General features: G+C 73.0%; 49 protein-coding genes and 2 pseudogenes (2 of these 51 only partly in view). 32 read left to right on the forward strand and 19 right to left on the reverse strand.

Annotated elements, in window-relative coordinates:
* Window positions 1–279, reverse strand: the 5' end (the start) of a protein-coding gene (locus ACWDD7_RS03665; protein WP_450456112.1) for a helix-turn-helix domain-containing protein. The gene continues 711 nt to the left of window position 1, outside the view; 279 of the gene's 990 nt are visible here — the first part of the coding sequence; the start codon lies at window positions 277–279; its stop codon lies beyond the left edge, outside the window.
* A 471-nt stretch (window positions 280–750) separates the two neighbouring features.
* Between ACWDD7_RS03665 and ACWDD7_RS03670 the strand changes: the two genes are divergently transcribed.
* From ACWDD7_RS03670 to ACWDD7_RS03680, 3 genes are all read left to right on the forward strand, one after another.
* Window positions 751–2,025 carry a protein phosphatase 2C domain-containing protein gene (locus ACWDD7_RS03670; protein ID WP_450456114.1) on the forward strand — a complete coding sequence of 425 codons (1,275 nt, stop codon included), beginning with the start codon at window positions 751–753 and terminating at the stop codon, window positions 2,023–2,025.
* A gap of 75 nt (window positions 2,026–2,100) precedes the next feature.
* Window positions 2,101–3,843 (forward strand): pyruvate dehydrogenase, encoded by a 1,743-nt coding sequence (locus ACWDD7_RS03675; protein ID WP_450456115.1) that lies wholly within the window; start codon window positions 2,101–2,103, stop codon window positions 3,841–3,843.
* Between the two features lie 409 nt (window positions 3,844–4,252).
* Window positions 4,253–4,798 carry an ATP-binding protein gene (locus tag ACWDD7_RS03680; protein ID WP_450456352.1) on the forward strand — a complete coding sequence of 182 codons (546 nt, stop codon included), beginning with the start codon at window positions 4,253–4,255 and terminating at the stop codon, window positions 4,796–4,798.
* Between the two features lie 70 nt (window positions 4,799–4,868).
* On the opposite strand, the gene ACWDD7_RS03685 is transcribed toward ACWDD7_RS03680, so the two are convergent.
* Complete coding sequence (locus ACWDD7_RS03685) at window positions 4,869–5,918, reverse strand: DUF2637 domain-containing protein (RefSeq protein ID WP_450456116.1); 1,050 nt, start codon at window positions 5,916–5,918, stop codon at window positions 4,869–4,871.
* Between the two features lie 448 nt (window positions 5,919–6,366).
* On the opposite strand from ACWDD7_RS03685, the gene ACWDD7_RS03690 reads away from it, so the two are divergent.
* Window positions 6,367–7,029, forward strand: coding sequence for a GntR family transcriptional regulator (locus ACWDD7_RS03690; RefSeq protein WP_351878152.1), 663 nt, complete (start codon window positions 6,367–6,369; stop codon window positions 7,027–7,029).
* A gap of 204 nt (window positions 7,030–7,233) precedes the next feature.
* On the opposite strand, the gene ACWDD7_RS03695 is transcribed toward ACWDD7_RS03690, so the two are convergent.
* From ACWDD7_RS03695 to ACWDD7_RS03705, 3 genes are all read right to left on the reverse strand, one after another.
* The gene (locus ACWDD7_RS03695) at window positions 7,234–7,755 is read right to left on the reverse strand and encodes a DUF2231 domain-containing protein (RefSeq protein WP_351880472.1); all 522 of its coding nucleotides are present in this window, start codon (window positions 7,753–7,755) and stop codon (window positions 7,234–7,236) included.
* Between the two features lie 109 nt (window positions 7,756–7,864).
* Window positions 7,865–8,632 carry a hypothetical protein gene (locus tag ACWDD7_RS03700; RefSeq protein ID WP_351880475.1) on the reverse strand — a complete coding sequence of 256 codons (768 nt, stop codon included), beginning with the start codon at window positions 8,630–8,632 and terminating at the stop codon, window positions 7,865–7,867.
* 164 nt (window positions 8,633–8,796) lie between these two features.
* On the reverse strand, window positions 8,797–10,479 hold the full coding sequence (locus tag ACWDD7_RS03705; RefSeq protein ID WP_351880477.1) for a PucR family transcriptional regulator: 1,683 nt from the start codon (window positions 10,477–10,479) through the stop codon (window positions 8,797–8,799).
* A 343-nt stretch (window positions 10,480–10,822) separates the two neighbouring features.
* Between ACWDD7_RS03705 and ACWDD7_RS03710 the strand changes: the two genes are divergently transcribed.
* The 5 genes from ACWDD7_RS03710 (at window position 10,823) to ACWDD7_RS03730 (ending at window position 16,769) form a co-directional block, all read left to right on the forward strand.
* Entirely contained in the window at window positions 10,823–11,713 is an 891-nt protein-coding gene (locus ACWDD7_RS03710; RefSeq protein ID WP_450456118.1) for an FAD binding domain-containing protein, read from the forward strand.
* Window positions 11,713–12,285, forward strand: coding sequence for a (2Fe-2S)-binding protein (locus ACWDD7_RS03715; protein ID WP_351880482.1), 573 nt, complete (start codon window positions 11,713–11,715; stop codon window positions 12,283–12,285). The genes ACWDD7_RS03710 and ACWDD7_RS03715 overlap by 1 nt, the downstream gene beginning before the upstream one ends.
* 1 nt (window position 12,286) lies before the next feature.
* A complete protein-coding gene (locus tag ACWDD7_RS03720; protein WP_450456120.1) occupies window positions 12,287–14,674 on the forward strand; it encodes a xanthine dehydrogenase family protein molybdopterin-binding subunit in 2,388 nt (795 codons plus the stop codon).
* A gap of 240 nt (window positions 14,675–14,914) precedes the next feature.
* On the forward strand, window positions 14,915–16,060 hold the full coding sequence (locus ACWDD7_RS03725) for an XdhC family protein (protein ID WP_450456122.1): 1,146 nt from the start codon (window positions 14,915–14,917) through the stop codon (window positions 16,058–16,060).
* Between the two features lie 67 nt (window positions 16,061–16,127).
* On the forward strand, window positions 16,128–16,769 hold the full coding sequence (locus ACWDD7_RS03730) for a LysE family translocator (RefSeq protein WP_351879794.1): 642 nt from the start codon (window positions 16,128–16,130) through the stop codon (window positions 16,767–16,769).
* Window positions 16,770–16,816: 47 nt separating this feature from the next.
* Here ACWDD7_RS03730 and ACWDD7_RS03735 read toward each other — a convergent pair whose 3' ends face one another.
* The gene (locus ACWDD7_RS03735; protein WP_351879791.1) at window positions 16,817–17,257 is read right to left on the reverse strand and encodes an SRPBCC family protein; all 441 of its coding nucleotides are present in this window, start codon (window positions 17,255–17,257) and stop codon (window positions 16,817–16,819) included.
* 83 nt (window positions 17,258–17,340) lie between these two features.
* Window positions 17,341–18,159: a polysaccharide deacetylase family protein gene (locus ACWDD7_RS03740; protein ID WP_450456124.1), complete on the reverse strand. Its 819-nt coding sequence runs from the start codon at window positions 18,157–18,159 to the stop codon at window positions 17,341–17,343.
* 117 nt (window positions 18,160–18,276) lie between these two features.
* Here ACWDD7_RS03740 and ACWDD7_RS03745 point away from each other — a divergent pair, with 117 nt between their 5' ends.
* Genes ACWDD7_RS03745 through ACWDD7_RS03765 form a run of 5 tightly spaced genes read left to right on the forward strand, consistent with a single transcriptional unit; the run spans window position 18,277 to window position 26,143 of the window.
* Window positions 18,277–20,148 carry a S1 family peptidase gene (locus ACWDD7_RS03745; RefSeq protein ID WP_450456125.1) on the forward strand — a complete coding sequence of 624 codons (1,872 nt, stop codon included), beginning with the start codon at window positions 18,277–18,279 and terminating at the stop codon, window positions 20,146–20,148.
* Window positions 20,145–22,379: a tetratricopeptide repeat protein gene (locus ACWDD7_RS03750; RefSeq protein WP_450456127.1), complete on the forward strand. Its 2,235-nt coding sequence runs from the start codon at window positions 20,145–20,147 to the stop codon at window positions 22,377–22,379. Before ACWDD7_RS03745 ends, ACWDD7_RS03750 begins: the two co-directional genes overlap by 4 nt.
* A 4-nt stretch (window positions 22,380–22,383) precedes the next feature.
* Complete coding sequence (locus ACWDD7_RS03755) at window positions 22,384–23,907, forward strand: VWA domain-containing protein (protein ID WP_450456128.1); 1,524 nt, start codon at window positions 22,384–22,386, stop codon at window positions 23,905–23,907.
* A complete protein-coding gene (locus ACWDD7_RS03760) occupies window positions 23,904–24,875 on the forward strand; it encodes a hypothetical protein (protein WP_450456130.1) in 972 nt (323 codons plus the stop codon). The genes ACWDD7_RS03755 and ACWDD7_RS03760 overlap by 4 nt, the downstream gene beginning before the upstream one ends.
* Window positions 24,876–24,913: 38 nt before the next feature.
* Window positions 24,914–26,143, forward strand: a complete 1,230-nt coding sequence (locus ACWDD7_RS03765) for an ABC transporter substrate-binding protein (RefSeq protein ID WP_450456132.1) — start codon at window positions 24,914–24,916, stop codon at window positions 26,141–26,143.
* A gap of 74 nt (window positions 26,144–26,217) precedes the next feature.
* Here ACWDD7_RS03765 and ACWDD7_RS03770 read toward each other — a convergent pair whose 3' ends face one another.
* On the reverse strand, window positions 26,218–27,060 hold the full coding sequence (locus tag ACWDD7_RS03770; protein WP_450456134.1) for a patatin-like phospholipase family protein: 843 nt from the start codon (window positions 27,058–27,060) through the stop codon (window positions 26,218–26,220).
* A gap of 155 nt (window positions 27,061–27,215) precedes the next feature.
* On the reverse strand, window positions 27,216–28,052 hold the full coding sequence (locus ACWDD7_RS03775) for a helix-turn-helix transcriptional regulator (RefSeq protein WP_450456136.1): 837 nt from the start codon (window positions 28,050–28,052) through the stop codon (window positions 27,216–27,218).
* Window positions 28,053–28,213: 161 nt separating this feature from the next.
* On the opposite strand from ACWDD7_RS03775, the gene ACWDD7_RS03780 reads away from it, so the two are divergent.
* A complete protein-coding gene (locus ACWDD7_RS03780; RefSeq protein WP_351876033.1) occupies window positions 28,214–28,993 on the forward strand; it encodes an NAD(P)H-dependent oxidoreductase in 780 nt (259 codons plus the stop codon).
* Window positions 28,994–29,103: 110 nt separating this feature from the next.
* Here ACWDD7_RS03780 and ACWDD7_RS03785 read toward each other — a convergent pair whose 3' ends face one another.
* The 3 genes from ACWDD7_RS03785 to ACWDD7_RS03795 all read right to left on the reverse strand — a co-directional run bounded on the left by ACWDD7_RS03785 (window position 29,104) and on the right by ACWDD7_RS03795 (window position 33,929).
* A complete protein-coding gene (locus tag ACWDD7_RS03785; protein ID WP_351876030.1) occupies window positions 29,104–29,895 on the reverse strand; it encodes a S1 family peptidase in 792 nt (263 codons plus the stop codon).
* A gap of 210 nt (window positions 29,896–30,105) precedes the next feature.
* Window positions 30,106–32,925: an ATP-binding protein gene (locus ACWDD7_RS03790; protein WP_351876027.1), complete on the reverse strand. Its 2,820-nt coding sequence runs from the start codon at window positions 32,923–32,925 to the stop codon at window positions 30,106–30,108.
* 155 nt (window positions 32,926–33,080) lie between these two features.
* Window positions 33,081–33,929 (reverse strand): helix-turn-helix transcriptional regulator, encoded by an 849-nt coding sequence (locus tag ACWDD7_RS03795; RefSeq protein WP_351876024.1) that lies wholly within the window; start codon window positions 33,927–33,929, stop codon window positions 33,081–33,083.
* Between the two features lie 153 nt (window positions 33,930–34,082).
* Between ACWDD7_RS03795 and ACWDD7_RS03800 the strand changes: the two genes are divergently transcribed.
* Together ACWDD7_RS03800 and ACWDD7_RS03805 are read left to right on the forward strand one after the other, a co-directional pair.
* The gene (locus ACWDD7_RS03800) at window positions 34,083–35,753 is read left to right on the forward strand and encodes an AMP-binding protein (RefSeq protein ID WP_450456138.1); all 1,671 of its coding nucleotides are present in this window, start codon (window positions 34,083–34,085) and stop codon (window positions 35,751–35,753) included.
* Complete coding sequence (locus tag ACWDD7_RS03805) at window positions 35,750–37,363, forward strand: AMP-binding protein (protein ID WP_351876019.1); 1,614 nt, start codon at window positions 35,750–35,752, stop codon at window positions 37,361–37,363. The genes ACWDD7_RS03800 and ACWDD7_RS03805 overlap by 4 nt, the downstream gene beginning before the upstream one ends.
* A 43-nt stretch (window positions 37,364–37,406) precedes the next feature.
* Here the strand turns inward: ACWDD7_RS03805 and ACWDD7_RS03810 are convergent, their stop codons facing one another.
* Window positions 37,407–38,144, reverse strand: a complete 738-nt coding sequence (locus ACWDD7_RS03810) for a hypothetical protein (RefSeq protein ID WP_450456141.1) — start codon at window positions 38,142–38,144, stop codon at window positions 37,407–37,409.
* A gap of 98 nt (window positions 38,145–38,242) precedes the next feature.
* Here ACWDD7_RS03810 and ACWDD7_RS03815 point away from each other — a divergent pair.
* A pseudogene (locus ACWDD7_RS03815) lies at window positions 38,243–38,675 on the forward strand (glyoxylate carboligase); the annotation flags it as partial.
* A 5-nt stretch (window positions 38,676–38,680) separates the two neighbouring features.
* Here the strand turns inward: ACWDD7_RS03815 and ACWDD7_RS03820 are convergent.
* Window positions 38,681–38,914 carry a hypothetical protein gene (locus tag ACWDD7_RS03820; protein ID WP_351876046.1) on the reverse strand — a complete coding sequence of 78 codons (234 nt, stop codon included), beginning with the start codon at window positions 38,912–38,914 and terminating at the stop codon, window positions 38,681–38,683.
* A 518-nt stretch (window positions 38,915–39,432) separates the two neighbouring features.
* Between ACWDD7_RS03820 and ACWDD7_RS03825 the strand changes: the two genes are divergently transcribed.
* The gene (locus ACWDD7_RS03825; RefSeq protein WP_450456142.1) at window positions 39,433–40,515 is read left to right on the forward strand and encodes a hypothetical protein; all 1,083 of its coding nucleotides are present in this window, start codon (window positions 39,433–39,435) and stop codon (window positions 40,513–40,515) included.
* A gap of 249 nt (window positions 40,516–40,764) precedes the next feature.
* The gene (locus ACWDD7_RS03830; RefSeq protein WP_450456143.1) at window positions 40,765–41,418 is read left to right on the forward strand and encodes a hypothetical protein; all 654 of its coding nucleotides are present in this window, start codon (window positions 40,765–40,767) and stop codon (window positions 41,416–41,418) included.
* A 251-nt stretch (window positions 41,419–41,669) separates the two neighbouring features.
* On the opposite strand, the gene ACWDD7_RS03835 is transcribed toward ACWDD7_RS03830, so the two are convergent.
* Window positions 41,670–42,248: a TetR/AcrR family transcriptional regulator gene (locus ACWDD7_RS03835; protein WP_450456145.1), complete on the reverse strand. Its 579-nt coding sequence runs from the start codon at window positions 42,246–42,248 to the stop codon at window positions 41,670–41,672.
* A 100-nt stretch (window positions 42,249–42,348) separates the two neighbouring features.
* Between ACWDD7_RS03835 and ACWDD7_RS03840 the strand changes: the two genes are divergently transcribed.
* Window positions 42,349–42,819 (forward strand): nuclear transport factor 2 family protein, encoded by a 471-nt coding sequence (locus ACWDD7_RS03840; RefSeq protein ID WP_450456146.1) that lies wholly within the window; start codon window positions 42,349–42,351, stop codon window positions 42,817–42,819.
* Window positions 42,820–43,033: 214 nt separating this feature from the next.
* On the opposite strand, the pseudogene ACWDD7_RS03845 reads toward ACWDD7_RS03840, so the two are convergent.
* Window positions 43,034–43,177, reverse strand: a pseudogene (locus tag ACWDD7_RS03845) (NADP-dependent oxidoreductase); the annotation flags it as partial.
* 72 nt (window positions 43,178–43,249) lie between these two features.
* Window positions 43,250–43,696 (reverse strand): MarR family winged helix-turn-helix transcriptional regulator, encoded by a 447-nt coding sequence (locus tag ACWDD7_RS03850; protein ID WP_450456148.1) that lies wholly within the window; start codon window positions 43,694–43,696, stop codon window positions 43,250–43,252.
* A 107-nt stretch (window positions 43,697–43,803) separates the two neighbouring features.
* Between ACWDD7_RS03850 and ACWDD7_RS03855 the strand changes: the two genes are divergently transcribed.
* Entirely contained in the window at window positions 43,804–44,727 is a 924-nt protein-coding gene (locus tag ACWDD7_RS03855; protein WP_450456150.1) for an alpha/beta hydrolase, read from the forward strand.
* A gap of 76 nt (window positions 44,728–44,803) precedes the next feature.
* Here ACWDD7_RS03855 and ACWDD7_RS03860 read toward each other — a convergent pair whose 3' ends face one another.
* Entirely contained in the window at window positions 44,804–45,793 is a 990-nt protein-coding gene (locus ACWDD7_RS03860; protein WP_351875998.1) for a zinc-dependent alcohol dehydrogenase family protein, read from the reverse strand.
* Between the two features lie 86 nt (window positions 45,794–45,879).
* Here ACWDD7_RS03860 and ACWDD7_RS03865 point away from each other — a divergent pair, with 86 nt between their 5' ends.
* The 9 genes from ACWDD7_RS03865 to ACWDD7_RS03905 all read left to right on the forward strand — a co-directional run bounded on the left by ACWDD7_RS03865 (window position 45,880) and on the right by ACWDD7_RS03905 (window position 53,807).
* Window positions 45,880–46,263, forward strand: a complete 384-nt coding sequence (locus tag ACWDD7_RS03865) for a winged helix-turn-helix transcriptional regulator (protein ID WP_450456152.1) — start codon at window positions 45,880–45,882, stop codon at window positions 46,261–46,263.
* A gap of 239 nt (window positions 46,264–46,502) precedes the next feature.
* Window positions 46,503–46,766, forward strand: coding sequence for a hypothetical protein (locus ACWDD7_RS03870; protein WP_450456154.1), 264 nt, complete (start codon window positions 46,503–46,505; stop codon window positions 46,764–46,766).
* Complete coding sequence (locus ACWDD7_RS03875; RefSeq protein ID WP_450456156.1) at window positions 46,763–47,125, forward strand: helix-turn-helix domain-containing protein; 363 nt, start codon at window positions 46,763–46,765, stop codon at window positions 47,123–47,125. Before ACWDD7_RS03870 ends, ACWDD7_RS03875 begins: the two co-directional genes overlap by 4 nt.
* A gap of 129 nt (window positions 47,126–47,254) precedes the next feature.
* The gene (gene uraD / locus ACWDD7_RS03880; RefSeq protein WP_450456158.1) at window positions 47,255–48,178 is read left to right on the forward strand and encodes a 2-oxo-4-hydroxy-4-carboxy-5-ureidoimidazoline decarboxylase; all 924 of its coding nucleotides are present in this window, start codon (window positions 47,255–47,257) and stop codon (window positions 48,176–48,178) included.
* A gap of 4 nt (window positions 48,179–48,182) precedes the next feature.
* On the forward strand, window positions 48,183–49,130 hold the full coding sequence (pucL, locus tag ACWDD7_RS03885; protein WP_450456160.1) for a factor-independent urate hydroxylase: 948 nt from the start codon (window positions 48,183–48,185) through the stop codon (window positions 49,128–49,130).
* A 120-nt stretch (window positions 49,131–49,250) separates the two neighbouring features.
* Window positions 49,251–50,630 carry an 8-oxoguanine deaminase gene (locus ACWDD7_RS03890; protein WP_351875982.1) on the forward strand — a complete coding sequence of 460 codons (1,380 nt, stop codon included), beginning with the start codon at window positions 49,251–49,253 and terminating at the stop codon, window positions 50,628–50,630.
* Window positions 50,631–50,983: 353 nt separating this feature from the next.
* Window positions 50,984–51,286, forward strand: a complete 303-nt coding sequence (locus ACWDD7_RS03895) for a FeoA family protein (protein ID WP_392213914.1) — start codon at window positions 50,984–50,986, stop codon at window positions 51,284–51,286.
* The gene (feoB, locus tag ACWDD7_RS03900; protein WP_450456162.1) at window positions 51,283–53,229 is read left to right on the forward strand and encodes a ferrous iron transporter B; all 1,947 of its coding nucleotides are present in this window, start codon (window positions 51,283–51,285) and stop codon (window positions 53,227–53,229) included. Before ACWDD7_RS03895 ends, feoB begins: the two co-directional genes overlap by 4 nt.
* On the forward strand, window positions 53,226–53,807 hold the full coding sequence (locus ACWDD7_RS03905) for a NifU family protein (protein ID WP_450456164.1): 582 nt from the start codon (window positions 53,226–53,228) through the stop codon (window positions 53,805–53,807). The genes feoB and ACWDD7_RS03905 overlap by 4 nt, the downstream gene beginning before the upstream one ends.
* 174 nt (window positions 53,808–53,981) lie before the next feature.
* Here the strand turns inward: ACWDD7_RS03905 and ACWDD7_RS03910 are convergent, their stop codons facing one another.
* Window positions 53,982–54,563, reverse strand: a complete 582-nt coding sequence (locus tag ACWDD7_RS03910) for a helix-turn-helix domain-containing protein (protein WP_450456166.1) — start codon at window positions 54,561–54,563, stop codon at window positions 53,982–53,984.
* A gap of 260 nt (window positions 54,564–54,823) precedes the next feature.
* Here ACWDD7_RS03910 and ACWDD7_RS03915 point away from each other — a divergent pair, with 260 nt between their 5' ends.
* Window positions 54,824–55,441: the 5' portion of an aldolase gene (locus ACWDD7_RS03915; protein ID WP_351875971.1), read on the forward strand. Its footprint extends 180 nt past the window's final position; the window shows 618 of its 798 coding nt (coding positions 1–618); it begins with the start codon at window positions 54,824–54,826; its stop codon lies off the right edge, out of view.

Genomic DNA, 55,441 nt, shown 5'->3' on the forward strand with positions numbered 1-55,441 from the left:
GAGCAGTGCCGCCGCCAGCTCCGCCTGCTCCAGCTCGTGCCGCTGCCGGGTCAGCAGCGCGCCCAGTGCCACCGCGGGCGGCGCCGCGACCCACCGGCCGGGCCGCGCCGAGGAGCGGGCCGCGAGGCCGTGCCGCTCCAGCCCCCGCAACGTGCGCTCGGTGTCCTGCGTCCCCAGCACCAGCCGCCGCGCCAGATCGGCCACATCGGCCGCGCCCACCGCCACCAGCGCCCGGTACGCCGCCTCGTGCCTCTCGTCCAGCCCTATCGCCGCCAGCATCGCCCCGCGTCCCTCCCCCGGGTTCCTGCGCACCCGAGTCCCTGAGTACCTGAGTACCGACCGTCTGCAAGCCACCTGAGGACCGGTCATCCGCGTACCGGCCGTCCGAGAACAGGCTGGTGCGGAGGACCAAGGCTGGCGGAAACCGGCCACGGCGTAAACCCGCCGCCGCCCATCATCGCGGTACCGCCGGTGCCTCTGCCAAGGTGGGCCTCACCGCGGCAGGACGCCTGCGCCGCGATCCGGCCACCGGGCGGGTGGCCGACATGGTCCGGTCCGGGGGGACATGGAGCCGGGCCCCTTCCTACGTCGCCGGGCGGTCTCCCCGTGGGGGGTGGGACCGCCCGGCGACCGCCATCTTTTTCGTACGCCTGTCCGGACCGTCCCTCGACACGCCGTCGCACGCGGGCGTGCGCGCGGGAATTTCGCGATGCCCCGTTTTCCGCCCGCACGCGTGGTGACAATCAGGGCATGAGCCAGCAGGGGGGAAGGCCCACCGCCCGTCCCGAGGACGACTGGTGGGGGCGGTTGTACGACTCCACCGGGGACACGGGCCCGACGACCGCGCCCGACTCCCTGGAGGACCGCTTCACCTCGGTGCGGAACACGGTCCGGGAGAGACCGGCCCCGCCCGACGTCCCGGGGGCGGCCGACGTCCCCCCGCTGCCCGACGTTCCGACCCTTCCCGTCCTCCCGGTCCAGCGCCCGGCACCTGAGCGTCCCTCACCTCACCGGACGGCGTACGACTCGGCCGTCGGTCCGGCCCACGACTCCGCCCCCGCCCCCGCCCAGGACTCGGCCCTCGACTACGTCGGCTCCGGACCCCCCACCTACGACCCCGAGCCCACCGCCCTCCCGGTCACCGATCCGGAGGAGCTGGGGGAACTGGTGCCGGACACGGTGGTGGACGGCGCCCGGTACGGGAGCTGGACGCTGCGATCCGTGTCGGTGCGCGGGGACTCGGCGCGCTACCGGGGCGAGCCGCGCCGGGACGCGCTGCTGACCGCGCGGTTCGGGACCGGCGAACACGCGCTGGTGCTCGTCGCGATGGCCACCGGCGCCCGTGCCACCCCCCAGGCGCACCTGGCGGCGGCCGAGGCGTGCCGCTGGATCTGCCGGGCGGTGGGCCGCAGCCACCGGCGGCTGGCCGAGGACATCCGCGCGACCCGGCGCGCCGACCTCAAGGCGGGTCTGCACCGCCTGACCGACCGCGGCCTCGGCCGGCTCAGGGAGAGCGCCGAAGCACAGGGCATGGAGCCGCACGAGTACACGGCGACGCTGCGCTGCCTGCTGCTGCCCGCCGACCCGCGCTGCCGTACCCGCGTGTTCTTCGGCGTCGGCGACGGCGGCCTCTTCCTGCTGCGGGACGGCACCTGGCGGGACGTCGAGCCGGGCGCCGCCCCGCACGAGGAGGCGCCCGAGCCGCCCGACGGCGACCGCCTCACCCTCGGCCTCGGCCTTCCCGGCCCGCCGGGGCCGTACGACCCGGTGCCCGAGCCGCCGCCGGAGCCGGTCCGCGCCCCCTTCCGCTTCCAGGTCTCGCTAGCCCGCCCGGGTGATGCGCTGCTGATGTGCACGCCGGGCCTGGCCGAGCCGCTGCGCGGTGAGCCGGCGCTGAGCGCCCATCTGTCCCGGCGCTGGTCCGGCCGCCGCGCCCCCGGACTCGCCGCGTTCCTCGCCGACGCCCGGGTACGGGTCAAGGGGTACGCCGACGACCGCACGGCGGCGGCCCTGTGGGAGGCGTAAAGGCCCCTCGTGTGCCTCCATGGAACCGGGAACCACGGACGGGTCCGGGACCTCGGAAGGGGCAGACGAGAGAACATGGCCAAGCAGACCGTAGCCGAACAGTTCGTCGACATCCTCGTCCGCGCCGGCGTGCGCCGCCTCTACGGTGTCGTCGGCGACAGCCTCAACCCGGTCGTGGACGCCGTCCGCCGCAACTCCGCCATCGACTGGGTGCATGTCCGCCACGAGGAGACCGCCGCCTTCGCGGCCGGCGCCGAGGCCCAGATCACCGGGAAGCTGACCGCCTGCGCCGGCTCCTGCGGCCCCGGCAACCTCCATCTCATCAACGGCCTGTACGACGCCCACCGCTCCATGGCACCCGTGCTCGCCCTCGCCTCCCACATCCCCTCCAGCGAGATCGGCCTCGGGTACTTCCAGGAGACCCACCCCGACCGGCTCTTCCAGGAGTGCAGTCACTACAGCGAGCTGATCTCCAGCGCCAAGCAGATGCCCCGGCTGCTGCAGACCGCCATCCAGCACGCGGTCGGCCAGAGCGGGGTCAGCGTGGTCTCGCTGCCCGGCGACATCGCCGCCGAACCCGCCCCGGAGAAGGCCGCGCAGAGCGCCCTGGTCACCTCACGGCCCACCGTGCGCCCCGGCGACGCCGAGATCGACGCCCTGGTGGACATGATCGACAAGGCCGGCAAGGTCACCCTCTTCTGCGGCAGCGGCACGGCGGGGGCGCACGCCGAGGTCATGCGGTTCGCCGAGAAGGTCAAGGCCCCGGTGGGACACGCCCTGCGCGGCAAGGAATTCATCCAGTACGACAACCCGTACGACGTCGGCATGAGCGGCCTCCTCGGCTACGGCGCCGCGTACGAGGCCACCCACGAGTGCGACCTGCTGATCCTGCTCGGAACCGACTTCCCGTACAACGCCTTCCTGCCCGACGACGTCCGGATCGCGCAGATCGACGTACGGCCCGAGGTGTTGGGCCGGCGCTCCCGGCTCGACCTCGCGGTGTGGGGCGACGTGCGCGAGACGCTGCGCTGCCTCATCCCGAGGGTCGCGGAGAAGACCGGCCGGCGCTTCCTCGACCGGATGCTGAAGAAACACGCCGACGCGCTGGAGGGCGTGGTCAAGGCGTACACCAGGAAGGTCGACCGGCACGTCCCGATCCACCCCGAGTACGTGGCCGCCGTACTCGACGAGGTCGCCGACGGCGACGCCGTGTTCACGGTGGACACCGGCATGTGCAACGTGTGGGCGGCGCGCTACATCTCGCCCAACGGCCGCCGCCGGATCATCGGTTCGTTCTCGCACGGCTCGATGGCCAACGCGCTGCCCATGGCGATCGGCGCGCAGTTCACCGACCGGCGCCGACAGGTGGTGTCGATGTCCGGGGACGGCGGGTTCACCATGATGATGGGGGACTTCCTGACCCTGGTGCAGCACGATCTCCCGGTCAAGGTGGTGCTGTTCAACAACTCCGCGCTCGGCATGATCGAACTGGAGATGATGGTCTCCGGGCTGCCCGCGTACGGCACCGTCAACGTCAACCCCGACTTCGCCGCCGTGGCCCGCGCGTGCGGGGCGTTCGGGGTGCGGGTGGAGAAGCCCAAGCAGCTCGCCGGCGCGCTCAAGGACGCGTTCCGGCACAAGGGCCCGGCCCTGGTGGACATCGTCACCGACCCGAACGCCCTCTCCATCCCGCCGAAGATCAGCGCCGAGATGGTCACCGGGTTCGCGCTGTCGGCCTCCAAGATCGTGCTGGACGGCGGGGTGGGCCGCATGGTCCAGATGGCCCGCTCCAACCTGCGCAACGTGCCCCGGCCCTGACACCACCCGGACCGGGGAGCCAGTTTCGGCCAGTTTCACCGCCCGTGACGGTCTGTCGACCAGCTGTGCCGGGCGCGGCTGACCGGCCGTCACGGGGCGTCAGCGGCGTCAGGTGGCTGCCCGGAAGGCCGTCGTACGGTCCGCACCCGCGCCCCGTGCCCGGGTGTGTCGGGCCCCGACGGTGGCCGAACCGCCGGTCATCGGGCCGGCCCCAGGACTGGCCGTTGGTCCACTGGGCAAGCATCCCCCCGTGAACGTGTTCGACCAGGAGGGGCAGGGTTCGAGCGGCGTGCGGGCGGGGGTCATGAAGAGGCAGGCACGAGGGGGTGGTCCCGTGACCACCGGGGCCCCCTCCGCGGAACCGGGGGACGGCACGGGGGAGCCCCTGGGGGAAGTTCCCGGCGGTGTCATGGAGACCACGGGGGCCGTCAGGGCCCCGGGGGAGTCGCCGGTGCGGCCGGTGCGGGCTTCCGTCGCGGACTCCGTGGAGAACGCGCGGGAGCGGCGGGACGGGCGGGAACGCCGGGATCGGCCGGAGGCACGGGAGCGCCGCGGCCGGGTCGTGGAGCCGCCGCAGCGGCTGTGGCGCAGGCTCGGGCGGGCGGATCTACGGGCCGTGCCGGAGGCCCGCCGGGAGCTGCGCGAGCTGTTGCGGGACTGGGGCAAGCCCGGACGGTCGGAGATCGCCGAGCTGCTCACCAGCGAACTGGTCACCAACGCGCTCGTGCACACCGACGACGACGCCGTCCTCACCGCGGTCGTGGTGCCCGGCGGACTGCGCGTGGAGGTACGGGACTTCGTGCCCCGAAGACCCCGGGTGCGCACCCCCGATCCGGACGACGACACCCACGGCCGGGGCATGGTCCTGGTGGAGTCGCTCGCGGACTCCTGGGGGGTACGGCCGCACGGGGTCGGCAAGTCGGTGTGGTTCGAACTGGGCGCCGAGGCGGCGTGAGGGAGCGCGGACACGGGTCGGGGGCGCGACCCCGGCGGTCACGCCCCCGACCCGTGAAGCTCCGTGTTTCCTAGCCGAACTGCTGCTCCAGGTCCTTGAGCTTGCGCTCCAGGGAGTCCAGGCGGGGCAGGGCCATGGTGTCGTCCTCCGCGGTGAGGTCGACGGTCACCGGGTCAGACCCTTTGCGGACCGGCTGGAGGGAGGGACGCGAGGGCACCGGCAGCTGTTCCGCGGTCGTCGATATGGCAGGCTCCGCAGGTGCGGAAGAGGGGCCGCGCTCGACCGCCTGCATCTCGACCTGCCGCCCGCCGCCGACGCGGCCCACGAAGCGGCCGTGGCCCCGGCTGATGGCCTTGAGCTGGGCGCGCTCCATGCGCTGCTGCTCGCGTCGGCGCTCGCGCGACTGGTCCTTCTGGCGCTTGTCCTCGCGGACCTCCTCGACGGCCTCGTCCAGGCTGCGCACGCCCTCAAGGAGCATCAGCGACCAGGCCTTGTAGGTCTCGCGGGGGGCGCGCAGCCAGCGCACGATGCGGATCTGCGGCAGCGGGCGCGGCACCAGGCCCTGCTCGCGCAGGGCGGCGCGGCGGGTCTGCTTCAGCGCGCGGTCGAACAGGACCGCCGCCGACAGGGACATGCCGGAGAAGAACTGCGGGGCGCCCGCGTGGTCGACGCCGCGGGGGGCGTGCACCCAGTTGAACCAGGCCGCGGCGGCGGCGAACAGCCACACGAGGATGCGCGAGCCGAGGGCCGCGTCACCGTGGCTGGCCTCGCGCACCGCGAGGACGGAGCAGAACATGGCCGCGCCGTCGAGGCCGAAGGGCACCAGGTACTGCCAGCCGTCGGTCAGTCCGAGGTTCTGCTCGCCGAAGCCGACCAGGCCGTGGAAGGACAGGGCGGCCGCCACCGCCGCACAGCAGAACAGCAGCACATAGGAGGCGGTGCCGTAGATGGCCTCCTTGCGCCTGCGGCGCTCCTCGCTGCGCTCCCAGGAGTCGTCCGCGCTCGCGTTCTCCCCGGAGGAGCGCTTTCCGCGCGCGAGCACCGCCACCGCCACCAGCATGCCCAGGAGCAGTACGGCGCCCGGAAGCAGCCAGTTCAGCGATATGTCGGTCAGTCTCATCAGGGGTCCCTTGCATTGGGATAGGGCGTAACGCCCGCCATAGTGGCCCACTCCCGACAGCCCTCAGGGGGTTTCGCGGCAAGAGGCCGCCAAGAGGGTGCGGGGGGATGCCCAGGGACGGCGATCTGCTCGAACTGCCGCTTGAGGGGCGGGAGTTGAGTTCGAATAAGACTACCCGTACGGATGGTTCCTCGGAAAGTTCCTGCGAGGGGTGAGGAAGTTGTGAATCACCTGTCCGTGCGCGGCGGTCCGGCTCAAGTCGATCTTAATGGACCGCGGGGGCTGCTCGTCCTCGGTCGAGTTTGACGTACCGCTCGGTACGTCTAGGGTGCTTGACGAAGAAGCGACAACCCGTCGTCAATGACCCCAAGTACCGACAAGCCGCCAGGAGGACCCCGTGAGGCAGAGCGCGCAGGGCTCCGCGGCGGCGCACACGCACGGTGAGGGCATGGTTCCGGACCGGCGGCGGCCCGGCGCCGAGCGGCCCGTGATACAGCGGTCCTCGGTGCGCGGACAGATCCTTGAGGCGCTGCGTACGGCGCTGGTGACGGGCGAGCTGAAGCCGGGGGAGGTGTACTCGGGCCCGGTGCTCGGGGAGCGCTTCGGGGTCTCGGCGACGCCCGTGCGGGAGGCGATGCAGCAGCTGGCCCTGGAGGGCGCCGTCGAGGTGGTGCCCAACCGGGGCTTCCGGGTCGTCGAGCGGGGCGCGCGGGAGCTGGCCGAGCTGGCGGAGGTGCGCGAGCTGATCGAGGTGCCGGTGATGCTGCGGCTGGCCCGCTCGGTGCCGGCGGCCCGCTGGGCCGAGCTGCGACCGCTGGCGGAGGACACGGTCCGGGCGGCGGCGTCCGGCTGCCCCGCGACGTACGCCGAGTCCGACCGCGCCTTCCACCGCGCGATGCTGGCTCTCTCCGGCAACGGGGAACTGGTGCGCATCGCGTGCGACCTGCACATCCGTGCGCAGTGGCCGCTGGTCGACGGCCCGGTCCGGCACGCCCGCGCGGATCTCCTCGCGGACGCGGCGGAACACGTGTCCTTGCTGGACGCGCTGGTGGCCCGGGATTTCGAGGTGGTCCGGGGCCTGGTGGCGGAACACTTCGCGGGCGCGGCCTGACCGGGCCCGGCGTGGATACGCGTCCACCCGCGCCGCCGGGGCGGCGCGGGTGGACGCGGGGGTGCCCGCCGGCGCGGTGAGCGGACTCACACCCGGGCCGGCGCCGCAGGCTCGCGGCCGTACCCGGGCGCGGACCCGTCGCGGCCGGCCGTGCCTACACGGCGGAGCCGCACAGGGCACGCGGCCCCGCCCCCTCGGGGAGCCTCACGAATCGTCGCCGTCGTGCTCGGCGTGCGCCGTCTTCGAGAAGCCGTCGTGCCACGCCGCCTTCGCCCCCGAGTCGCCGATGCGGTACACGTCGACCACCGCGCCCACCGCGATGACCGCGGACAGCAGCCCCAGGACGATCCGCACCGGCAGCGAGGACCAGCGCGAGCTGCCCCCTGCCGGGCTCTGCGTCCGGCGGAGCTCACGGGCCCCCCACCACACCACGACCGCGAGGACGAACAGCCCCAGCGCCCACGGCAGCAGCCCGTCGCCCAGCTCGGTGTGCTTGCGGACGAGCGGGTCGTCGTCGACATGGCGCTCCAGCCACTCGCCGGCGTTCGTCGTGAGCGGCACGCTGACCAGGGAGACGAGGGCCAGTGAGGGCAGCAGGACGCCCAGCCGGTTCGCGGCCCGTGGCCACACCGCCGCGGCGACCAGGGCGAGGGCGGTCAGCGGGACGAGCACCACGACGATGTGGACGAGCAAAATATGGGCCGGAAGGCCGTTGATGAGTGACATCCGACGCTCTCCTGGAGTGGGGGGTCTCGGGCGCCTCACCCTGGCACAGCCGTCTCTGAGTTCCCTCTGAGCACGCCGGACACCCCGGGCACCACGCGACTCTCCCGGCTCACGCCGTGGCCGGCCCCGCCGCCGGAGGCGCCAGCTGGGCCGCGAGCCACGTCGGCACGCCGCCCAGGAGGCGGAACAGCCGCCGCGCCTCGTCCCGCAGCCGCGTCGCCGCCGGTTCGTCCTCCGTGTCCGCCAGGGAGACCAGCGCCGGCGCCGTGCCGACCAGGTATCCCAGCTCCTCCCGGATCCGCAGGGACTCGGCGAACCCGTGCCGCGCCTCCGCCAGCTCGCCGTCGCGCAGGGCGAGTCCGGCGAGATGCCGCCAGGTGAAGGACAGCAGCAGTGGATCGGCGTGCGCGGTCGCGCCCGCGTGCGCCCGGCGGTAGGCGGCGCGCGCCGCCTGCGGGGAACGGGACAGGTTCTCCGCCAGCAGCCCCCGCCGGAAGTCCAGCAGGGCCCGCCCCGCCGCCCCCGGCGGGATCAGCGCCGCCGCCCGCCCCAGCGCGGCCCGCGCCTCGTCCACCCGGTCCCGGACACCGTGCAGCGTCGCCGCGTACGCCAGCTGCCCCCGCTCACACGCCGCCGCGCCCCGCTCCTCGTCGGTGTGCGCGAGCGCCTCCGCCGTACGCAGCGCGTCCTCGGCGTCCGCCCAGCCGCCCTCGGTGTACAGGCAGCGCTCCACCAGCAGCATCGCCCGTTGCAGCGCCGCGCCCGGCGTGTCCGGCGGCAGCAGGGCCGCCGCGTCGGCCCAGCAGGCCCGCGAGCGCAGCCGCCATACCGCGGTCTGGAGAGGATCGTCACCGGCGGTCGTTCCGTTCCCAGACATGGCGGTATACGCCACGTTGACCTCCCCAGGCACACCATCGGGCTGTTGAGTGGTGGCGGCATTCCAGCATCGATCGCCACGCCCGGCCAAGAGGGTGGGTGAAAGTTTTCACAAAGTAGCGGGGGCGCGACGGGTCGCGGTATGTCCGCTTCGTCCCTGTCGGCTCAGCTCATGCGCAGTGCCAGGAAGAAATCGAGCTTGTCCTCCAGGCGCGAAAGGTCCCGTCCCGTCAACTGCTCGATCCGGCCGACGCGGTAGCGCAGTGTGTTGACGTGCAGGTGCAGACGGGTGGCGCAGCGGGTCCAGGAGCCGTCGCAGTCGAGGAACGCCTCCAGGGTCGGTATCAGCTCCGCGCGGTGCCGGCGGTCGTAGTCCGTCAGAGGGTCCAGCAGCCGGGCCGTGAAGGCGCGGCGCACGTCGTCCGGGACGAACGGCAGCAGCAGCACATGGCTCGCCAGCTCCTGGTGCCCGGCCGCGCAGACCCGGCCGGGCCGGGCCGCCGCCACCCGGCGGGCGTGCCGGGCCTCCTCCAGCGCGCCGCGCAGCCCCTCCGCCGAGTGCACGGCCGCGCTGACCCCGATCGTGAGCCGCCCGTCGTCGTCCAGGCCCGCCGACAGCGGCTCGCGCACCGCCTGGAGCAGCGCGTCGGCGAGCAGCCCGGTCTCCGCGCCCTCCTGGTCGGCGGCGACGGCCGGTACGGCGGGCAGCGGCACCAGCGCGACCGCCTCGTCCCCGGTGTGCGCCACGGCGATGCGGTCGGAGGGCTCGGGGCCGGTCGCCAGCGGGTCGACCAGCACCTCCTCCAGGAGCGACTGGGCCACCGGGCCGCCCTCGATCTCCTCGCCGTCCCACTCCACCCGGGCCACCACGACCTGCCAGCGCGGGGCGGCGCCGAGGCCGGGCAGCAGCACGGGCGCGGCCACCCGCAGCCGGGCGGCGACCTCGGCGGGCGCGGCGCCCGTCTGCACCAGCTCCAGGACCTCCTGGGCGAGCCGGCGCCGTACCGTACGGGCGGCCTCGCGGCGGTCGCGCTCCACGGCGATCAGCTGGGTGACGCCCTGGAGCAGGTCCATGCGCTGCCCGTCCCAGTCGCCCGCGTCCGCCTCCACGGCCAGCAGCCAGTCCGACAGCACCGTCTCGCGCACATCGCGCGCGGCCTGCGGGGAGCGCCCCGAGGAGCGGATCGGGAAGAGCGAGTACGTCGTACCGCCCAGCTGGACCCGGTGCGGGCCGCGCCGGCCGGTGCGGGCCGCGGCCAGCTGCTCGGCGGCCAGCCGCGCGCAGGTCTCGGCGGGCAGGTCCGGGCCCGCCACCTTGGAACCGGCGATCAGCCGGCCGGTAGGGGAGAGCACCCAGGCGCGCAGGTCGAGGTCGCTGCCGAGCAGGTCGAGCACCACGTCGGGGCCGCCGCCCGCCGGGCCCGAGGTCATCATCCGGCGGTGCCGGTCCACCACGGCCGCCAGGTCACCGGCGCGCTCGCCCGAGACCTGTCGTACGACGTGCTCGGTGATCGTCGCGAAGGCCACCGACTCGTGCACCTCGAACAGCGGCAGCCGGTGCTTGGCGCAGGCCAGCACCAGGTCCTCCGGCACCATGCCCAGCTCGGCGGTGCCCGCGGCGAGGGCCGCCACCCCGGCCTGCACCAGGGTGCGCACGAACGGCTCCGAGTCCGCCTCGTCCCGCCGCCACGCGAGGCCGGTCAGCACCAGCTCGCCGCCGGAGAGGTACCGGCTCGGGTCGCGCAGGTCGGTCGTCATCACACCGCGCACCGAGCGGTCCAGCTCGTCCTCGCCGCAGAGCAGCAGCAGGCCCAGCCCGTCGGTGTCCAGCAGTGCGCGCAGCCGCATCTCAGTTGCCGCCGTTTCTGTGTCTCGAAACCTACGATGGATCTTCGGAGGGTGACGGGGAGGGGCCGTGCGCCGCGCCCGGGGGACCGCTCCGGGGCCTCCACGCCGGTTCCTGCGTTTCTCCAGGAAAACGGAGAGGTTTCCGGTGACCTCCGTTCATACGAATCTACAAGATGCTCCCCCTGGCCAGCGAACTCCTTCATGGTTTCGGTGACTGACCCCTCCGGAGTACACGGCGGTGTACTGACCCCACTCCCCGTCAACACGACAGGAACGAGCCGGGCCCGCCGCACACGCATCGGCTCGAACCCGCACGACCCCGAGACGAAGAAGAGAGCCGGTCATGGACTTCCTTCGCCCCGCCAGCTGGGAGGAGGCGCTCGCCGCGAAGGCCGAGCACCCCACCGCCGTGCCGATCGCGGGTGGCACCGATGTGATGGTCGAGATCAACTTCGACCACCGCAGGCCCGAGTACCTGCTCGACCTCAACCGCGTCGGCGACCTCGGTGAATGGGAGAGGGGCGAGGACTCCGTACGGCTGGGCGCCTCCGTGCCGTACACGCACATCATGGAACAGCTCCGTGCCGAGTTGCCGGGCCTCGCGCTCGCCTCGCACACGGTCGCCTCCCCGCAGATCCGCAACCGCGGCGGCGTCGGCGGCAACCTCGGCACGGCCTCGCCCGCCGGCGACGCCCACCCCGCCCTCCTCGCCGCGGGCGCGGAGGTCGAGGTGGCGTCGGCGGCGCGCGGCACCCGGATGATCCCGATCGACGACTTCTACACGGGCGTCAAGCGCAACGCGCTCCGGCCGGACGAGCTGATCCGCGCCGTGCACATCAAGAAGGCGGACGGACCGCAGCAGTACTCCAAGGTCGGCACCCGCAACGCCATGGTCATCGCCGTGTGCGCCTTCGGCCTCGCCCTGCACCCCGGGACCCGCACCGTGCGCACCGGCATCGGCTCGGCCGCGCCCACGCCGGTGCGCGCCGAGGCCGCCGAGGAGTTCCTGAACGCGGCCCTGGAGGAGGGCGGCTTCTGGGACAACGGGAAGACCATCACCCCGTCGGTCGCCAAGCAGTTCGCCGGTCTGTGCTCCGCCGCCTGCAACCCGATCGACGACGTCCGGGGCACCGCGAGCTACCGCCGGCACGCGGTCGGCGTGATGGCCCGCCGGACGCTGACCTGGACCTGGGAGTCGTACCGCGGCGCCCGCCGCACCGAGGGAGCCGCGTGATGCGCGTCAACTTCACCGTCAACGGGCGCCCGCAGGAGGCCGACGACGTCTGGGAGGGCGAGTCCCTGCTCTACGTGCTGCGCGAGCGGCTCGGCCTGCCCGGCTCCAAGAACGCCTGCGAACAGGGCGAGTGCGGCTCCTGCACGGTGCGCCTGGACGGCGTGCCGGTCTGCTCCTGCCTGGTCGCGGCCGGACAGGCCGAGGGCCGGGACGTGGTGACCGTCGAGGGCCTCGCCGACCACGCGCGGCAGCGCTCCCGCGGCGACGCGGAGGGCACCTCCCTGGACGAGGCGAAGGGATGGCAGGCCGAGGGCGGCACCGACTCCCGGGCCGGCGCGGGCACCGGACTCGCCCCGATCCAGCAGGCGTTCATCGACGCCGGCGCCGTCCAGTGCGGCTTCTGCACCCCGGGCCTGCTCGTGGCCTCCGACGAACTCCTGGAGCGCAACCCGAACCCGTCCGACGCCGACATCCGCGAGGCACTGTCCGGGAACCTGTGCCGCTGCACGGGCTACGAGAAGATCATGGACGCGGTCCGGCTCGCGGCCGCCCGTCAGTCCGAGGAGGTCTGACATGCCTTCCCCCACCGGCGCGCCCACGAAGATCACGCAGGGCTCGGGTACGAAGGGCGGCATCGGCGAGTCCACCCTCCGCCCGGACGGCACCCTCAAGGTCACCGGCGAGTTCGCCTACTCCTCGGACATGTGGCACGAGGACATGCTGTGGGGCCAGATCCTGCGCTCCACCGTCGCGCACGCCGAGATCGTCTCCGTCGACACCTCCGAGGCGCTCGCCCTGCCGGGCGTGTACGCCGTCATGACGTACGACGACCTGCCCGCCGAGGTGAAGCACTACGGTCTGGAGATCAGGGACACCCCGGTCCTCGCGCACGGCAAGGTGCGCCACCACGGCGAGCCGGTCGCGATCGTCGCCGCCGACCACCCGGAGACCGCCCGCCGCGCCGCCGCCAGGATCAAGGTGGAGTACCGCGAACTCCCCGTGATCACCGACGAGAGGTCCGCCCTCGCGCCGGACGCCGTCCTCGTCCACGAACACCGCGACGACCACCACGTGGGGCATGTCGCGCACCCGAACATCGTGCACCGCCAGCCGATCGTGCGCGGCGACGCGGCCGGGGCCGCCGGGCGCGCCGAGGTGATCGTCACGGGCGAGTACACCTTCGGCATGCAGGACCAGGCCTTCCTCGGCCCCGAGTCGGGGCTCGCGGTGCCCGAGGAGGACGGCGGCGTCCACCTCTACATCGCCACCCAGTGGCTCCACTCCGACCTGCGCCAGATCGCGCCCGTGCTCGGTCTGCCCGAGCGCAAGGTGCGGATGACGCTGTCCGGTGTCGGCGGCGCGTTCGGTGGCCGCGAGGACCTGTCCATGCAGATCCACGCCTGCCTGCTCGCACTGCGCACCGGCAAGCCCGTCAAGATCGTCTACAACCGGTTCGAGTCCTTCTTCGGGCACGTCCACCGCCACCCGGCCAAGCTGCACTACGAGCACGGGGCCACGCGCGACGGCAAGTTGACCCACGTCAGGTGCCGCATCGTGCTCGACGGCGGCGCCTACGCCTCCGCCTCCCCGGCCGTCGTCGGCAACGCCGCCTCGCTGAGCATCGGGCCGTACGTCGTGGACGACGTCGACATCGAGGCCATCGCCCTCTACACCAACAACCCGCCCTGCGGCGCGATGCGCGGCTTCGGCGCGGTCCAGGCGTGCTTCGCCTACGAGGCCCAGATGGACAAGCTGGCGAAGGAACTCGGCATGGACCCCGTGGAGTTCAGGCAGCTGAACGCCATGGAACAGGGCACGATCATGCCGACCGGGCAGCCGGTCGACTCCCCGGCGCCGGTCGCCGAACTCCTGCGCCGCGTCAAGGCGATGCCGCTGCCGCCCGAGCGCCAGTGGGAGTCCAGCGAGGGCGCCGACGTACGGCAGCTGCCCGGCGGTCTGTCCAACACCACGCACGGCGAGGGCGTCGTGCGGGGGGTCGGCTACGCGGTCGGCATCAAGAACGTCGGCTTCTCCGAGGGGTTCGACGACTACTCCACCGCCAAGGTGCGCATGGAGGTGATCGCCGGCGAGCCCGTCGCCACCGTGCACACCGCGATGGCGGAGGTCGGCCAGGGCGGCGTCACCGTGCACGCCCAGATCGCCCGCACCGAACTCGGCGTCGCCCAGGTGACCATCCACCCGGCCGACACCCAGGTCGGCTCGGCCGGCTCCACCTCCGCCTCCCGGCAGACGTACGTCACCGGCGGCGCCGTCAAGAACGCCTGCGAACGGGTCCGCGAACAGGTCCTGGAGATCGGCCGCCGCAAGTTCGGCTCGTACCACCCGGCCTGGGCGACGGCGGAGTTGCTGCTGGAGGACGGCAAGGTCGTCACCGACGGCGGCGAGGTGCTCGCCGGCCTGGTCGACGTCCTCGAAGGCGAGGCCGTGGAGGTCGAGCAGGAGTGGCGGCACCGGCCGACCGAGGCCTTCGACCTGCGCACCGGCCAGGGCAACGGCCATGTCCAGTACTCTTTCGCCGCGCACCGCGCCGTGGTCGAGGTCGACACCGAACTCGGCCTCGTCAAGGTCGTCGAGCTGGCCTGCGCCCAGGACGTCGGCAAGGCGCTCAACCCGCTGTCCGTCGTCGGACAGATCCAGGGCGGCACCGTACAGGGCCTGGGCATCGCGGTGATGGAGGAGATCATCGTGGACCCGAGGACCGCGAAGGTCAGGAACCCCTCCTTCACGGACTACCTGATCCCGACCATCCTCGACACGCCGACCATCCCCGTCGACATCCTCGAACTCGCCGACGCGCACGCCCCGTACGGCCTGCGCGGCATCGGCGAGGCCCCGACCCTGTCGTCGACCCCGGCCGTCCTGGCGGCGATCCGGAACGCGACGGGGCTGGAGCTGAACCGGACGCCGGTACGCCCGGAGCACCTCACGGGCACCGCCTGATCCCGCTCCGACGCCGGGCATCCGCTCATCCCCGGCCACCCAGACGCATGCGGCACCGGGCCGTCCCCCGGGTTGGCGCACATCCCACATCCCGATCATGAGATCGGCGCGTTCATGTGGGGGCTGACGGTGATCTTCCTCGTGTACTTCGCGCTGCATCCCGTCGAGGGACTGCTCGGCGTTCATCAGCGACGCGGTCAACCTCCCTTCCGGACCGACCCTTTGAGGAGGCCGACACACATGCTGGACATCGCCGAGGAGCTGGACCGGTGGGTCGGGCGGGGGCGGGGCTTCGCCGTCGCCACCGTCGTGGGCGTCGGCGGCAGTGCCCCGCGGCAGCCCGGCGCCGCGCTCGCGGTGGACGCCGAGGGCACGGCGATCGGGTCGGTCTCCGGCGGCTGCGTGGAGGGCGCGGTGTACGAGCTGTGCCGGCAGGCGCTCCAGGACGGGGAGACCGTGCTTGAGCGCTTCGGGTACGGCGACGAGGACGCCTTCGCGGTCGGCCTGACCTGCGGCGGCGTCATCGACATCCTGGTCGCCCCGGTGCGGCCGGACGACCCCGCCCGGCCGGTGATCGCCGCCGCGCTGGCCGCCGCCGCCCGCGGGGAGGCGGCGGCGCTCGCGCGCGTCGTGGCGGGACCGGACGGCCTGGGGCGCCGCGCCCTCCTCGTCCGCCCCGACGGGTCGTACGACGGCGGCTTCGGCGCCCACCCCGAGCTGGACCGCACCGTCGCCGCCGAGGCCCGCGCCCTGCTGGACGCGGGCCGCACCGGCACCGTGGAGATCGGCGCCCGGGGCTCGCGCTGCGGCGCCCCGCTCACCGTCCTGGTGGAGTCCTCCGTGCCCGCGCCCCGGATGATCGTCTTCGGCGCGATCGACTTCGCCGCCGCCCTGGTCCGGGTCGGCAGGTTCCTCGGCTACCACGTCACGGTGTGCGACGCCCGCCCGGTGTTCGCCACCCGCGCCCGCTTCCCGGACGCCGACGAGATCGTGGTCGAGTGGCCCCACACCTACCTGGAGCGCACCGGGACCGACGGCCGTACCGTCCTGTGCGTCCTCACCCACGACGCCAAGTTCGACCTGCCCCTGCTGAAGGCGGCGCTACGGCTCCCGGTCGCCTACGTCGGCGCGATGGGCTCCCGGCGCACCCACCTCGACCGCACCGCGCGCCTGCGTGAAGCCGGCCTCACCGAACGGGAGCTGGCGCGGCTCCGGGCGCCGATCGGCCTCGACCTCGGCGCCCGCACGCCCGAGGAGACGGCCCTGTCGATCGCCGCGGAGATCGTCGCCGAGCGGCGTGGCGGCAGCGGCGTCGCCCTGACCGGCGGACACACCCCGATCCACCACGACGCGCGGGAGGAGGCGCGGACCGGGTCGGTGGCCTGAGCCCGGGACCGGGTCACGGGAAAAAAAGAGATTGCCGCGCGCCCCGACCCCTGTGTTCCATGGGCCCATGGTCTCCACCGACCGGCTGCTCGCCTTCGCGGCGCTGTCCCTCCTGCTGATCCTGATACCCGGCCCGAGCGTGCTCTTCGTCGTCGGGCGGGCGCTGGCGCACGGCCGCCGCGCCGCGCTGACCACGGTCGCCGGCAACACCCTCGGCGCCTACGTCCTCGTCGCCGCCGTGGCCCTCGGCATCGGACCGGTGGTGGAGCGCTCGGTGCTGCTCTTCACCGCGCTCAAGCTCGCGGGCGCCGCGTACCTGGTGTACCTCGGGATCAAGGCGTGGCGGCGACGCGGTTCGCTGCGTGCCGCGTTCGCCGAGTCCGGCCCCCCGGAGCGGGGCGGGCTGCGCACCCTGGGGGAGGGCTTCGCGGTCGGCGTGGCCAACCCCAAGACGATGGTGTTCTTCGCCGCCGTACTGCCCCAGTTCGTGGACCGCGCCCAGGGTCATGTGCCGGTGCAGATGCTGCTGCTCGGCCTGGTCTTCAACGTCATCGCGCTGGCCTCCGACAGCCTCTGGGGCCTGGTCGCCTCCGCCGCCCGCGACTGGTTCGCCCGCTCGCCCCGCCGCCTGTCCGCGGTCGGCGGCGTCGGCGGCCTGGCGATGATCGGCCTGGGCGTGACGGTGGCGGCGACGGGCCGCAAGGACTGACGTCCCGGCCGGTACGGGATCGTCGGGGCCGTCCGGAGTACGGCCGTTCAGGCCCGCCTGAGCAGCTTGTTCACCCCGCGCCCGAAGACCGCGCGCGCCGTACGCGCGACGACTCCGTCGAAGGCCCGTGGCAGGAACCGCACCCGCAGTTCCTCCCGCCACACCACCCGGCTGCGGCCCCCCGGCCCCGGCCCTACCTCGATCTCCGCCCAGCCGAGCACCACCCGCCCCCGCTTCTCCAGCCGGCACCGTCCGCCCTCGTCATCCACGGGCGGGCGCCAGACGGTCACCTCCATGGTGTCGTCCACGGCGAGCGGACCGATGCCGGAGCGGGCCGTGAAGCGGGTGCCCACGTCGGTCGGCCCGGGGGTGAGCAGCCTGATCCGGGTCAGCGGCACGACGTCCGCGTGGCGGGGCCACTCGGTGAGCCGGCGCCAGGTCTCGGCCAGGGGGAGCGGGACGGTGCGGGTGAGGGAGAAGGTCGGCACGACGACGATGGTAGGCAATGAGCGCCGCCCGTCCGGGAGTTCGCCGCCGCCTCACCCGGTCGGCCCAGCCGGTGCGCGGCGGTTCAGGGGCGGTAGACCTTGCCCGGTTCCGCCCGGCCGGGCGCGAGGAGCTGGGGGACCGTCACGAAGGTGTATCCGCGCTGCTTGAGGGCGTCGATGATGCCGGGGACGGCGGGCACGGTCCCGGGGTAGATGTCGTGCAGCAGGATGATCCCGTCCCGGTCGGCCTGGTCGAGGACGCGCTTCTTGATGAGCGCCGAGTCGTTGGTCGCGTAGTCCTCGGCCGTGACGCTCCACAGAACCTCCGCGAGCCCCAACTCCTTGCAGATCTCGTGGATGTTGGCGTCCGTGCGGCCCTGCGGCGGGCGCATCAGCGTGGGCTTGCGCCCCGTGAGCCGCTTGATCGCGTCATCGGGCCGCCGTAACTCGTCGCGGACCTGGTCGTCGGATATGTCCGTGAGGATCTTGTGGTCCCAGGTGTGGCTGGCCACCTCGTGCCCCTCGGCCGACATGCGCCTGACCAGCTGCGGATACCTCTCGATGTGTCCCTTGCCGAGCAGGAAGAACGTCGCGTGGACCTGCTTCTCCTTCAGGATGTCCAGCAGCGGCGGCGAGTTCTCGCTGGGGCCGGCGTCGAAGGTGAGCGCTATGCACTTGGCCTTGCGGCAGTCGACGCCGCCGAAGCTCGCCGGCGCCCCCTGCGCCGCCTGCTCCCGCGCGGTGCTCGGTGAGACGGTGTCGACCTGCGCGCAGCCGGTCAGGGCGAGCGCCATGCAGGCGGCGGCCGAGAGGAGCGCGGCCGCACGGAACCCGCGGCACCCTCCGCCCGTCTTCGGGGGCGCGGACGACGGCGTCTGGGTCTTCTTGGTCGTACGAGGCATGCCGGGACTATACACACGGTGTATAGCTCGGGTGTTTGGTTATGGACGAACATTCACCTGCGGCCTCCTCGTGCACACCGGTAGTTCCGGGCCGGTACGGGGAGTAACCTCGGCAGCATGACGCGCACGGGGGAGCGAGCCGTCAAGTCCCGCTTACGCACGCCGACTTGGATCGCACGCATCGAGGCACCGGACGGCGCGGTGCTCGGTGCCGGGGTACTGCTCGCGCCTGACCGGGTGCTCACCGCGGGGCATGTCGTCGCGCCGGGCGAGCGGTATGTCGTACGGCTCGTCGGCGTCCCCGGACAGGGCGCGGTCACCGCCACCGTCCGCCCGGACGAGCACGTACCGGAGCGGGAGGACGCGTTCGGCGACCGCAGCGGCGACCTCGCCCTGCTGCGCCTCGCCGAGCCGCTGCCCGCCGGGCACACCACCCGGCTCTACCGGCTCGCCTCGCCGCACGGACCCGTGAGCATGTACGGCTTCCCGCCCGGCGACGACGGCGGCCGCTGGCACGGCGCCACCCTGGTCGCCGCCCGGGGCCGGGACAGCCGGGTGCAGCTGCGCCCGCTCACCCCCGGCGAACTGGCCGTCCCCGGCTTCAGCGGCGGCGGAGTGGTCGACCACGCCACCGACCAGGTCATCGGCATCGTGCTCAGCGTGGACGAGGGGCAGGTCTCCGCCTTCAGCCACATGAGCCCCACCGAGACCATCCTCAGCCATCTGCCGCAGGTCGCCGCCTGGACCGACGGCGCCTCGGCCGTCGACCCCCGGCTGCGCAGCCGTACGGCCACCGGAGCGGGGCGGCTCGACGTGCGGTTCGCCACCGAACTCGCGGGCTGGTTCCGGGGTGAGGGCTGGCCGGTGCTCGTCACCGTCGTACCCGCCCGGGGCGACCGCGCCTTCACCCTCGAACGGGCCGTCACCCTCGCGGACCGCGAGCTGCGCACGCACCGCAACACCAGCGCCTACAGCCACGACCCGCCCGAGACCGTGCCCCCGGCCGGCGCCCACGATCTCGCCCTGGACGTCAAGGGGCTGACCACCGCCCAGGTCATGGACCGCATCGCCGAACGCCTCGGCATCCGCGACGACCCCCGGCCCGAACGGCTCGCCACCCTGCGCGTCCCGCTCGCCGCCGTGCTCGTCGGCGTCGACCAGTGCGCCGAGCCCGACGACCTGCTCGCCCTGCTGGACCTGCTCGCCCGGCACGGGGCCCGGCTGCTGCTGGTCCACCGCCGCCAGGGCGGCCTGGCGGCCCAGGCCGCCGAGTCCCTGGTGCACCGCCCGCTGCGCGAACGCTGGACCCGGCTCGGCGCCGAACTCGACCGTATCGTGGACGGGTTGGGGCCCGCGCTCGACGCCCGCCGGGACCGGGTGACCGCCGCGCCCGGCACCGAGGCGCTGCTGGACCAGGCCGAGGGCGCCGTCAGCCGCAGCCGGATGCTCCGTGCCTGGGTGGCCCACAGCTCGGAACAGGACCGCGAACCCCGGCGCGCCGACCTGCTGTTCACCTTCGAGGACGCCGCCGAGCGCCGCCGCCAGCGCCTGGAACAGGCCGTGGGGATGCTCGACACGCGGCTGCGCCGCTGGGAGGAACTCCGCGGCCGCGTCACCGCGGAGTGGCCGCTGTGCCGCCGGCGCGCGGGGGAGGACGGCGACCGCGTGGTGGAGGCGTACCGCCTCTACGAGGCCGCGCTGTCCCTGCTCCGCCGGACACCGTGCGACATCGAACGGGCGGAGGACGCCGCGGACCGGTTCATCGGGTTCTGCTCGGGGGCGGACGGGCCGGCGGACGGCGAGGGCGGCGCGGAGCCGGTGGAGGAGGGCGACTCGCGCCCGGACGCCGGGGGTTCGGACGACGAGGAGGCGCCCGGCCACGCCGGTCCCGAGCACCCCGCACGACCCCCCGAACACGCCCGCACCCCCGACCACCCCCCGCCTCCCCGCCGAACCGCCGCCGAAGCCCGAAGGGAGCGCGACTCATGACCTCCTGCGTCCGTCCCGGCTGTGCGGGCCACATCATGGGGACCGGCTACTGCGACACCTGCGGACACCGGCACATCGAGCCGCGCAGCGAACCACGCACCGCACCGGCGGCCCCGCCGCCCGCCGTGGTCGAGGAGAGCCCGGGGCCGCCGACCGTGCACGCCGTGGCCGGGGTCGGCGAACTGGACCAGCACGGACTGGTGGTGCTGCCCGAGGTGCCCGAGCCCGACGACGTGCTGATCGGGGACGCGCGTCCGCCCACCGAGGGCCGCCGCTGCGGCGCGGGCGGCTGCACCATGGTCATCGGGGTGGGGTACGGCGGTCAGCCCGCCCGCGCCACCGGCCGCTGCCCCCGCTGCGGCACCCCGTACTCCCTCCTGCCCCAACTGGCCCGGGGCGACCTGGTCGCCGGGCACTACCGGGTGCTCGGCTGCCTCGCGCGCGGCGGGCTCGGCTGGATCCACCTCGCCGAGGACACCCGGGCCGAGGGCCACCGCGTCGTCCTCAAGAGCCAGATCAACGCGAACGACGCGCTGGCCCGCCGTACCGCCGTCGAGGAGCGCCGCTCCCTCACCGACCTGCACCACCCGGACATCGTGCGGATCATCACGTACGCCGAACACCGGCCGCCCGGTGGGGCCGCCACCGGTTACCTGGTCATGGACTACATCGGCGGCCGCTCCCTGCAACAGCTCTTCGACGCCGACGACGTCGAGCGCGTCTTCCACGGCCGCCCGCGTCTCGACCACGTCCTCACCTACGGTTGCAAGATCCTCGGCGTGCTGGAGTACATGCACGAACGGGGCCTGCTCTACTGCGACATGAAGCCCGCCAACGTCATCCACTTCGGGCGGGCCGTGAAGGTCATCGACCTCGGCGCGGTCCGCGCGATCGGGGACCGTGCGTCGGCGTACGTCTACACGGCGACGTTCGCGCCGCCGAAGGCGGAGATCGACCGGCGCGGCTGGCACGTCGACAGCGACCTCTACACCGTCGGCATGACCCTGCAGGCCCTGGCGCGCGACACCGAACCGGCGCGCGGGCTCGCGCACGACTCCTTCCGCCGTCTCGTCGACCGCGCCACCCACCCCGAACCCCGGGCCCGGTTCCGGTCGGCCACCGAGATGTCCCGCCAGCTCTGGGAGGTCCTCAGGGAGTTCCGCTCGCTCCAGTTCGGCGAGCAACTGCCCGAGAGCTCCACCCGGTTCCGCGCCACCGGCGCCAGCCTCGACGCCGGGCTCGGGGCGATCCCCGCCCTCGACCACTGGACCGCCCGCCCCGGCCGGCGCCCGGCCGAACTGGACGCCTCCCCGCCCTCGCCCGCCGAGGTCGCCGGCGCGCTCCCGGAACCGGTGCCCGACCCGGCCGACGGCGCCGCCCTGGTGCTGGACACCTTCTCGCCCGACGCCCCCGACCGGGTGGCCCGGCAGTGGTCCCGCGACTCCCGGCTCGGCACCCCGGAGACCGCGCTGTGGCTGTGCCGCGCCTACCTCAGACGCGGCGAGCGGGACGCGGCGGCCGACTGGCTCACCGAGGCGGAGACCCAGCTCGGCGAGCGCGCCGCCGCCCACGACTGGCGGATCGCCTGGCACCGGGGCGTCCTGCACCTGAGCAGGAGCGAGGTCGACCTGGCAGGCGCCCGTTTCGAGGCCGTGTACCGGGCGCTGCCCGGCGAGTACGTGCCCAAGCTCGCCCTCGGCCACTGCGCCGAGCACGGCGCCCGCACCGCACGCGCCATGCGCTTCTACGAGGCCGTGTGGAAACGGGACAGCGCGCACACCGCCGCCGCGTTCGGTCTGGCCCGCGGCCATCTGGCCGGCGGCGACCGGGACGCCGCCGTGCGCGTCCTGGACGACGTGCCGGCCACCTCGCGCCACCACGACGCCGCCCGGATCGCCGCCGTCCGCGTCCGCGCCGGCATCCTGGGCGGACTGCCGCCCACCCCCGCCGATCTGGCCGACGCGGCCCGGCGGCTGCCGGATCTCCGCCTGGACGGCGGCGCCGAGGACGGCGAGTCCCGGGCCCGGCTGGTCGCCGAGGTCCGGGAGAACGCGCTGTACGGCACCCCCTCCTGGCCCTCCGGAGACCTCCTCGGACCCGGCGACGAGCACGGCCTGCGCACCCTTCTCGAACACTCCTTCCGCCAGCTGGCCGCGCAGGCCCGCACCGCCAGGGAACACGGACGACTGCTCGATCTGGCCCACGCGGTAAGGCCGTTGACCACCTTCTGAGCCCATGACCGACCCCCCGGGAGAGACACCGATGACCGTGGCCGAGGAGATCGAGGTGACGCTTGAGGTCGGCCAGCAGAAGGATCTGCCCGCCGAGCCGGCCGCCCGGGGAGAGGGCGCCGAACGGGAGATGCACGCCATCCTGGAGATCGGCGTGCGCGGCCACGGCGGCGCCGGGCTCGCCGGGGGGCAGGCTCCCGGCGGCGGCCCCGCGCTGGCCGAGGTGCTGATCGTGGACACCTCCCGCTCCATGCTCTACCCGGCCGCCAAGCTGCGCGCCGCCAAGGACGCCACCGTGGCCGCCGTCCGGCTGCTGCCCGAGGGCACCGCGTTCGCCGTCCTGTCCGGCCACTTCCACGCCGACGTCGTCCACCCCGGTCCGGACCGGGCCGCCCTCGCCGTCGCGGGGCCCGCCGAACGCGCCGCCGCCGCACGGGCGGTGCGCATCCTCGACGCTGACGGCGGTACGGCCATCGGCACCTGGCTCGACCTCGCCCGCCGCCTCCTGAAGGACCACCCCGCGCCCGTCAAGCACGTCCTGCTGCTCACCGACGGGCGCAACGAGCACGACCACCGGGCCGCCATGTCCCTGGACACCGCCCTGGACGCCTGCGAGGGCCGGTTCGTCTGCGACGCCTGGGGCATCGGCGAGGACTGGGACGCCGAACTGCTGCTGCGCATCACCCGACGGCTGCACGGCCGCGCCGGAGCCGTCCGGGAGGAGGCCGAACTCACCGCCGCCTACGAGGAATTGGTGACCGGACTGCTCGGCACCGCGGTGCCCGAGCTGCGCATCAGACTCACCCCCACCCCCGGCACCGTCATCCGCCAGGTCAAACAGGTCGTCCCCGGCGAGCAGGAACTCCTCCCCGCCGGTGGCGACGGGCGCGGCACCGAGTACGTCACCCGGGCCTGGGGCGAGGAGGTGCGGCACTTCCAGGTGGTGCTGGCCGCCGACCCGACCGGCCGGGACCGGGGCGAGGACCTCCAGCTGGCCGCCGTCGAGGTCGTCGTACCCGACTTCGGGCATCCGGTACGACTGCCGCAGCCCCGGCCCGTCCTGGTGCGCTGGACCGACAACCCGCTCGACGCCTCCCGGCGGCACCCCGGGGTCCACCGGCAGGAGCTGTACCAGCAGGCGAGCGCCGCCGTGGCCCGCGCGTACCGGGCCTGGCTGCGCGGCACCGACGGCCGCGACACCGCGGACCGCGAACTCGCCCGCGCCCTGGAGCTGGCCGGCGAACTCGGCGACGGCCACCTCCTGGACGCGCTGCGCAGGATCGAGGACGGTCCCGGCAGCGGCCGGATCCGCACCGGCCTCAAGGACGTCGACTGGCAGCACCTGATCCTCTCCAGCGCGATGACCACCCCGCCGCACCATCCGGCCGCCGGTCCGCCGCCCGACCCGGAGGTCCCCCCGGCCGCCGGCGACCTCGCGGAATGCCCGGACTGCGGCTGGCTCGGCCCGGCCGACTCCGTGTACTGCGGGGGCGAGTGCGGCCGCCGGCTGAGCGGGCCGTCGGCATGAGCGCCGGCACGGACGCCGTGTCCGACGGCCTGCCGCGCGGGCGGCCGAGAGCGGGGGAGGGCGGCAGTACGACCGCCCACGACCTGGCCGTGCGCCACCGGCTGCTGCTCGTCCTGTCGGCGCTGCTGACGCTCTCCCTCTTCCTGTCGTACGAGGGCGTGCACGGCGACGCCAACCCGCTGCGCACCTCCAGCGCCCCGGCGGTACTGTCCCTCGACACCGCGCTGTACGCGCTCGGGCAGGCGGAGCGGGACGCGGAGGCGGCGACCCCGACCAGCGACTTCCAGAAGCAGATCTCGGTCGCCGCGCAGAGCGTCGCGGCGGCCGCCGGGGACGACGTGGGGGGACCGTCGGGGCGGCAGGCGCTGCAGACCGTCGCCGCGCTGATCACCGTGTACGCCGTCAAGGTCCAGCAGGCCCAACTCCAGCCCACGGGAAGCGTGTTGCGCCAGGCGTACCTCAGCTACGCGACGAGCATCCTGTCGGACCCGGGCTCCGGGATACTGGCCCGGTTGAAGGTGCTCCAGGAGCAGCGGCGGGCCGCCGTGCACCGGCAGACGTCCTTCGGGCCGCTGCTGTGGTTCGGCTGGACCGCGACGCTGCTGCTCGCGCTCGCGCTGGCCGGGTGCCTGCTGGAGACGCAGCTGTTCCTGCGCCGCCGCTTCCGGCGCCGCTACAACCGGGGACTGCTGGCGGCCGGCGCGCTGCTCGCGGCCGGGCTCGCCGTCACGCTGCTGTTCACGGTGTGGACGCACGCGGGGATGACCGACACCCGGCGACTGCTCGACCGCCCGCTGTCCGGGCGGCAGCTCACCGACGCGGGGCGGGCGACCGCCGCGTACCTGGCGGACACCGGCCTCCGCGCCTCGGCGGCCGGATGGATCCTGATCGGAGGCATCCTGGTCATGGCACTGGCCGAGACGGGACTGCGGCGGCACATCGACGAGTACCGGTTCAGGCCGCGGTGAGCGGGCCCGTGCGAGGCCGCGCGCGTACGGTCACCGTGGTGGCGAGCTGCCTCGTCCTGCTGGCGGCGGCCGTCGTGCTGGGCGTCCGCGCCGTCGGCCGGGAGCCGACGGTCACCCTGCTGGCGAACTGGACGGGGAGCGACGAGCGGAACCTGCGGCAGGCGGTGATCGAGCCGTTCGAGCGGAAGTACCACGTGCACGTGGACTACCAGGGCAGTTCGGCCGAGAGCCAGGTGCTCGGCGCGGACGTCGAGGCCGGGACGCCACCGGACGTGGTGGTGCTGACCGGCCCCGGCGAACTCGCCGACTACGCCGGCCAGAAGCAGCTCCGGCCGCTCGACGGGCTCATCCCGCGCGAGGACTTCGGCGCGTCCTGGGCGACGCCGCTCGCGGACGGGCACGTGTACTGGTTCCCGCTCAAGGCCGACCTCAAGAGCATCGTCTGGTACCCGGCGGGCACGAGCGAGGCGGAACGCCGAGGGGCCCGGGACGACCCGGCGCAGTGGTGCGTCGGCATGGGCTCCGGCGCGACGAGCGGCTGGCCCGGCACGGACTGGATCGAGGACATCCTGCTCCAGCAACACGGGCCGCGCGTCTACCAGTCGTGGGCCGGCGGCCGGCTGTCCTGGCGGTCACCGCAGGTGCGGCGGGCGTGGACGACCTGGGGCCGCCTGATGGGCGCGGGCAAGTCTCCCTCGCTCCTGCGCCGCACCCTGCAAACGGGCTACGCCGAGGCCTCCGCGCCGGTCACGGCCACTCCCCGCGGCTGCACCCTCGAACACCAGGCATCCTTCATCCGTACCCAGTCCACCGCCTGGAACCAGGTCGACGGCCGCTATACACCGTCGTCCGGCCTCATCCCGGGGTCCACCGCCGACGACTCCTGGGAGGTCTCCGGCGACCTGGTCGCCCTCCTCCACGCCACCCCCCAGGCTGAGCAGCTGATCCGCTACCTGTCCTCCCCGACGGCCCAACGCGCCTGGGCCACGGCCGAGTCCGCCTTCTCCGTCGACACCAGGGCCCAGCCCACCAGCACGGGTCCCACCTGGCACCACACCCTCGCCACCACCCTCCTCTCGCCCTCCGCCACCCACTGCTTCGACGCCTCCGACGCCATGCCCCCCACCATCCGCGACGCCTTCGCCGAATCGGCCATCGACTACCTGGCCCACCCCGGCCACCTGGATTCCCTGCTCACCACCTTGGACACGCTGAGACAGGCACCGGGGCAGACATGGCTGCCGTCGGTGTGCGACCAGGTGTCCTGAGGGGTGGGCGGACCGGGGACCGCTCGGTGGGTGACCCCGCACGGCGACCGCGCGCGCCGGCCGTCGCCGTGCCGTCAGGACCGGGCCCACTCCACCTTCAGCCCGCGGCCCTGCTCGCGGCCCGCCTCCGCCGCGGGGCGGCGCGTCGCCGGGTCCAGCGGGTTGGGGCCGATCGCCGCGGTCGAGGCTTCGTCAGGGGCGATGAGGAGGACCTCGGCGCCCTCCGCGCGCAGGGCGGCGACCGTGTCGTCCAGGGTGTGGTCGCTCGGGAGGGGTTCGACGGGGCCGAGGGGGACGAGGACGAGGACGCGGTCGGCGCCGGAGGCGAGGTCGGCGTTGGCGGCGGAGCGGATGGCGCCGTCGACGTAGCGGCGGTCGGCGATGGTCACCGGGGGCCATACGCCCGGGACGGCGCAGCTCGCGGCGACCGCGTCGACCAGGGGCACGCCCGAGTCCCGGTCGAAGATCCGCGTGTCACCGGTCTCGGCGTCGACCGCGACGACCTTCAGGGCGCGCTCGGGCCAGGTGTGGACCGGGAGACGGGACTCGATCACCGCGCGGCGCTCCGGCTCGCCGACCGTCCGCGCGGCGAGGGCCACCCGGCCGACCGCGCGCCGCAGCTCCGCCGCCGAGCCGGCCGTGGCCATCGCCGCGCCGATCTCGGCGGAGAACTTCTCGACATCCAGCTCGGCCATGATCTCGCGGGCCTGCGCCGAAGACTCCACCTGCCGCGCGTACAGCTCCGCCAAGCCCAGCCCGCTGCCCAGCTGGGCCGCGACGGTGGCGCCGGCGGAGGTGCCCACCAGCAACCCGGCCCCGGTGACGTCCTGCCCGGCATCGGCAAGACCGGCGAGCAGCCCGGTCATCCAGGCGATCCCGCCCACGCCGCCGCCACCCAGCACCAACGCCTCGGTCATCTCTGCTCCTTCAGCGGTTCAACGATGCCGACGACGCCGGCGGTGCCGACGGTCCCAGGCATCTCGATCTTCGCACCGGCAACGCCGGCCCCACGGGGAACCATTCCCTCCGCTCTCCCCGTCCAAGGTCCGCTCCAGGTAAAGCCCCGCGCGGCTCAGACGGTGTCCGAGGGGACCGGGTCACCGGTGGCGCCGAGGCTCGCCAGCAGGCGCAGGCTGTCGTGGGCGGCGGTGCCGGGCGCGGCCGATTGCACGATCAGTTCCGTGCCCGTGCCGTCCGGCAGGGCGAAGTTCTCCTGGTGCAGCTCCAGCCGGCCGACCGCTGCGTGGTGGTACGCCTTGCGCCCGTGGGTGCGCGTGCGCACATCGGCCCGCGCCCACAGCCGGCGGAAGCGCGTGCTGCCCATGGCGAGTTCGCCGATGAGGGAGGCCAGTTCGGGATCGCCGGGGTAGCGGCCTGCGGACAGGCGCAGATGGCCGACGGCGTCGAGGGTGCACCCCTCCCAGTCGGCGAACAGCGCGCGCCCCTCCTCGCTGAGGAAGACGTGCCGGGCGAGGTTCAGACCCTGCACGCGACGCCCGTAGAGCAGATCGGCGAGCCGGTTCGCGGCCAGCACCGTCAGCCGGTGGTCGATGAGGAACGCGGGGGCGTCCGCGACGAGTTCGAGCACCCGCAGCAGCTCGGGGCGCGGCCGCGCGACGGGCACCCGCCGCGGCGCCCGCTCGGGCCGGTGGGCGAGCCGGTGCAGATGCTCGCGTTCCACCTCGTCCAGGTCGAGCGCCCGCGCGAGCGCGTCGAGGACCTGCGCCGAGGGCCGGCGCGCCCGCCCCTGTTCAAGCCGGACGTAGTAGTCGACGCTCACGCCCGACAGATGCGCGACCTCCTCGCGCCGCAGCCCGCTCACCCGGCGGCGCGCATCGGCGCGGATGCCGACGGACTCCGGCAGGACCCGGGCCCGCCGTGTGCGCAGGAAGTCAGCCAGATCGTCCATCGCTCCAGTATCCGTGCCGGACGGGCGGGTTGGGTGGTCCTGCCGGTACCAGGAAGCCCGGACCTACGGAGCGAGCGCCCCTGAATCGCGCCGCCCGAGCCCGCCAGGATCGAACCCCGGTCGAAAACCCGATCGAACCCCCGTCGCCCCGAGGAGCAGACATGAAGGTCTTCATCGTGCACGCCCACCCCGAACGGCGGTCGCTGAACGGCGCGCTCACCGACATCGCGGTGGACACCCTGACCGGCGCCGGCCACGAGGTACGGGTCAGCGACCTGTACGCGATGCGCTGGAAATCCACCGTCGACGCCGCCGACTTCGGCCCCGCCGCCTCCGACCCGCTGGACACGGTGCGCGACTCCGGCCGCGCCTACGAGAGTGGCGCGCTCACCGACGACATCCGCGCGGAACAGGAGAAACTGCGGTGGGCCGACACCGTGATCCTCCAGTTTCCGCTGTGGTGGTACACGATGCCGGCGATCCTCAAGGGCTGGGTGGACCGCGTCTTCACCTACGGTTTCGGCTACGGGGTGGGCGAACACAGCGCCACCCGGTACGGCGACCGCTTCGGCGAGGGTGCCCTCCAAGGCAGGCGCGCCATGCTGTCGTTGACCGTCGGCGGCCCCGCCTCGCACTACTCCGACCGTGGCATCAACGGCCCGATCGACGACCTGCTGTACCCGATCCAGCACGGCATCCTCTACCACCCCGGCATGCGGGTGCTGCCGCCGTTCGTCCTGTACCGCGCGGGACGGCTGTCGCCCGAAGCCTTCGCGGACGCGGCCGAGCGATGGAGGAAGCGGCTGCTGACCCTGGAGGACACCGAGCCCGTCCCGTACCGCACGCAGAACGGCGGCGACTACGAGATCCCCGCGGCCCGGCTGCGCGAGGGACTTGAGGCACCAGGCCGCAGCGGATTCGCCCTGCACGTCGCCGAGTAGCCCCGCGCGCCGCGGGGCCGGACGTGGAGAGGGGGGCGCTGCGGGCTGCTCGTGGTCGCTCGCAACGCCCCCCTGGCCTTACCCGAGGGGTACTCGGGAGATCTTCCGGGTCACGAGTTCACCTGTGCGGTGACCTGGTCCGAGAAGGTGGTCAGCCGGGTGTAGACACCCGGGTAAGCCGCCTCCGCGCACCCCTCGCCCCATGAAGTGATCCCTGCCAGGACGCCCCCGATGAGCAGGGGACCGCCGCTGTCGCCCTGGCAGGTGTCTACGCCGCCGGAGCTGTATCCGGCGCATACCATGTCGGACTGCACGTAGTCCGAACCGTAGGAGGAACGGCAACCGGAGTCGGACACGACCGGCACGGTCGCGGTCCGCAGCTGGTTGGACGAGCTGCCGTTCTCCGAAGTCGTGCCCCAGCCGAGAATCCGCGCCGTGGTGCCGGCCGCGTACACACTCGCCTGGGAGGAGGAGACGTACGACACCGGCTTGTACGGCATCGACGTCGACAGGGTCAGCACGGCCACGTCGTGGCCGTTGGTGGCGTCCGAGTAGTCCGGGTTCACCCAGATCCTGCTGACCTTGCTCACCGTGCCGTCGGTGCCGTTCAGTTTGGTACGGCCGCCGACGACGCGGACACTGCCGGTGGTCTCGCCGGCCATGCAGTGCGCGGCCGTCACCACCTTCTTGGCGGCCACCAGGGTGCCGCCGCAGAACTGGCTGCCGGACGCGTCCGTGATCTGCATGACGAACGGGTACGCGGTGGTGGTGGTCGTCGTACCACCGACAATGGGCTGGGGAGCCGCGCTCGCCGAGGGGGCGGCGAGCAGAGCGGTCGCCGCCGCGGCGGCGGTGGCCACCAGGATCGCGGCGGACTGTCTGGCACGTGTGGGCCCGAACATGAGTCTCCTCAGTGGGGTTGCACCGGTGGGGGGTTCGCACGGGTGGGGGGGTGGTGCTGGGTGGTGGGGGGAGGGTCCGACCCCCTGTACCCGGGCGAGCGGTACGCCCATTACGCTAGGTCCCGGAACCTTCGGCTCCCAATGAGGGAACCCCCTAGGGGGTTGGGTGAGGGAAAACCCTCGGTCCGGTTCAGTTAACAGGCGGCGTGCTCAGTGCGCGCGCCGGCCTGCGGCCAATCGGACGATGTCGACCCGCGACCGGATCCCCAGCTTGCGGTAGACCCGGGTGAGCGTGGCCTCGACCGTCTTGACGCTGATGAACAGCCGCGCGGCTATCTCCCGGTTGGTGGCACCCTCCATGACCAGCGCGGCGACCTGACGCTCCATCGCGGCCAGCACGTCCAGCGCGTCCAGGGTGGCGGGCACCGGTCGGACGGGCTGTGTGTCGAGGCTGGTGAGGGCTTCCTCCACCTGGCGCAGCCAGGGCAGCGCGCGGCAGCGGCGGAACATCCGGGTGGCCTCGTCGTAGGCCGCGGGTCCCGGGCGCCGGCCGCGCAGCCGGGCCAGCGCGAAGGCGGCCCGCGCCTCCTCCAGGCCGTAGCCCAGCTTCCCGAGCCGCTCCTGAGCGGACCTCAGCTGGGCGAGCGCCGTCTCGGTGGCGCCCTGCGCGGCGCGCACCAGCGCCTCGGAGCGGTCGAGCACGGCGAGGACACTCTCCCGGCCGAGCCGCAGCGCGTGGTCGCGGGAGGCGTCGATGACGTCCTGCGCCTCGACGGGTTCACCGACGCGGACCAGTGCCTCGGCGAGGTCGCCCTGCCAGCGGCCGCGGGCCGGGTCGGTGATACCGAGGCCCAGCTCCAGGCTGCGCACGCGACGCAGGGAGCGCACGGTGCCCGCCGGGTCCCCGGCCACCAACTGGGCGTATCCGAGCGCGCCGAGGGCCCGCGAGAGGTACATCTGGTCGCCGTCCTCCTCGGCGTGCTCCACCGCCTCCCGGGCGAGGGTGAGCGCCCGGTCCACGTCCCCGCCGGAGGCTTCCGCGAGCGAGGTCAGCATCGCCGAGGCGGTCTCGCCGATCCCGGAGTCCCGGGCGAGCTTGAGGCTCTCGCGGGCCAGGTCCAGGGCGCGCCCGCAGTGCCCGGCGCGCAGCTCGGTCTCGGCCAGGCCGCGCAGGAAGTGCACCTCGCTCTCCACCGAACCGCGCCGGCGTACCTCGCGCAGCAGCCCGGTGACGGTGGCCCGCGCCTCGGCCAGCTGGTCGCCCATGACCAGCCAGCGGAACCGGGCGCTCCCCGCGCCGTTGTGGTGCCAGGCCACCCGGGGGTCCTGGGGTTCCTTCAGGGCGCGCTTGATGGTGCGGGGCGCCTCCGGATGGCCCATCAGGGTCTCGGTCTGCGCCTGGAACGCGAGGGCGAGCAGCTCGGTGCGCCGGTCCTTGCTCCGCGCGGCCAGCTCGGCGGCGTGCGCGGCGGCGTCGCGGGCCGCGGTGAAGTCGCCCTCCACGATCAGCGCCCGCCAGCCCAGCTGGTAGTGGACCAGGGCGAGCAGCCGGGGGTCGTCGCCCGCGTCGGCGAGGGCCTGCGGGAAGAAGGCGTCGACCTCGGCCATGGTGTGGCCCGCGGTGTCGATGGCGATGATCCAGGCGCGCACCCGTTCGGCGGGCACGCTCGCCCGGTTCAGCACCTCCCGGGCGATGTCCCGGGCGAGGTCCACCTCGCCGGCGGTGATGGCGTCCTCGGCGGCCTGGAGCCGGCGCTCCTGCGGGCTGGGCGTGCCGTCCACCGGGGTGTGCCGGGCGGCCAGCAGCCCCAGCTGGGCCGCGACCGAGGGCGCGCCGCGGTCCCGGGCGAGGGCGGCGGCCTCGGCGAGCCGCGCGGCGACCTCCGGGTCCGCGCCGGTGGTGGCGAGGGCGAGGTGGCGGGCCCGCTCGATGGGGTCGGAGGCGGCCGTGGACAGCGCCGCGTGCGCGGCCCGCCGTTCCTGCGCGGGCGCCTCCGCGTACAGCGCGGCGGAGATGAGCGGATGAGCGAAGCGTACGGCCGGCGCGTCGGACTCCGTCGCCAGCAGGCCGAGTTCGGCGGCCTGGGCGCACTCGGCCTCGGCGTTCTCCCGGCCGGCCGCGTGCAGCAGGGCCACGGTGGGACGGGCGCCGGCACTGGCCACCAGCAGGGTGCGGCGGGCCTCCACGGACAGCATGTCCAGGCGGCTGAGCACCAGGGCGCGCAGCGAGGTGGGCACCGGCAGCGGCTCGCCCGGCCGGGGCGGGGTGGGGTTCTCGGCGAGGGCGCGGCCGAGTTCGAGGGCGAACAGCGGGTTGCCGCCGCTGGTGCGGTGGATCTCGCGGATCGTGGAGCGGGGCAGCCCGCCGTGGCCGCGGTGGCCGAGCAGCTCGGCGACCTGGGTGTGCGAGAGCGGGCCGAGGCGCACGGCGAGGCTGTCCGGCGGGCAGGACCGCAGATGGCGGTCGTACTCCTGGCTGTCCTGGCCCTCCGTCCTCACGGCGCACAGGAGTTGGACCGGGGTGCCACCGAGCCTGCGGGCGGCGAAGCCGAGCAGTTCGGCGCTGGCCGGGTCCAGCCACTGCAGATCGTCGGCGACGATCAGCACCGGGCCGCGGGCGGCGAGCACGCGCAGCGCGGACAGGACCGCGAGGCGCAGGGCGAGGCCGTCGCGCTGGAGGCTGGACTCGCCGCGGCCGGTGAGCGCCGACTCCAGGGCGGTGCGCTGGGCGGCGGGCAGCCGGGGACAGACGTCGTCGAGCACCAGGCCGAGGAGGTCGGCGAGGGCGAGGAAGGGAAGGTGGGATTCGGACTCGGTCGCCGAGCAGCGCAGGACGGTGTGCGCGGTGGCGGTGTATTCCTCGGCCAAGGCCCGCAGGATGGTGGATTTCCCTATTCCGGCCGGCCCGTGGAGCAGCACGCTGCCGCCGGAGGCGAGTTGGGTGCGGGCGGCGGCGCACAGCTCCTCCCGCCCGATGACCAGGTCCGAGCGGCATCTGGCAGGCTCCTGGAAGTCCCGTCGCACGGTCACCGCTCCCCTCGTATGTCGTGTCCGGGCCAAATTCTAGGCAACGATCCTTGAAATTCGGACGGAAGCCGTGGTGAGGGAAATAACAAACGGTCAAGCATGAGGAAATTCAAAGCATCCGCGCATGAATGGGAACGTTTCCTTCATCGTCTCGGGAGCTACGGCAGCAGCCCCGCCCTACGTGCCGCGGTCACCGCCTCCCCTCGTGTGTGCGCGCCCAACTTCCGCATGGCGGACCGCAGATAGCCCTTGACCGTCTCCGGGCGCAGCCCCAGCCGCTCGGCCACCGCGGCGTTGGTCGCACCCGCCGCCACCCAGGACAGCACGTCCAGCTCACGCGGCGCCAGATCCGGTCCGTCGGCCGGACACGGCGCCGTCAACAGCCCGCAGGCGGCGAGCAGATCCGCCCGCAGAACGGGATCGGCGATCCGGGGAGCCAGCGCCCGCAGCGCCGCGTGCGCCTCCCGCACCTGCTCCCAGGCCCCCGCCCCGCCGGGCGCCTCCGCCCCCGCGCCCCTGGCCGGCCCGGTGCACACCGCCGTCAGCAGGTCCCGCGCCTCGTCCCGCAGCACCAGCGTCTGCTCCACGTCCCGCGCCACCGCCACCGCCGCGCCGAGCGCCCGGTCGCCGAGCGGCTGGGCCGAGCGCAGCGCGCCGTAGAGCACCCCGCGCACCCGGCGCCGTACCACCACCGGCACGGCGAGCACCGAGCGGATGCCCTCCGCGGCCACCGGCACGTCGTACTCGTGGCTGATCTGCCGGGAACTGGAGTAGTCCGTGACCGCGCACGGCCGCGCCAGCGCCACCGCCTTGCCGCCGAGCCCGCTGCCGGAGTTCACCGCGAGACAGCGCAGCGCGGCCGTCGCCGTGCCGCTGAGCTCGCTGATGCGCACCTGCGGCCGGCCGGACTCCACCAGCCCGCCGAAGGCGACCGGCAGCCCCGTCGCGCGCCGCAACCGGAGCAGCGCACCGCGGATCTCCACCACCGTCACGGCCTCTGCTGTCACCTCGTCGCTCCTTCGGTGCGGCTGATGTGCGGACCACACCCCTGTGCTCACAGGACCACCACCCCCCCGTTCGGGGGTAGTGAGAGCTGCATCACGGATTAGACGATGCGGGGGAGCCGCCCGGCAATGGTCGGGAACATAGGAGGACGACGGATGACGATGGCGACCGATGCCTTCAGGAACGCACGGGACTTCCTGCTGGCACACCGCGAGGACTATGCCACCGCCTACGACGGTTTCGCGTGGCCCCGGCCGGAGCACTTCAACTGGGCGCTGGACTGGTTCGACGTGATCGCCGCCGGCAACGACCGGACCGCGCTGCACATCGTGGAGGAGGACGGCCGCGAGACCAAGCTGTCCTTCGCCGAACTGTCCGAGCGCTCGGACCGCGTGGCGGGCTGGCTGCGCGCGCAGGGCGTGGCGGCCGAGGACCGCGTCCTCGTGATGCTCGGCAACCAGGCCGAGCTGTGGGAGACCATGCTGGCCGCGATGAAGCTGCGCGCGGTCGTCATCCCGGCCACCCCGCTGCTCGGCCCCGCCGACCTGCGCGACCGCGTCGAACGCGGCCGGGTCAAGCACGTCCTCGTACGGTCCGAGGACGCCCCCAAGTTCGCCGAGGTGCCCGGCGCCTACACCCGGATCGCGGTCGGCGGCACGGAGGAGGGCTGGCTGGCGTACGAGGACGCGTACGACGCCCCCGCCGGCTTCACGGCCGACGGACCGACCCTCGCCGACGACCCGCTGATGCTCTACTTCACCTCGGGCACCACCGCCCGCCCCAAGCTGGTCGAGCACACCCACGTCTCGTACCCCATCGGCCACCTGGCCACCATGTACTGGGTCGGCCTGAAGCCCGGCGACGTCCACCTGAACATCTCCTCGCCCGGCTGGGCCAAGCACGCCTGGTCCAACCTGTTCGCCCCGTGGAACGCCGAGGCGACCGTCTTCATCTTCAACTACACGAGGTTCGACGCGGGCCGGCTGATGGCCGAGATGGACCGCGCCGGGGTCACCACCTTCTGCGCCCCGCCGACCGTGTGGCGCATGCTCATCCAGGCCGACCTCGGCCAGCTGCGCACCCCGCCCCGCGAGGTGGTGGCCGCGGGCGAGCCGCTCAACCCCGAGGTCATCGAGCAGGTGCGGCGCGCCTGGGGGGTGACCATCCGCGACGGCTTCGGACAGACCGAGACCGCCGTACAGGTCTCCAACGCTCCCGGCCAGCGCCTGAAGACCGGCTCCATGGGCCGCCCCAGCCCCGGCTACCGCGTGGAGCTCCTCGACCCGGTCACCGGCGCGCCCGGCGCCACCGAGGGCGAGATCGCGCTCGACCTCAGTGCGCGCCCCGTCGGCCTGATGGCCGGCTACCACGGCGACCCGGAGCGCACCGCCGAGGCCATGGCCGGCGGCTACTACCGCACCGGCGACATCGCCGCCCGCGACGAGGACGGCTATCTGACCTACATCGGCCGCGCCGACGACGTCTTCAAGGCCTCCGACTACAAGATCAGCCCCTTCGAGCTGGAGAGCGCGCTGCTGGAGCACGAGGCGGTGGCCGAGGCGGCCGTGGTGCCCGCCCCGGACGAGCTGCGGCTCGCCGTGCCCAAGGCGTACGTCGTCCTCGCCGAGGGCTACGAGCCGGGCCCCGACACCGCCAAGGTCATCTTCGAGCACTCCCGTCAGGTGCTCGCCCCCTACAAGCGCATCCGCCGCCTCGAATTCGGCGCGCTGCCCAAGACCGTCTCCGGCAAGATCCGCCGCATCGAGCTGCGCGAGGCCACCGCGCAGGGCTCGGCGGACGAGTACCGCGAGGAGGACTTCCGGTGAGCGCCCCAGGACTCTCCTACGCCCACGGGACCGGCACCACCGCGCTGCTCGGCGACACCATCGGCGCCGACCTCGCCCGTACGGCGGCCACGTGGCCGGAGCGCGAGGCTCTGGTCGACGTGGCGAGCGGACGCCGCTGGACGTACGCCGCCCTCGACGCCGACGTGGACCGGCTCGCCCGCGCCCTGCTGGCGAGCGGCATCGCCAAGGGCGACCGGGTGGGCATCTGGGCGGTCAACTGCGCCGAGTGGGTGCTCGTGCAGTACGCCACCGCCCGCGTCGGCGCCATCATGGTCAACATCAACCCGGCCTACCGCACCCACGAGGTGCAGTTCGTCCTGCGTCAGGCGGGGGTGCGGCTGCTGTTCGCCTCCCTCAGCCACAAGACCAGCGACTACCGCGCCATGGTCGAGGAGGTCCGCGGCAGCTGCCACGAACTGCGCGAGGTCGTGTACATCGGGGACCCGGGCTGGGCGGCGTTCAGCGCGCGGGGCCTCGCCGGCGACCGGGCCGAGCTGGAGGCACGGGAAGCCGAGCTGTCCTGCGACGACCCGATCAACATCCAGTACACGTCGGGCACCACGGGCTTCCCCAAGGGCGCCACCCTCTCCCACCACAACATCCTCAACAACGGTTACTTCGTGGGGGAGCTGGTCAAGTACACCGAGCAGGACCGGATCTGCATCCCGGTGCCCTTCTACCACTGCTTCGGCATGGTGATGGCCAACCTGGCGGCCACCTCGCACGGCGCCTGCATGGTGATCCCGGCCCCGTCCTTCGAGCCGAAGGCCAGCCTGGAGGCGGTGCAGCGGGAGCGGTGCACGTCCCTGTACGGCGTCCCGACCATGTTCATAGCGGAGCTGAACCTCCCGGACTTCGCGTCGTACGACCTGTCCACCCTGCGCACCGGCATCATGGCGGGCTCGCCCTGCCCGGTGGAGGTGATGAAGCGGGTCGTCGCCGAGATGCACATGGCCGAGGTCGCCATCTGCTACGGCATGACCGAGACCTCGCCCGTGTCCCTGCAGACCCGCACCGACGACGACCTGGAACACCGCACCGCCACCGTCGGCCGCGTCCTGCCGCACCTGGAGGTCAAGGTCGTCGACCCCGCCACCGGAGTCACCCAGCCCCGCGGCAGGACGGGCGAGCTGTGCACCCGCGGCTACAGCGTGATGCTCGGCTACTGGGACGAGCCCGAGAAGACCGCCGAGGTCATCGACGCGGGCCGCTGGATGCACACCGGGGACCTCGCGGTGATGCGCGAGGACGGGTACGTCGAGATCGTCGGCCGGATCAAGGACATGATCATCCGCGGCGGCGAGAACATCTACCCGCGCGAGATCGAGGAGTTCCTCTACGCCCACCCGAAGATCAGGGACGTGCAGGTGGTCGGGGTGCCGCACGAGAAGTACGGCGAGGAGGTGCTGGCCTGCGTGATCCCGCACGACGAGGGCGATCCGCTGACCCTGGAGGAGCTGCACGCCTTCTGCCGGGGGCGGCTCGCGCACTACAAGGTGCCGAGCAGGCTGCGGATCCTGGACGCCTTCCCGATGACGGTGTCGGGGAAGGTGCGCAAGATCGAGCTGAGGGAGCGGTACCGGGACTGACACGGGCGCGGGGCCGGCGCGCGTGGCGGCCCCGTGAGTCCTCTCAGCTCCTTCGACCGCGTGCGCGGCGCCCCGGTTCCGGGGCGCCGTCGGCGTTCAGGGCGTCGGCGGGGTCGTTCACCGGCTGCGGGACGCCCGCGAGATCGAGCACGAACAGCGGGACGCCCAGGGAGTCCGCGCAGCCGCGGGCCGCGTCGGTGTACCCGGCGAGGGAGAAGTAGACGCAGTCGGCGGACTCCGTCATCGCCGTCAGCCACAGGCACTCCACGTCCCGGGGCGAGGCGGGCCGTACCGTCGGGTCCACCTGGGCGAGCAGCCCCCGGGCGGCGAGCCCGATGCCGTTCGCCGGCCGCTGGTCGCCGCGGCGGATGTCGCCGTACCCGAGCCAGCGCAGATACAGCGCGGTGGCGGTGACGGCGTCCCGGGCGGTGCGGACGGCGTGCGGCTGGAAGGCGCGGCGCCCCGGGGCGGGGGCGGAGGGCTCCGGCTCGGCGGCGGGAGCCGCGGCGGGGGCGCCGGCCGGGTCCGCCACCGGGATCCGCAGCACCGTCCCGCAGGGGCAGCCCAGTTCGGGGCGCGGCCGGCTGCCGAGACGCCCGCAGACGGCGCACGTGGCGGCGATCCACTCGTCGTCCCAGGACCGCTGCCCGGCCACGACCGGCGCCGCGAGGGGATCCAGCCGCGGGGCGACCGGGGTGCCGCAGGCGCAGGGATACGCCGGGGCCGTGTATACGTGCTCGCGCCGGCAGGCCGGACAGCGCACCGGAACGCTCTCGGGCATGGCCCACTCACTCTCGCACGACGGCTCGGGACAGCGCTCCCATGGTGCGCCCGCCGCAGCGCGTTTGTCCGGCATTTCAGCGCCCCTTGCCGGTGTCTTTCACCCGCGCCCGGCCGGGCAACACAGGCGTGTGCGTCGGGGTAGCCCGGCACCGACATGACCACCGGTCTGTACCCGGCCTCCGGCGACCCGATCCCGAGCCTGTGCGCCACCGGGCAGGCGCCCACACACGTGATCCGCAAGGAGGACTTCCGGGCCGTCGACATCGCCGCGATCGCCGGGCCGGTGACGAAGACGACGGTGACCGTGCCGGAGGCCGCGCAGGTCCCCGGCGTCTTCCGGCAGGCGTTCCACCTGATGCGCTCCGGCCGGCCGGGCCCCGCCCTGATCGGCCTGCCGATCGACGTCCGGCTCACGGAGATCGAGTTCGACCCGGGGGACGTACCAACGCTGCCGGTCTCCAGGCCGGCCGCGACCCGTGCGCGGCTGCGCCGTACGCACAAAGCCCTGACACCCCGCCCCTTCGTCGTCCGCCCCTACACCTCGTGCTCCGACAGCCCCGGCCAGTCCTCGGGCCCACCCCCCTGCCACTCGATGAGGTCGTCCTCCTCCACCTCGACCCGATCCAGATCGGCCAACCTCAATATCTCCACCACATCATCGAGATGCGACGCCAACCCCAGCGTCACGTCTCCTTCGGTGACGCGCCGGGAACCGTCCAGGGCGGGCGAATGGACGACGATGTGCGGATGCCGCGCCGAATTACTCATACCGCCAGCCTGCGACGCCCGTGCTGTTCCCGCACGCCGACCGGGATCGCCGGACCCCGTGTGCACGCTCGCGCGCACGGCGGCACGCGGCGCACGGGCGGCGACGGCGGACGAGAGGCAGTCGAGTTCTCTGGTGCACGCCGAAAAGTTCTTCCTCGATAATTCGATAATTTCCATAGAAGCGCTCCCTTTCGTGCCGGGGCTCCGGCCGTCGTGCACTCGCGCGTTGGGTGATCCGGGTTAATTCCCGGCGTGGTGCAAAGCGGGCGCCGGACCTGCTGGTGATGATCTTTCCGATTGGCCTCGTCGGGCGCGGAGAAACCGATCTCGCGCCTTGATGCCGCAATCCGTCTTGGTGTCGCAATCCATCTTGGATGACGATTCCCTCTTGCGGTGCAGGGGGTCGAGTGCGGCAGAAAAAGGAGAAATGCGACATGGAATTTTCCTGGAAACCTGCTTCCCGTCGTCATGTCCGACCGCGTAGGCGGGAGCTGACCGCGGCCACCTTGGCCACCGGGATGTCCCTGGCGCTCGTGCCGCTCATGGCCGGCCCCGCCGCCGCACAGGAATCCTGCCCGCGCACCGGTACCCAGGTGGTGTGCACGTTCACCACCGGCGAGCTTCAGACCTTCACCGTGCCCGACGGGGTGACGCGACTGGACGTCGACGCCCTCGGCGCCTCCGGCGGCAAGGGCGGCTTCTACGGTTCCACGGGTGCCGGCGGGGACGGAGGGAAGGGTGCCGAGGTCAGAGGCACTCTGACCGTCATGCCGGGGCAGAAGGTGTGGATCCTCGTCGGCGGGCAGGGCGGCGACGCGAACGGGTACAAGGGCGGCACCGGCGGCCGCTACGGCGGGGCTGCCGGCGGGGACGGTCAGGGGGCCGGCGGCGGCGGGGGCGGGGGCGGGGAATCGCTGGTCGCGCCCTCCGGTGGCGGCCTGGTCGCGGCCTCCGGGGGTGGCGGTGGAGGCGGAGGCGGATACGGATACCCCGTGCCCTCCGGCGGAGCGGGCGGAGCCGGGGGCCGGACGGGAGCCAACGGCTCCCCGGGCTCGGGATTCGGCGGCCTGCCCGAGGGCGGCCACGGTGCGACGACCACCGCTCCGGGCGCGGGCGGCCAGAGCGGCGACGGGGGCAGTGCCGGCGCCTCGGGCAACGGGGGCTCGGGCGGTGCCGGGGGCGCGGGCCCGGTCGCCGGAGGCGGTGGCGGAGGGGGCCTCTTCGGGGGTGGCGGTGGCGGTGGCACCGGTCACGGGTCCGCGGCCGGCGGCGGCGGCGGGTCCAGCGCCGGACCTGCCGGCAGTGTCTTCATCCCCGGCGTGAACAGCGGGGACGGGAAGGTCACCATCACCTACTCGCTGGCGTCCGAATCGACGTCGCTCGGCACCTCCGGGGCGACGGGTGGCAACGGTGGGAACGCTGTCGCCGGGAACGGTGGGAACAGCTACGGGAGCAACAACGGCTCCAGCGGTGCCATCTCCGGGAACACCAACATCGGTGGGACGCAGAGCATCTACCCGAACGGCGGCAACGGCGGCAACGGCGGTAACGCCAACGGCGGCAACGGCGGCAATGCCAACGGCGGCGGCACGGAGGACTGACGGCGACCGGCGATCGGCCGCGGATCTCCCGGTGGGCCGGGCCCGGCGACACCGGAGCTCGGCCCGGCCCACCCGTCGTGACACCGCATATCTGGACCTGCCCGGCGCGCTTCGGTGTTGCCGCCCGCGTCATCAGCGTCGATTCCGACTCACTGTTTCCATAATTCCGCGAAATGCCCGCGACATACACTGCCGATGAAGGGGCGATCAATGCGTAGTTCAATCTGGCGGATTGCAGCAGCCGCTGGCGTGGCCGTCGGCCTCCTGGGCGGAGCCGCTCCGTCCTTCGCCGCCGATGGTTACCGACAGAGCGATACCTCGGGCGCGTACGGGACTTTCGGCAGTGCGGCCCGCACGGTACTGGCGTCGAGCCTCGGTAACGCGGCCGTGAACCCCGTGACCCCGCCCCAGGAGACCGCCTATACGGGCCCGACACCGTCGGGTACCGGCGGCAGCGGCGGTGGAGCCCAGGGCGGAAGCGGCGGAAACAGCTATGGAAACGACAACGGCAGTGGCGGCCGCAGCACCACGGTTAACGTGATGTACTGCATCCCCGTGCGCACCGTCTCAAGTTCCTGCGCACAGTCCGGCGGCACGGGTGGCGACGGCGGCACGGGCGGGAACGGCGGGAACGGCGGAAACGGGCAGGGCGGGAACGGAGGCGGCAGCAGCGGCGCGGGCCAGGGCGGCAGCGGTGGTGGGGCCCAGGCCGGAAGCGGCGGAAGCAGCCAGGGGGACGGCAACGGCAGTGGCGGCCGCAGCACCACGGTGAACGTGATGTACTGCATCCCCGTGTTCACGGGCGTGAGTTCCTGCACGCAGTCCGGTGGCACCGGCGGCGACGGCGGCACGGGTGGGAACGGCGGGAACGGCGGAAACGGGCAGGGCGGGAACGGAGGATGACGGGAGAGTCCCTGCCGTGCGGACCCCGCAGCGGGAAACGCGCTCGTCACCCAGGCACCTTCACGGACCTCCCGCCGGGCTCGACGGTCGGCGTCCAGGCCGATGCCAAGATCCTCAGCCGGTGACGAACGCGGCCACCCCTCGTCGGGGCCGCCGGTCGCGGACCCGGGCCGCGTGCGTGGGTATGACCTACTCGTCCGGTTTCTCCGGGCGTTCGTGCTCACACCACCCGCGGCGCCGAGGACTCCCCGCTATGCGAGGGAGGCGACCTCGCGTGCGTCGAGCGTGAGCAGAAGCAGCGCCGCCTGCTTGGCCTGGCGGGCGGGTGCGGTCGTGCCGGAGACGGCGGCGGTGGTCATGGCTCCCTCGGCCAGCAGGGCGATCTGGGTGCCGGTGTCCGCCGTTGCTCCCGCAGCGGTCGCCAGTTCTCGCAGATAGGCGTGGAACGCGTCCTTGTGCCGGCGGGCGGCGGCAGCGACCTGCGGTGAGGTGCCGCCCAGTTCGCCGAAGGAGTTGACGAAGGCGCACCCGCGGAAGTCGGGTTGGGCGAACCAGTCCTCCAGCCAGTCGAAGACGGCGAGCAGCCGAGCCCGTGGGCTTCGCGCGGCCGTGTCGACGTGGGCGGCGAGGCCGCTGAGCCAGCGGGCGTCCCTGCGGGCCAGGTACGCCTCGACGAGGTCGCCCTTGGAGGGGAATACCTGGTAAAGGCGCCGCAGCGTAACGCCCGCGGCGTCGCGGACCGCGTCCATGCCGACGTGCTGGATGCCCCGTGCGTAGAAGAGGTCTTCCGCACAGTCGAGGATGCGCTCGCGTGCCGGATCGGTGCTCAAGGGGTTCCGCCTCCTTGCATGAGAACCATCGTTCTCATAATATCAAGGACCCGTGAGAACGATCGTTCTCATCGTCTCGGAGTCCACAGAGGAGCGCACCATGTCCGAGCAGCGCCCGCCGCTCCCGCCGTTCACCCGGGAAACGGCGATCAGCAAGATCCGCCAGGCCGAAGACGGCTGGAACACCCGCGACCCCGAGAAGGTCGTCCTCGCCTACACGCCCGACTCGCGCTGGCGCAACCGCGCCGAGTTCGTCACCGGCCGGGAGGAGATCAGGAAGTTCCTGACCCGCAAGTGGGAACGGGAACTGGACTACCGCCTCGTCAAGGAACTGTGGGCGTTCGACGGGAACCGCATCGCGGTCCGGTTCGCCTACGAGTACCACGACGACTCCGGCCGGTGGTTCCGGGCCTACGGCAACGAGAACTGGGAGTTCGACGACAACGGCCTCATGCGCGCGCGCCACGCGAGCATCAACGACCTGCCCATCGCCGAGGAGGAGCGCAAGTACCACTGGCCGCTGGGCCGCCGACCCGACGACCACCCCGGCCTGTCCGACCTCGGGCTGTGACAGCCGGCACGTGGGACCGGCGTGTCCGACCACGCTCCGACCGTCCCGGTCCTGGAGCCGGCCGGAGCCGGGTCCGCCGTGTCCGCCGGCGAGGACAGCCTCACGGCCGTTCCGCTCCTGTCGGTCGTGGGCGCGTTCTCCGGGTTCGAGCGCTCCCTTCTGCGCCGGGCTGACCGTCCTCAGCTGCTGCTTGAGGGCGACGCGCAGCCGGTTCTCGGACGACCAGGACCCGGCGCCCGCGCGTGTGACCGGCCTGGTTGTCGATGTGCGCCATCGGGGCCTCGGCGAGCGCTTCCGGCACGCTCCCGGCCACGCCGGAGAACCGGACGCCGAACTCCGGCACGGTGGGATCGGCGACGTGGGCGCGGTCGAAGCTGCGGGCGACCCGGTCCGAGGTGCCGTGCGGGGGTGAGCGTGACGACTTGTTCCCTCAGCCCGGTCGGCCCTGGTCGTCCGCCTCAAGGCTCGCGCGGAGGGCTGCCAGGGTGGCGGCGAGGCGTCCGAGGTCGGCAGGGGGAACCGTCGCGGTCAGCGAGGCGAGCTCGCGCTCCACCACCGGCCTGGAGGCCGCCAGCACCTTCTCGCCCTCAGGGGTGAGGCGCAGCACGGAAGAGCGGCGGTCCTGCGGGTGTGCGACCCGCACGCACCAGCCCGCGGCCACCAGCCGGTCGACCGCCTTGCTGACGGCCCCCACCGTGATCGCCAGTTCGCGCACGATGTCGAGCACGCGGCACCCGTCCACCCGGTCGATGATCTGCAGGAACTCGAACTGGCCCAACGCCAGGCCGTGTTCGGTGCGCAGGCGGGCGCCGACCGCGTTGTAGAGACGGGTCTCCACGCGGACGAGATCGAGGAAGACCGGGGTGATGTGGCTCACAGAACCTCCAATGGATTCCTGGGAATCAGCTTCCCTGGAATCTGGTTGGTGCGACAGATGGATTCCGAGGAATCCATCCTCGCATCCCGACCCGATGGAGGCCCACCATGTCCCGACAGCAGCGCCGAGCCCTGGACGCCCGGCTCCGCTCCGCCCCGCGCGGCGAGACGCGGCCCACCCCCGCGCGGCAGCGCACCTCGTTCGCCTCGGCCATGACGCGACCGGCACCGGACGGCGTGGCCGCCCGCAGGACCGTCCTGGGTGGGCGGCCCGCCCTGGACCTGGAGCCGGCCGGAGCGGCGGACCGTGGCCGGCTGCTGTACTTCCACGGCGGCGGGTACGTCATCGGCTCACCGGACACCCACGCCGGCCTGGCCGGTGAACTCGCCGCCCGCGCCGGACTGCGGGCGACCTCGGTGGACTACCGGCTGGCTCCCGAGCATCCCTTCCCCGCGGCGGTCGACGACGGGCTCGCCGCCTACCGCGACCTGCTGGCCACCGGAACCGACCCGCGGGAGCTCGTCGTGGCCGGTGACTCGGCCGGCGGCGGCCTGGGCATCGCCACCCTGCTCGCCGCCCGGGAGGCGGGACTGCCGCAGCCGGCCGCGGTGGTCGTCTTCTCCCCGTGGGTCGACCTCACCCTCTCCGGAGCGAGCATGCGCGCCAAGGAGGACGCCGACCCGATCTTCACCGAGGCCGACGTGCGCGCGTACGCGGATCTCTACGTCGACGCGGGCGACCGGCGTCATCCCCTCGCCAGCCCGGTGTTCGCCGACCTCTCCGGCCTGCCCCCGCTGCTCGTGCAGGTCGGGGCGAACGAGGTGCTGCTCGACGACGCGGTCCGCCTGGCCGGCCGCGCGGGCGCCGCCGACGTCGAGGTCACGCTGGAGATCGGGCCGAGCCTCCCGCACGTCTACCAGCACGAGTACGGGCGTCTCGACGAGGCGGACGCCGCACTCGACCGTGCCGCCCGCTTCCTCGTCAGCCACCTCGACGCCCCGGTCGATCCCGGTCACTCGCGGGAGCGCTGACGCGGGCCGTACGCTCCAGGCGACCGTCGTCCACTGGATCGGCCCGGTAGCCGCCGTGTCCTGCGCCGCCGCGGCCTCAGGAGACCGTCACGACGATCTTCTTCCCGGCGTGCAGCCCCTTCTCGAAGTGGCGGTGCGCCTCGACGACGTCGTCGAGGGAGAACACCTCGTCGTCGACGGCGGGCCGCAGTGCGCCGAGGCGCACGCCCGCGTTCAGGAAGGCCGCCATACGCTTCACCACGACGGCGTCGAGGGTGTGCTCGAAGCTCCGGTAGCCGAAGACCGTGAGCGGCGGGCCTGCCGGGAAAGGGGTGGGCCGAGGGTCCAGGAAGCCCGCGGCGACCAGGGTCCCGCCGGGGCGGGCCGCCTTCAGGAGATCCTGCTGGCCGGGGCCCATGACAAGGTCGAGGACGATGTCCGCGCCGGTCCCGCCGGTGTGGTGGCCGACGGCCTCGACCACGTCCGCGTCGTCGGTGGCGACGACCGCGGCGGCGCCGGCGGCGAGCAACTCGTCCTTCCTCGCGGCGTGCCGGGTGACGGCGAGGGGCACCGCACCGATCTGGCGGGCGATCTGCATCGCCGCCCGGCCGACGCCGCTGGACGCGGCGGTGATGAGGACGTGGTCGCCGGGCCGCATCCTCGCCTTCTCGACGAGCGCGCCGTAGGCGGTGGAGTAGGCGACCCAGACCGCCGCCGCCTCCGTGATCCCGAGCCCGGCCGGCCGGGCGATGACCCGGCTCGCGGGGACCGTGGTGTATTCGGCGTAGCTGCCCCGGGAGCTCGCGTCCGGAACGGCCGTGAGGACGACCGGATCGCCGATCTTCAGCCCGGTGGTCTCGGGACCCAGCGCGTCGAGGACGCCGGTTCCTTCGACACCGAGGCGAGCGTGCGGCAGGGGGACGGGTGCGGGCGAGGTGCCGGAACGCATCATCTGGTCGAGCGGGTTGACGGCGAACGCCTCCATCCTGACCCGGACCTCGCCGGGCGCGGGCTCGACGACGGGCTCCTCGACGACGCGCATGACCTCCGGCCCGCCGAACTCGTCGAACACGACGACTCGTGGCATGGTGACTCCTCCGCACTCGGTGCTGGTTGGTGGTTCGACGACGACGGTACGGAGCCGTGGGGTACCTCCTGGTACCTTCGACCTTCATGCAGAACGTGGACGGAGCGACCTCCCTCGCCGACTGCCCCACGCGTCTGGCGGTCGAGATCATCTCCGACAAATGGGCCGTGCTCGCGCTCTTCGGACTCAGCCAGAAGCCCCGCAGGCATGGTGAACTCGTCGACCTCATCGGCGGCGTCTCGCGCAAGGTCCTCACCCAGACGTTGCGCCGGCTCCAGCAGTACGGACTGGTCAACCGCCGTGCCGAGGGGCCGAGGCGGGTCGAGTACAGCCTCACCGACCTCGGCCGGACCCTCATCGAGCCCATCGAGGTCCTGACGGACTGGGCAAGGGAGTACGGCGGCGACGTCGCCGACTTCCAGGAGGCGGCGGAGGCCCACACATCTGCTCGGGTTCGCCCGGCGGGTTGATCGCGGCGATGGGCGGCGTCCCAGGGCGACTGTGGAGGGGTGCGCACGGCATCCCGTCGTCCTGGTCGGTTAGGGTCGCCTCGTGGCGGGCGAACCGGCTCCGTCGCGTGGAATCGATCGGCCTGCGGTACGTCGCGACTGTGGTGCAGCCGGTCGCTGTGGCCCCGGTGTGCCCTGATGTGCCCTCTCGGTGAGCGCTCGGGACAAGAGCGCGGGTCAGAAGGATGTCTGGGGGCGCAGTGCGACTGAGAGTGGAGTTCACGACCGAACCCTTCGACCTGGAAGAGGCCCCCGCGCACGCCCTGGCGGCACGGGAGGTCGTCGAGACGGCGAGCCTGGACGCTGTCGACGTCGGCCCGTTCGGCAACACCGCCGAGGGCGGCGCCGAGCGCGTGCTCACCGTGGTGGACGCGCTGCTGCGCAGGAGTCTCGCGGCCGGGGCCACCCGGATCTCGCTCCAGGTCAACGTGCTGGGCGACGAGAGCGGGGAGGACGGTAGATGAGCGGGGAGGAGCCCTTCATCGCGGCCGTGAAACCGCTGGTCGACGCGATGGGCGGCGCGATGCTGCCGCCCGACGAGGCGGGCCCCGAGGACGTCGTGCTCGCCTGGGAGGGCGTCGACGTCGTCGCCGTACGCCTGCCCCAGCTCGCCGATTCCCTCGATCACATCCTCGCCGCGATGGAGCGCAGGGAAGGGCGGCCGCTGTCCGACCTGGACCGCAGGACCAAGCAGGAGGTCGTGCGGACACTGGAGGCGCGGGGCGCGTTCGCGGTGCGGCACGGCGTGGAGACCGTGGCGAGCGCGCTGGGCGTCAGCCGCTTCACCGTCTACAACTACCTCAACCGGGAGAAGGGCGTCTGAGGCCCCCTGAGGGGCGTCCCCGCTTGTAACGCGGAATTTTCAACAAAGTGTTGACGCGGCGTTTCCCGGGGGCGTTAGCTAGCGGCAGCCCGTTCAGCACGAAGGCCGGATCCGGCCGCGGAGGCTCCCGTGACGTCGACTTTCACGCCCCCGGGCCTGGCCCGGTTCAACGATCTGGAGGAGCGGGCGGCCTTCGCCGCTCTCCACGAGGCGTGCGCCTCCACGACGTGGGTACGACGGCTGATCGCCGCCCGCCCCTACGCCACCGCCGAGGAGCTCTACGACGCGAGCGACGCCGCCCTGGCCGAGCTGACCGCCGCCGATCTGGCGGAGGCGATGGCCGGGCACCCGCCGATCGGGCGGCCCCGGCCGGGCGATCCGGCCTCGGCCCGCGAACAGCGCGGCATGGCCGGCGCCTCGGACGAACTCAGGGCCGAGATGCTCGAACTCAACCTTGCCTACCAGGAGCGGTTCGGCCATGTCTTCCTCGTCTGCGCCACCGGTCTGACCGGGGAGCGGATGCGGGACGCGGTCAAGGAGCGGATCGGGAACGCGCCGGAGCGCGAGCGGGAGATCGTCCGCACCGAACTGGGGAAGATCAACCGCATCCGACTGGCCCGACTCGTCGAAGAGGATGCCCGACCCATGAGCACCAGCACCACCGCCTCCGTGTCCACGCACATCCTGGACACCTCCGTCGGCCGCCCCGCCGAGGGCGTCGCCGTCCGCCTCTCCGCCCGTCCGGGCCGGGACGCGGACTGGCGGGCGCTCGGCGGCTCCGCGACCGACGCCGACGGCCGGTGCAAGGACCTGCCGGCGCTCCCGGTGGGTACCACTCAGGTACGGCTCGACTTCGCCGTGGAGTCGTATTTCCGAGAGCAATCAGCGAACCGGCAAGCCGATGCGCAGCAGGACGCCCCCGCGAATCGGGACGGCGGACCGGCCGTGTTCTTCCCGGAGGTGGCGGTCACCTTCGCCGTCGTACCGGGCGAGCACTACCACGTACCGCTGCTGCTCAACCCGTTCGGCTACTCCGTTTACCGAGGGAGCTAGCTACATGACCGCCAATTCCCGCCCTTCCCGCCCTGTGATCCTGGGTCAGAACCAGTACGGCAAGGCCGAGAACCGAGTCGTCAGGATCACGCGGGACGGCGCCACCCACCACATCAAGGACCTCAACGTCTCGGTGTCGCTCAGCGGCGACATGGAGGAGGTCCACTACTCCGGCTCCAACGCCCATGTGCTGCCGACCGACACCACGAAGAACACGGTGTTCGCGTTCGCCAAGGAGTACGGCATCGAGTCGGCCGAGCAGTTCGGCATCCATCTCGCGCGCCACTTCGTCACCTCCCAGGAGCCGATCCAGCGCGCCCGGATCCGGATCGAGGAGTACGCCTGGGAGCGGATCGCGACCTCCGACGCCGACTCCGGGTCCGTCGGCGCCGACGAGGTCGAGCACTCCTTCGTCCGCAAGGGCCAGGAGACCCGGCTGACCCAGATCACCTACGACGGCTCGTCCTGGGAGGTCGTCTCCGGCCTCAAGGACCTGACGGTCATGAACTCGACCAACTCGGAGTTCCGGGGCTACGTCAAGGACAAGTACACGACCCTCCAGGAGGCCCGCGACCGCATCCTGGCGACCTCGGTCTCCGGCCGCTGGCGGTTCAACTGGACCGACGACGAGCAGCAGATGCCGCACTGGGAGAAGTCGTACGAGCAGGTCAGGAAGCACATGCTCCAGGCCTTCGCGGAGACCTACTCCCTCTCCTTGCAGCAGACGATGTACCAGATGGGCGCGCGCATCATCGACAACCGCAGCGAGATCGACGAGGTCCGCTTCTCACTGCCCAACAAGCACCACTTCCTGGTCGACCTGGAGCCGTTCGGGCTCAAGAACGACAACGAGGTCTACTTCGCCGCCGACCGGCCCTACGGCCTGATCGAGGCGACCGTCCTGCGGGACGGCTGCGAACCGCGGATCCCGGTGGACCTCACCAACCTCTGATCCGCCCCCTTCTCGGCACCCGCGGCCGGGCGCGCCCCCACCCCCGGCCGCGACGCTCGAATCTCCCGGGGTCCTGCCGTGCCCTCCCCGCAGAAGTCCGCTGAGCGAAAAGGACGAAACATGGCAGCAGCCCAGCGCATCGTCATCGAGAACTGTTCGATCGCGACCGTCGACGCCGACGACACCGAGTACGCCTCCGGGTACCTGGTCCTCGCCGGCAACCGCATCGAGGCGCTCGGCGCGGGGGCGGCCCCCGAGGGCCTGACGGACGTGGTCCGCCGTATCGACGCCACCGGACACCTCGCGACCCCCGGCCTGGTCAACACCCACCACCACTTCTACCAGTGGATCACCCGGGGCCTGGCCACCGACCACAACCTGTTCGACTGGCTGGTCGCCCTGTACCCGATCTGGGCGCGCATCGACGAGCCCATGGCCTACGCGGCGGCCCGTGGCTCGCTCGCGATGATGGCCCGCGGCGGCGTCACCACCGCGATGGACCACCACTACGTCTACCCGCGCGGCACCGGCGACCTGTCCGGCGCGATCATCCGCGCCGCCCGCGAGACCGGCGTCCGCTTCACGCTCGCCCGCGGCTCCATGGACCGCGGCGAGAAGGACGGCGGACTGCCCCCGGACTTCGCCGTCGAGAGCCTGGAGGGCGCGCTCGCCGCGACGGAGGCGACCGTCAAGGAGCACCACGACCCCTCCTTCGACGCCATGACCCAGGTCGCCGTGGCCCCGTGCTCCCCCTTCTCCGTCTCCACCGAACTCATGCGGGACGCCGCCCGGCTGGCCCGCCGCCTCGGCGTGCGGCTGCACACGCACGGCTCGGAGACCGTGGAGGAGGAGCGGTTCTGCCACGAGCTGTTCGGCATGGGCCCGACCGACTACTTCGAGTCCACGGGCTGGCTCGGCGAGGACGTGTGGATGGCGCACTGCGTCCACATGAACGACTCCGACATCGCCGCCTTCGCTCGCACCGGCACCGGGGTCGCCCACTGCCCCTCGTCCAACGCCCGCCTCGCCGCGGGCATCGCACGGGTCCCGGACATGCTCGCCGCGGGCATCCCGGTCGGCCTCGGCGTCGACGGCACCGCCTCCAACGAGTCCGGCGAACTCCACACCGAGCTGCGCAACGCCCTGCTCATCAACCGGCTCGGCCCCCACAAGGAGGCCGCGCTGAACGCCCGGCAGGCCCTGCGGCTCGGCACCCACGGCGGCGCCCGGGTGCTCGGCCGCGCCGCCGAGACCGGATCGCTGGAGGCCGGGAAGCTCGCCGACGTGGTGCTCTGGAAGATGGACACGCTGGCCCACGCCTCCATCGCCGACCCGGTGACCGCCCTGGTCCTCGGCGCGGCCGCCCCGGTCACCGCGTCCTTCGTGAACGGCCGTCAGATCGTGGCGGACGGCCGCCTGCTGACCGTCGACGAGGACGCCGTCGCCCGTGCCACCCGTGACGAGGCCCGCCGTCTGGCGCGGATCGCCGCCCAGGGCTGAGCCCACCCCGACTCCGGCCGGGAGCCGTCCCTCCCGGCCGCCGGCCGTGGACCCGAGCGGGGTCCACGGCCGGCGGCTCCGGGGCGCGCGCGAGCGTGCGCGCCCCGGAACGGTCCCCGTTCACGACCCTCACGGGTCCCCGGTCCCCGGGGCGGGGAGGTAGAGGAGACGACCCAAGGGGACTGGATGGCCGAGGGGTCCGAGGACCGAGGCGCCCGGAGGGTCGTACGACACGCCCGCGCCTCAATGCGACCCCCCACGGCTCCTGCCGGGGCGGAGCCGATATTGTCGTTACCGAGGTAAAAGGTTAGCCTTCCCTAAGTTGATGTGTTGATCCTGGTGCGAGGGTGTCGATGGTCTCAGTGCAGTTGGGTGCGCGCCGCAAGAGCGGTCCGTCCGTGCCGGTGGACTCCGGACCGGACACACGGCTTTCGGACCTGCGCCCCGGAATGAGCGGCGAGATCACCGACATCGACGAGTCCGTCGAGCCGAGCACCGCACGACGCCTGTTCGACCTGGGGTTCGCCCCCGGCACCGAGGTCACCGTGCTGCGCCGGGCGCCGCTCGGCGAACCCGTCGTCTTCCAGGTCGTGGAGTACGAGATCGCCCTGCGCAGGGAACAGGCCGCGGCCATCCGGGTACGGCGCACCGCATGAGCGCGCACTGCGGCCCGACCGGCGCGACGACCGGGACGCTCACCGGCGGTACCCGGCTGGCCCTGGTCGGCAGCCCGAACTCGGGCAAGAGCACCCTGTTCAACGCCCTGACCGGCCTGCGTACCAAGACCGGCAACTACCCCGGCGTCACCGTCGCGCGCTACGAGGGAACGGCGCGCGTCGGCAAGCAGGAGGTGGTCATCGAGGACCTGCCCGGCACCTACAGCCTCGACCCGATCAGCCCGGACGAGCAGGTCGTCGCCGACGTCCTCGACCCGGACAACGCGGACCTCGGGACACCCGACGGCATCCTCGTCACCCTGGACGCGACCACGCTGCGCCGCTCCCTCGGTCTGCTCGCCCAGGTCATGCAGACCGGCCTGCCGATCTGCGTGGTGCTCACCTTCCGCGACGAGCTGGCCCGCCGCGGCGGCAGCCTCGACGTCGCCGCCCTCCGTCGCGCTCTCGGCGTGCCGGTCGTCGCGGTGACGAGCGGTTCGCGCAACGACCTCGCCGAGCTGCAAGCCACCCTGCCCGACTCGGCCTCCTGGGAACGACCGGTCCTCCCGCCGCCCACCGAGCCGGCGCAGCGCCGGGCCTGGGTGGAGTCGCTGCTGCGGAGCGCCGGCTACGAGGTGCCGGAGGTCGACCAGCGCACCCGGCGCATCGACGCCGTACTGCTGCACCCGCTGTGGGGCACGCTGATCTTCTTCGCGACCATGTTCGCGTTCTTCCAAATCATCTTCACCGTGGCGACACCGCTCCAGGACGCGGTGCAGAGCGTCTTCGACCGGCTCGGCACCCTGGTCACCGAGTACGTCTCGAACCCCCTGCTCGCCGGCTTCCTCGGCAACGCCCTGATCGGGGGCCTGGGCAGCGTAGTGGTCTTCCTGCCGCAGATCGCCCTGCTGTTCCTCATGATCTCGCTGCTCGAAGGCAGCGGCTATCTCTCCCGTGCGGCCTTCCTGATGGACCGGCTCATGGCCAGGGCCGGACTGGAGGGCCGGGCGTTCGTCGCCCTGCTCTCCTCCCTCGCCTGCGCCATCCCGGGCATCATGGCCACCCGCTCCCTCCCGTCCGCCAAGGACCGGTTCGCGACCATGATGGGCGCGCCGCTGATGACCTGCTCGGCGCGGCTGACGGTCTACGTCCTGCTCACCGGCCTGCTGGTGAGCCCCGGCGCCAGGGTCGGCCCGTTCGGCGCCCAGGGCGTCGTCATGTTCGCCCTGTACCTGGTCGGCGCGCTCTCGGCCATGGCCACGGCCTGGGTCTTCAAACGGTTCAGCAGCCGGGGCGGCCCGGTGCTGCCGTTCTACATGGAGATGCCGTCCTACCGCCTGCCGCGGCCGCGCTCGGTGGCCGACGCCATCTGGAGCGCGTGCAAGGGCTTCCTCGCCAAGGTCGGCCGCATCATCCTCGTCGTCACCGTCGGCCTGTGGCTCCTCCTCAGCCTGCCCATGCACAGCGACGCGCAGCTGCGCTCCGCCGGCGTCGACCCGGCCGACCGGACCGCGGTCTCGGCCTACGAGGTCGACCACAGCTACGCCGCGGACATCGGCCACGCCATCGAACCCGTCTTCGAACCCCTCGGCTTCGACTGGCGCATCAACGTCGGCGTCCTGGGTTCGCTGTCCGCCCGTGAGGTCTTCGTCGCCACCCTCGGCCAGGTCGCCGCGGCCCAGAACCCCGACCAGCCGACCGAGGCCCTGACCCACATGACCTACACGGACGGCCCCCACCAGGGACAGAGGCTGTTCACCCCGGCCACGACGGCCGCGCTGCTGGTCTTCTTCCTCTACGCGCTGCAGTGCATGTCGACCATCGGCGTCATGCGCCGTGAGACCGGCTCCTGGAAGTGGCCGGCGGTCGCCTTCGGCTACATGTTCGTCCTGGCCTGGACGATGGCCTTCGTGACCCACACCGTCGTGGGCGCCCTGACATGACCGCCGTCCCCATGCACCCCGAGCCCACGACCGACCCCCAGACGGTCCGCTGGGTCATCCCCGCCGGCACCCTCCCTCTCGTCGGCCCGATCACCGGCGCCCCGTCCGCCCTCGGCACCATGCTCCACTCCGGCCCCATCGCCGCCATCGAGGTGGAGCCCCAGGCCGTCCTGATCCGCCTCGCCCCCGACCACACCTGGACCACCGCCGGCCCCCGCATCCGTGACGCGCTCGGCACGGCGCTGGGCCACCCTCACCAGTGGCGGCCGGCCACCGTCCTGACCGAGGACGACCTCCTCCACGCCGCCCTCCAGGACGTCCTGAACGGCCCGGCCGGCGACTACATCCGCTCCCACGGAGGCGAGGCCACGATCGTCTCCGCCCACGACCGCAGGGCCGAGGTGCGTCTGTCGGGCACCTGCACCCACTGCCCGGCCGCGGACTTCACCCTGCACTCCCGCCTGGAATCGGAACTGCGAAAGCGCTTTCCCGCCCTCCTCGAACTCCGCGCCACGGAAGAGCCGGGACGACGGAGGTCGGGGCCTGCTTGGCTGCCGCTGCGGCGGCGGGGGGCCTGAGCGGGGGCGCACCCTGGTCCCGGGCCTGGGCTGATGGGACGGCGGCCTCATACGGACGCGAACCGCCTGGTCCGCGCCGGCGTCCTGGCTCCTCCTGCCCAGGCCCAGCTCCTATGAGGGCATGTCCGGGCGATCGGGTGCGCGGCCTGCCGCGCCTCGGTCGCCCGTGCGGTCTCAGGGCAGGCGGGGGTGCGGGGTGCGGGCGTCGTCCGGGGTGTCGTAGTCGCTGGAGACCAGGAGGAGGACGGTGGCGCGCCGGGTTCCCAGGGAGCGGAGCTTGTGGGGTGTGGTGGCCTTGAAGTAGGCGCAGTCGCCGGGGTCGAGCGTGATCGTGCGCGAAGGGAGGATCAGCTCGGCCTGTCCCTGGTGGACGAAGACGAACTCCTCGCCGGGGTGATCGCGGAACGGGACGGGGTTGTCGTCGAGCGGCGGGTAGAGCATGAACGGGGTCATGCCCTTGGTGCCGGCGTCGAGCGCCATGCCCTCGTAGCGGGTGCCGGGCTCGTCCGGGGAGGTCAGGGCCTGGCGTTCCGCGGCCCGGGTCACGGTGACCTCGCCGAGCTCGTCGGCCTCGGCGAAGAGGCTGTCCAAGGGCACGTCGAGGGCCTTGGCGAGCGAGGCGCACACGGCGATGGAGGGAACGCTCTGTCCGCGTTCGACCTTCGACAGGTAGCTCTTGGTGACGCCGGATCGCTCGGCCAGCACCTCCAGGGTCATCAGCCGTTCCTTGCGCAGCCGGCGTACCCGATTGATCACTGGCGTCTTCCTCTCTCATGCCCTCGACCGGCGGGGGAGCCCGGTGCGGCGTGTGCCACCCGCCCCCGATGACACCACGTGTCCTATGGCGAACGATGCTACGCCGCGGGCCTGCGGGCCCCGGCGGGGATCACGCTCCGCCGAAGCCGCGCCCTTGGTGCAGGAAACTTTGTGTCCTATAGTGAACACAGTTTCCTCGGGGCTGCGGCTCCGGGCGTACGCCTGGCCACCGGGGCCGGGCCGGAACTGGAGCAGACACCATGGCGAAAACGCTGCAGGACCCGAAGGACGTCCTCGTCGACCGCGCCGCGCGGCAGATGGACAGGCACTTCGGGGACCTGGAACTGACCACGCGCCAGAAGCTGGCGCTCACCTGCCGGATCGCCTTCGACGGCGGCCACGACTCGGGGCTCGCCGGGCAGATCAGCTCCCGCGGGCGGGAGCCGGGCACCTACTACACCCAGCGTCTGGGGCTGGGATTCGACGAGATCACCGAGGACAACCTCCTGCTGGTGAACGAGGACCTGGACGTCCTGGAGGGGGAGGGGATGCCCAACCCCGCCAACCGCTTCCACTCCTGGATCTACCGGGCGCGTGAGGACGTCAACTGCATCATCCACACACACCCGCTGCACACGGCCGCGCTCGCCATGCTGGAAGTGCCGCTGGTGGTCTCCCAGATGGACACGACACCGCTGTACGACGACTGCGCCTTCCTGAAGGAGTGGCCGGGTGTCCCGGTGGGCAACGAGGAGGGCGAGATCATCTCGGCCGCGCTCGGTGACAAGCGGGCCATCCTGCTGGCCCACCACGGCCAGCTGGTGACGGGCCGCACGATCGAGGAGGCGTGCACCCTGGCGCTGCTGATCGAGCGAGCG

It is taken from the genome of Streptomyces sp. NPDC001056, assembly GCF_053598955.1.

Coding starts and splice junctions, on each gene's coding strand:
- ACWDD7_RS03720 (WP_450456120.1), top strand. CDS start 12,287: ATGCCTTCCCCCACCGGCGCGCCCACGAAGATCACGCAGGGCTCGGGT.
- ACWDD7_RS03745 (WP_450456125.1), top strand. CDS start 18,277: ATGACGCGCACGGGGGAGCGAGCCGTCAAGTCCCGCTTACGCACGCCG.
- ACWDD7_RS03710 (WP_450456118.1), top strand. CDS start 10,823: ATGGACTTCCTTCGCCCCGCCAGCTGGGAGGAGGCGCTCGCCGCGAAG.
- pucL (WP_450456160.1), top strand. CDS start 48,183: ATGACCGCCAATTCCCGCCCTTCCCGCCCTGTGATCCTGGGTCAGAAC.
- ACWDD7_RS03890 (WP_351875982.1), top strand. CDS start 49,251: ATGGCAGCAGCCCAGCGCATCGTCATCGAGAACTGTTCGATCGCGACC.
- ACWDD7_RS03715 (WP_351880482.1), top strand. CDS start 11,713: ATGCGCGTCAACTTCACCGTCAACGGGCGCCCGCAGGAGGCCGACGAC.
- ACWDD7_RS03730 (WP_351879794.1), top strand. CDS start 16,128: ATGGTCTCCACCGACCGGCTGCTCGCCTTCGCGGCGCTGTCCCTCCTG.
- ACWDD7_RS03840 (WP_450456146.1), top strand. CDS start 42,349: ATGTCCGAGCAGCGCCCGCCGCTCCCGCCGTTCACCCGGGAAACGGCG.
- ACWDD7_RS03865 (WP_450456152.1), top strand. CDS start 45,880: ATGCAGAACGTGGACGGAGCGACCTCCCTCGCCGACTGCCCCACGCGT.
- ACWDD7_RS03755 (WP_450456128.1), top strand. CDS start 22,384: ATGACCGACCCCCCGGGAGAGACACCGATGACCGTGGCCGAGGAGATC.
- ACWDD7_RS03775 (WP_450456136.1), bottom strand. CDS start 28,052: ATGGACGATCTGGCTGACTTCCTGCGCACACGGCGGGCCCGGGTCCTG.
- ACWDD7_RS03770 (WP_450456134.1), bottom strand. CDS start 27,060: ATGACCGAGGCGTTGGTGCTGGGTGGCGGCGGCGTGGGCGGGATCGCC.
- feoB (WP_450456162.1), top strand. CDS start 51,283: ATGAGCGCGCACTGCGGCCCGACCGGCGCGACGACCGGGACGCTCACC.
- ACWDD7_RS03780 (WP_351876033.1), top strand. CDS start 28,214: ATGAAGGTCTTCATCGTGCACGCCCACCCCGAACGGCGGTCGCTGAAC.
- ACWDD7_RS03670 (WP_450456114.1), top strand. CDS start 751: ATGAGCCAGCAGGGGGGAAGGCCCACCGCCCGTCCCGAGGACGACTGG.
- ACWDD7_RS03895 (WP_392213914.1), top strand. CDS start 50,984: ATGGTCTCAGTGCAGTTGGGTGCGCGCCGCAAGAGCGGTCCGTCCGTG.
- ACWDD7_RS03820 (WP_351876046.1), bottom strand. CDS start 38,914: ATGAGTAATTCGGCGCGGCATCCGCACATCGTCGTCCATTCGCCCGCC.
- ACWDD7_RS03810 (WP_450456141.1), bottom strand. CDS start 38,144: ATGCCCGAGAGCGTTCCGGTGCGCTGTCCGGCCTGCCGGCGCGAGCAC.
- ACWDD7_RS03725 (WP_450456122.1), top strand. CDS start 14,915: ATGCTGGACATCGCCGAGGAGCTGGACCGGTGGGTCGGGCGGGGGCGG.
- ACWDD7_RS03875 (WP_450456156.1), top strand. CDS start 46,763: ATGAGCGGGGAGGAGCCCTTCATCGCGGCCGTGAAACCGCTGGTCGAC.
- ACWDD7_RS03740 (WP_450456124.1), bottom strand. CDS start 18,159: ATGCCTCGTACGACCAAGAAGACCCAGACGCCGTCGTCCGCGCCCCCG.
- ACWDD7_RS03685 (WP_450456116.1), bottom strand. CDS start 5,918: ATGAGACTGACCGACATATCGCTGAACTGGCTGCTTCCGGGCGCCGTA.
- ACWDD7_RS03690 (WP_351878152.1), top strand. CDS start 6,367: ATGGTTCCGGACCGGCGGCGGCCCGGCGCCGAGCGGCCCGTGATACAG.
- ACWDD7_RS03700 (WP_351880475.1), bottom strand. CDS start 8,632: ATGTCTGGGAACGGAACGACCGCCGGTGACGATCCTCTCCAGACCGCG.
- ACWDD7_RS03695 (WP_351880472.1), bottom strand. CDS start 7,755: ATGTCACTCATCAACGGCCTTCCGGCCCATATTTTGCTCGTCCACATC.
- ACWDD7_RS03860 (WP_351875998.1), bottom strand. CDS start 45,793: ATGCCACGAGTCGTCGTGTTCGACGAGTTCGGCGGGCCGGAGGTCATG.
- ACWDD7_RS03680 (WP_450456352.1), top strand. CDS start 4,253: ATGGAGACCACGGGGGCCGTCAGGGCCCCGGGGGAGTCGCCGGTGCGG.
- ACWDD7_RS03785 (WP_351876030.1), bottom strand. CDS start 29,895: ATGTTCGGGCCCACACGTGCCAGACAGTCCGCCGCGATCCTGGTGGCC.
- ACWDD7_RS03675 (WP_450456115.1), top strand. CDS start 2,101: ATGGCCAAGCAGACCGTAGCCGAACAGTTCGTCGACATCCTCGTCCGC.
- ACWDD7_RS03760 (WP_450456130.1), top strand. CDS start 23,904: ATGAGCGCCGGCACGGACGCCGTGTCCGACGGCCTGCCGCGCGGGCGG.
- ACWDD7_RS03800 (WP_450456138.1), top strand. CDS start 34,083: ATGACGATGGCGACCGATGCCTTCAGGAACGCACGGGACTTCCTGCTG.
- ACWDD7_RS03905 (WP_450456164.1), top strand. CDS start 53,226: ATGACCGCCGTCCCCATGCACCCCGAGCCCACGACCGACCCCCAGACG.
- ACWDD7_RS03855 (WP_450456150.1), top strand. CDS start 43,804: ATGTCCCGACAGCAGCGCCGAGCCCTGGACGCCCGGCTCCGCTCCGCC.
- ACWDD7_RS03825 (WP_450456142.1), top strand. CDS start 39,433: ATGTCCCTGGCGCTCGTGCCGCTCATGGCCGGCCCCGCCGCCGCACAG.
- ACWDD7_RS03750 (WP_450456127.1), top strand. CDS start 20,145: ATGACCTCCTGCGTCCGTCCCGGCTGTGCGGGCCACATCATGGGGACC.
- ACWDD7_RS03705 (WP_351880477.1), bottom strand. CDS start 10,479: ATGCGGCTGCGCGCACTGCTGGACACCGACGGGCTGGGCCTGCTGCTG.